Consider the following 57,075-nt stretch of genomic DNA (forward strand, 5'->3'; position numbering starts at 1 on the left):
GGACGGCGGCATCGGTTTCTGGGGCAGCCTTGCCGGCCTGGCGCTGATTCTCGCGCTGACCATTCTGCCGCTGAAGGCGGTGGGTGCCGGGGGCGAGTACAACTGCGGCTCCATGCCCTGCGATGAAATCAGCGTCAACCCTCACGACAAGCCCTCTCTGCAGAATGGCGCCAAGCTGTACATGAACTATTGCATGGCTTGCCACTCACTCAAGTATGCGCGTTACAAGCGCACCGCGGAGGACCTTGGTATCCCCGAGGATTTGTTCAGCGATAACCTGATCTTCGACCCCGATGTGCGCATCGGCTCGCTGATGGATAACGCGATGGACGATCGTCTGGCGAAGACCTGGTTCGGCGCGACGCCTCCTGACCTGACCCTGGTATCCCGCGCCCGGCAGCCGGAATGGCTGTACACCTACCTGCGCACCTTCTACCTGGATGAGAGCCGTCCGTACGGGGTGAACAACAAGGTCTTCAAGGATGTGGGCATGCCCCACGTGATGCTGGAGCTGCAAGGCCTGCAGGCGTGTGCCATGGGGCCGGGTAAAGCCAACAACGGCGGCGTGCGGCGCGACCCCCTGACGGGTGAACCTCTGCTGGAGGAGCCCTGCGGTCAGTTTAAGCTGGTGCAGGAGGGCTCCATGTCGCCGGAAGAGTTCGACGGCGCCATGTACGACCTGGTGAACTTCCTCGCGTACACGGCTGAACCGAGCGCGGCGGATCGGCAGCGCATTGGCGTATACGTGTTGTTGTTCATCCTGCTGTTCTTCGTCTTCGCCTGGTTGCTGAACCGCGAGTACTGGAAAGACGTTCACTGATATGCCCCCGGGACCGGCGTTTTGCCGGTCTCCCCCACGTTCTGGATTGCACTATGAAACGAGCTGATGACAATGCACTGGGTGTGGCGGCGAAACGGTCTTCCATGACCTTCTTCTCTGACAGTGCCAGCCAATACAGCCACCGCGTGCGCATCGTACTCGCCGAGAAGGGCGTGACGGTCGACATGATCGAGTCGGATAGCGCCCACCCTCCCGCAGAGCTGGCTGACCTGAACCCCTACAATTCACTGCCGACGCTGGTTGATCGGGATCTCGTGCTCTACGAGTCCAAGGTGATGATGGAGTATCTGGACGAGCGGTTCCCGCATCCGCCCCTGCTGCCGGTGTACCCGGTCGCGCGCGCGGAGAGCCGCCTGTATATCCACCGTATCGAGAAGGACTGGTGCTCGTTGGTGGATTCCATTCAGCATTCCCGCAGCGACAACGTCGTCAGCAAGGCGACCAAGGAATTGCGCGATGGTCTGGTGGGTATTGCGCCTATCTTTGCGGAAAAGCCCTTCTTCATGAGCGAAGAGTTCACGCTGGTCGACTGTTGCCTGGCCCCCATCCTCTGGCGTCTGCCCTCCCTCGGCATCGAGGTGCGCCCGGGCAAGCAGACCAAGCCCTTGCTGGCGTATATGGATGCGCTGTTTGGTCGTGAATCGTTCCAGGAGAGCCTCTCCGAGCAGGAACGCGAGATGCGCCCCTAGGGGAAACGACGAAGGGGTAAGCCCAGCGCATGAGTGACGACACCGCGACAATGACGCCCAGCCGCCCGTACATCATGCGGGCGCTGTACGAGTGGATTGTCGACAATGACTGTACACCCTACCTGTTGGTTGATGCCAGACGGCCGGGCGTTGAAGTACCTTCCCAGTATGTGAAGGACGGGCAGATCGTGCTCAATGTAAGCCCGAGCGCGGTGATTGAGCTGCTGATTGGCAACGAGTGGATCAGTTTCAATGGCCGCTTTGGCGGCACGCCCACCGATATCCTGCTGCCGGTGGGTGCTGTGATCGGGATTTACGCCCGTGAAAATGGCCAGGGGATGGTGTTTGAGGCGGAAGAGTCACCCGAGCCGCCCGATGACCCCTCTGGTGACGATGGGGGAGGCTCCACGTCGAAACCGGAAGGGCGACCGTCACTGAAGATCGTCAAGTAGTGACCCAGCCTGGCGCGGCGCCTGTGCGCCGCGGTTACGGAATGGTCTCGAACAACTGCACCACGCGGGTCACGCCAGAGACCGAGGCGGCCACATCCGCTATCCTGCGCGCCTCTTCTTTCGATACCAGCCCCATCAGATAAACCACGCTGTTTTCGGTCACCACCTTGGTGCGCATGCCGGGTGTATCCATGTTGGTCAGCAGCCAGGACTTGATTTTCGTGGTGATCCACGCATCACTGGTGCGCACCAAAGCGCCGGTGGGTGCCTTCACATCGATTTCGTTGTAGATGCGCCGTACGCCGCGTATTTTCCGCACCTCATCGGCCGCCTGGGTTTTCAGGTCAGCGGTGCCCACCTGCCCGGCGAGCAGCACGAAACCGTTGTAGCTGACGGCGATCAGGTGGGCGTCGTCGAACGCGGTGTTCGCGGCGTGGATGTTGACGATGGCCTTGACTTCGATGCTCTCGTCCTCAAGCCGTTGTGCCATGGTGCGCTCGTCGGGTTGATCCTCGATGGAGTCAGCCTCGACCGTCGCCAGCATGCTGCCGCAGCCGGTGAGTAGCAGGCTGCCGAGAAGGGTGAGGAGCGGTGCAAATGGTTTCATGATCAGTTTCCGTTGTAGTTGCCGAACAGGCTGCGGTCAATCAGTTCACAAAGCAAGTGAATGATCACCGTGTGCAATTCTATCACCCGCGGGCGCCGCGTGGCGGTGCAGGCAACGGCGATATCCGTGCCCTCCAAAAGCTGACTGAGCGATGTGTCTTGCGTGTTGGACAGCACGACGACGGCAACGTTGCGTTCCCGCGCCGCTTCGATTGCCCGCAACAGGCTGCCGGCGGCGGTGGCGCTGCTGAAGCACACCAGCGTGTCACCCGGTTGCCCCAAAGCCCGCACCTGACACGCCCAGATCTCATCGAGGCCGTGTTCGTGCGCGATACCGGTAAGGCTGGCACCGTCTGCTGACAGGGCCATAGCGGGGAGGGAAGGTCGGTCGCGCTCGAGCCCGGCTAGCAGGCTGCTGCAAAGCAGTTGGGCCAATCCTGCATCCACACCATTGCCGCACGCCATTACCTTGCCCTCCCGCAGCAGCGTTGCCACCATACTGGCGGCGGCTCGCTGAATGGGGTCGGCCAGCTCATCTACCGCCATTGCCAGCGTGCTGATGGTGTCCTGCACGGTATCGGCGATCAGCCCGTAGTCATCATCCATGCACTATGTCCGTCGCTGGGAAGTCAGGCACTGAAAGCGCTGCGAATCCACTGCGGCGCCGGTTCAGGCATGGATTGTCGCGGGTTGAAGGCAAGCACGTCAAATCGACAGGGCCTGGCCCGCCACTGCGCGTTGCGTTGCAGGAATACGCGGGCGGCACGCAGCAGCTTGCGCTGTTTTCGCCTGTCCACCGATGCGGCGGCGGAGCTGAAGCGCGGGTTGCTGCGCGCGCGTACTTCCACGAACACCAGGTACTCACCATCGAGGGCGATAATGTCAATCTCCCCCAGCTTGCAATGAAAGTTACGCTGCACCACCTGCCATCCCTGCGCACAGAGCCAGCGTGTGGCCGCGTCCTCATACCAGTCTCCCGGGCCCTGCATACCGAAGCCTCCCTGCCTCGGTGGCAGTATAGGTCACGGTTGGGCCAGGTCGCTGCCATCAAATACCGCCAATACGGGCTCACGCTGTAAACGCAGGCTGGGGTCCAGTCTTAGCAGCCCCGTGTCTCCTCGCAGCAGGACATCGGCGCCGGCCTGCAGCTGGGCGAAGCGGGATTGCACCAGCCACGCATCCGCGCCCAGTGCGTTAAGGCGGGTGAGACTGTCACTGCCGGTGTCGCCGGCGGCAATGGCAACCCGCAACCCCGGGTTGCTGCCAAGCAGCCAGGGTATTTCGGCGAGGCGCATGCCGTTCAGATCGCGATCTCTTGAGTCGGGCACACCGCTGTAGGCGCTGGATAGCGCGTAGACGGGGATAGTACCCGCATAGTGAAACGCCAGCAGTGGCTTGAGGGAACGCGCCTCAACCGGGGAATCCGCAAGCAGGAAGATGACATCGATATCCTGTCGCCGGCGCGGGGTGAATTCGATGTTGGTGGCCAGCATACTGCGGATGTCGCTGGCGCGCTGTTCGCTGGCGTTCAGGTTGAGCGCATTCTTGATGTTGTCAGAGTAGGCCTCGGCACTGGCGTAGCTCGCGGTGCTGACAATCTGGCCCCCCAGTGCCTGCCAGCGTTGCTGCAGGACGTCCCCGAGCCGCGCGCCGCGCTCACCGGCGGGGCGCAGCAGCAGAGCCTTGCGTGCACCGGAACCGTAGGCCAGTTCGGCGATGCGCTGTGCATCATCCTCGGGTGCCAGCGACAGCTGCACCAGTGCACTGCCACTTTGCAGGGCGTCACTGTCGGTGCGGTTCAGGGCCAGGATAGGTACAGGGCGCTCGGGTATCTGCCCCAGCTCAGCGACCGCTTCCTTGCTCAGAGGCCCGACGACGATCTCCGCACCGTCGGCAATTGCCTGGCCGTACGCGGCGGCAGCGGATGCATGGGCGGTGGTATCGATAACGTTGAGCGCATAGGGAGTCTCCCCGCGCGCCCGGGCGGCGAAGTAATGGGCCAGGTAGCCGTCCTGCACCGCACGGGCGGCAGGCGCCAGGCGCCCGCTGAGTGGCAACAGCAGTGCCACCTTCCGCGGTGCGCGCACGCCCCGGGCAATATACTCAAGGCCTCCCGGCAGCTGCAGGGCGGCGGGGTGAGAGGGGTGTTGGTTGCGCCACTCCAACAGCGCTTCCTGCAGAGATTGCGGGTTTTCGGCGCGCCGGTCCCGCAAGGCCAGTTCCAGCCAGCCGCGCCAGTCCGCGTCGGGCGCGTTGGCCAGGGCTGTCGCCATAGCGGCCTCGCTGCTGCGGTTGAGGTCGCGCCAGATAGCACGGCGCAGACCTGCATCGGCGGGTTGCTGCGTCAGTATCTCTGCCCCAATCCGGGCGCTTGTTAGCCAGTCCCCGGCGAGCTGTGCGATTGCCCGGGTGAACTCGGCCTGCTCCAGTCGCAGTGCCGCGGGTACGTCTTCCTCTGGCCCGGCGGTGAGCAGGGCGTCTGTGCGATCGAGGTCGCCGCGCAAAAATGCCGCACGAGCAAGCAGGAAGTCCCGTCGGCTGCGGTCAGCCGCCTCCAGGTCCTGCGGAAGGCTCGCAAGGGTCTGCTCAGCAGCCATCCAGTCGCGCGCCCTCAGAGCGGCGCGGGTCTGCTCGAAGGTCGCGTCCCAACGGCTTGTGGGCATGGGCGGGGTCAACGTGGGCGAGGGCTCCGCTGGAGCCTCTGGCACCACTTCCTGTGCGCTGGGTGCGACGGGCTCAGGGGGCGCGGTGGTGCAGCCAGTGGCCAGGGCCACTAGCAGAATGGCCGCCGCTGCTGTTTTGCCGCCCGCGGTGGTCGGGGTCATTGTACGCGTCATGCTATCCTTCCGGCTGCAACGGGACCGCAGCCACCAGCGGTGAGGTCCATGCCAGGTAAATGATACAGGGCCAGGGGTGATCAGTGGAATCCGGACTATATGTTGTTGCCACGCCAATCGGCAACCTGGGAGATATGACCTCGCGGGCCCTGGCGGTACTTACTGCGGCGGATATTGTCGCAGCAGAGGATACGCGGCACACCGCGCGCCTGCTGCAGCATTTCTCCATCACGGCGACGCTGCTGGCTTACCATGAGCACAGCGGCGAGCGGGCGCAGGCGCGCATATTGGAGTGCATCGCCGGTGGTGGTGTGGTGGCGCTGGTGTCGGATGCCGGCACACCACTGATCTCCGACCCCGGTTATCGCCTGGTGCGCGACGCGCAGGACGCCGGTCACCGGGTGATTCCACTGCCTGGGCCCTGTGCTGCGATCGCCGCACTCAGCGCCTCTGGCCTGCCCACTGACCGTTTCCTGTTTGAGGGCTTTCTGCCCGCCAAAGCGGGCGCCCGTGCGCGCCGCCTGCAGGACCTGGCGGCGGAATCAGCGACCCTGGTGTTTTATGAGGCACCGCACCGGGTAGCAGAGACCCTGCAGGACATGGTGACGGCCTTTGGTGACCAGCGTGAGGCGCTGTTGGCGCGGGAATTGAGCAAAACCTTCGAAACGCTGAAGCGGGCGCCCCTGGGGGACCTGGCGGTTTTTGTGGCAGCCGATAGCAACCAGCAGCGTGGCGAGATTGTGCTTGCTGTTGGCGGCCAGCGCGGGCGCGATGAGGCGCTCACGCCCGATGTCACCCGGATGCTGCTGCGACTGGCTGAAGAGTTGCCCGCCAAGCGTGCTTCCGCTGTGGTCGCCGATCTCACCGGGCTGCGCAAGAAGGCGCTGTACGACTATCTCCTGGGGCAAAAGAGCTGACCACACCCCGGCGCTCCCGACGGGAGCATTCACGCCAGGGAAGTTTGTGTTGCCCGGGGGCCGCGCAGCGGGTAGGCTTGCCGCCGAGTCGGTCAGGCGATCGCTTCTGGTTTCGGCCAGGGGAGGAAAGTCCGGGCTCCACAGGGCAGGGTGCCAGGTAACGCCTGGGGGGCGCGAGCCTACGGAAAGTGCAACAGAAAGGATACCGCCCGGCGCGAGTCGGGTAAGGGTGAAAAGGTGCGGTAAGAGCGCACCGCGCGGCTGGCAACAGGCGTGGCGATGGTAAACCCCACTCGGAGCAAGACCAAATAGGAATCCGTATGCTGCGGCCCGCAGTGGATTCGGGTAGGTCGCTACAGGCCGGCGGTGACGTCGGTCGCAGATGAATGATCGTCCACGACAGAACCCGGCTTATCGACCGACTCACTTATCCCCTTTCCAACGCGGCGGCAGCCTGTGCCGCCGCGTTGCTTGCGCCCGACGTCGCCGCTTATGTTTTTTTCTACTAAAACGTGGCTGCTGGCAGAAGAAAATAACCTTTAACTTAAAGTGAATCCTCAATATACGATGTTAGCGGTCTGTTTTAATGTATTTTTTGTTTTCATTTACCCTCTCAGAAGCTGAAGAATCACCCGCCAATCAGCGCTAATTAGCTGAAATTAAAACGTTTTTCGCGACTGGCTCGCTTGACACTCCAATTGCTGCGCCCCTATAGTGTCGAAAAGTGGGAAGAAGTGGATATATCTGGTTTTTTGTGGTTTTGAAGGGCCGGATAAGCGGGGGAAACTGGCGTGTTTCGCGGGGTACAGCACATCAATATGGACGCCAAGGGGCGACTGGCCATGCCAGCGCGCCAGCGCGAGCCATTGCGTGCCCTCTGTGACGGCCAGATCGTGGTGACCATCGACACGCAGGCGAAATGCCTCGTCATCTATCCGCTGCCCGACTGGGAGCGCATCGAAAAGCACATACAGGCCCTGCCCGCCCTGAAGCAGGCGGTCAAGCGCTTCCAGCGCCTGGTGCTGGGCTACGCCACTGACATCGAGATGGACAGTAACGGCCGCTGCCTGCTGCCTCAGCCGCTGCGCGAGTACGCGCATCTGGACAAGAAGCTGGTGCTGGTGGGGCAGGGCAACAAGATGGAGTTGTGGGCGGAGGAGCTGTGGCTGGCAGAGTGCGAACAGGCGCTGCTGGAGTCCGGTCCCGAAGCGGAGTTGCCCGACGAACTTGTGTCTCTCCCGCTGTAGGTGAGCGACATGCATCAAACAGTTTTGTTACGAGAGGCGGTGGATGCTCTGGTGACGACAAGCGATGGTATCTATGTCGATGGCACGTTCGGTCGTGGTGGTCACAGCCGCGCCCTGCTGCAACAACTGGCGCCCAATGGCCGGCTGCTGGGTGTCGACAAGGATCCGGCAGCCGCACTGGTGGCGTCCGAACTCAGCGCTGCAGACGCACGCTTCAATTTCTTTCATGGCTCTTTCGCGGCGCTGCCTGCCCAGCTGCGCTCGCGTGATATCGAGGGTGTCGACGGCATCCTGCTCGACCTCGGGGTCTCCAGTCCGCAACTCGACAACAGCGAGCGCGGTTTCAGTTTCCAGCACGATGGTCCGCTGGATATGCGTATGGACACCAGCAGTGGCGAGACCGCAGCCCAGTGGCTGGCGTGTGCGGCCCAGCAGGATATCGCCGCAGTATTGAAAGAGTTCGGCGAGGAGCGTTTTGCGCGCCGGATCGCCGGTGCCATCGTTGCAGCGCGCGCCGAGGCGCCCATTGTGACCACGGGCCGCCTGGCGAAGATCGTCAGTGAAGCCAACCCGCGTTGGGAGAAGCACAAGCACCCGGCGACGCGGGCATTCCAGGGTATTCGAATCCATATCAACCGCGAGCTGGATGACCTGGTTGAGCTGCTGGCGCAGGCGCTGGGCTTGCTCAAGGTGGGAGGCCGGCTGGTCGTGATCAGCTTTCATTCCCTGGAAGACCGGCTGGTGAAGCGTTATATGCGCGATATGGCGCGTGGTGATGCGCTGCCGGCCGGTGTGCCGGTGCGCGACAGCGCGCTCAACCGGCATATGCGACTGGTCGGCAAGGCGGTGCGCGCGAGCGCCGACGAAGTCGCTGCGAACCCGCGTGCGCGCAGTGCCATCATGCGCGTCGCCGAGAAGATCAGCTGATGGCCGGCCGCACGACATCCCCGGCAATCGCCCCTGAGCGCAGCATGAGCCTGCACTCCCTCGCGCTGTTTGGCACCCTGCTGGCGCTGGTGCTGGGTTCTGCGTTTGGTGTTATTCACAGCTCACATGGCTGCCGTCAGCTCTATGCCGTCTTGCAGCAGCTGGAGGCGGATCAGTGGTACCTGCAGGAAGATTACGGGCGCCTGCTGCTGGAGCAGAGCACCTGGGCATCGCACTATCGTGTTGAACGCGTGGCCACTCGCGAATTGCAGATGCAGGCCCCGGCGCTGGAAAGCCTCAAGGTGGTGCGTCCATGAGTCGGTCGCGCCTCGCTGCCGTAGCGCCCTGGCGCTTTTACCTGGTGGCTATCGCATTGCTGGCCATGCTTGCATTGCTGGTGGGGCGCGTGCTGTCGCTGCAGGTTCTGGATGTCGAGCACGGGCGCAGTTTCCTGCAGGACCAGGGCGAGAGCCGGGCCATGCGCAACGCGGAAATCCCCGCCTATCGGGGCGTGATTGCAGATCGTCGCGGTGAACCCCTCGCCGTGAGTACCCCCGTGATTTCGCTGGCGGCCGATCCCCGCTTGCTCACCGCAGTAGACGATCTCTCACCGCTGGCCACAGCGCTGGACATGCCCCTTGCGGACCTGCAGGCGCGTCTGGACCGCTTCACGGGCCGTTCGTTCATGTATCTGCGCCGCCATATGGTGCCGGCAGCCGCACGTGAAGTCCTTGCGCTCAAGCTGCCCGGCGTATCCGGGCGTCGTGAATACCAGCGCTATTACCCGGCGGGAGAAGTGGCGGGCCATCTGGTGGGCTTCACCAATCTCGATGGGCGCGGCATCGCCGGGCTGGAGTTGGCCTATGACGACTGGCTCAAGGGTACGCCCGGCAAGAAGCAGTACATCAAGGATCTGCGCGGTGATGTTGTGCGCGACATCGGTGTGCTCGAACCTGCACGGTCCGGCAAGGACCTGCGATTGAGCATCGACCTGCGCCTGCAGTACCTGCATCACCAGGAGCTGCAACGCGCCATGGCGCTCACCGGCGCCACCTCCGGCAGCATCGTCACCCTCGACAGTCATACCGGCGAAGTGCTGGCCATGGTCAATCACCCGGTGTACAACCCCAATGGCCGCCGCGGCATCAGTCCGGATCAGACCCGCAACCGCGCGGTGACAGACATGTTCGAGCCCGGCTCTACCATGAAAACCTTCACGCTGGTTGCAGCGCTGGAGAGCGGCCGGTACTCCTCCGAAAGCATGATCGACACCTCACCCGGGTGGATTCGCGTGGGTCGCAAGACGCTGCCGGATCCACGCAACTACGGCGAGATTTCCGTTTCGCGCGTGATCGAGAAGTCCAGCCAGGTGGGTGTCACCAAGATCGCCCTCGACATTGGCCATGAGCCGATACAGGACGTGTTTCGCCGTTTTGGTTTTGGTGCTGCGCTGGGCACGGGTTTCCCGGGCGAAAGTGCCGGCCAGTTACCCAACCGGCGCCGCTGGAGCGATATCGAAAAAGTGACCCTGGCCTTTGGCTATGGCCTCACCGCGACACCACTGCAGCTCGCGCACGCCTACGCCTCGTTCGCCAACGACGGGGTGATGCCACCGGTGTCCCTGCTTGCGGCGAATGAAACAGCGCCCGTCGGAATACGCGTGGTGGAAGCCGACATCGCACGCGAAGTGCGCAAGGTGCTGCAGCGGGTGACCGAAGAGCACGGCACCGCACGGCGCGCCCAGGTGCCCGGTTACGCGGTGGGCGGTAAAACCGGCACCGTGCGCAAGGTGGGCCCCGGCGGCTACCAGGACAACAAGCATATCGCTTTCTTTGCCGGCATCGCGCCGATTGCGGATCCACGTTTTGTCACCGTGGTGGTGATCAATGAACCCCAGGGTGAAGCGACCGGCGGTGGCGCAGTGGCCGCGCCGGTGTTCTCGCGCGTCGCGCAGGGTACATTGCGTTTGCTGAATTTGCCGCCGGACGAGCACGACGCCGCGCTGGCACTCGCGGCGCAGGGCGCGGGGGTGTCGGGATGAACGCACTCGCAAGTTCCCGGCCGCGCATGCCGCTGTCTGATCTGCTCGGTGCCCGGGCCGCGGCCTGGACAGATGTTCAGGTGACCGGCGTGCAGCTGGACAGCCGCCGCGTAGGTCCCGGCGATCTGTTCCTGGCCTTGCCTGGCGCGTCACATGATGGACGCCAGTTTATCGAGCAGGCAGTGGCGCAGGGTGCTGTCGCCGTAGTGGCAGAGCCACCGGTAGCCGGCTTTGTCGATGCACTGCATGTGCCGTTGCTGGAGCAGGCAGAGCTGGCGCAGGCGGCAGGGGAAATCGCCGCTCGCCTGTATGGCGATCCCAGCGCGGCGATGATCACGGTGGGGGTTACCGGCACTAACGGTAAAACCACCACCAGCCGGCTGCTGGCGCAGTTGCTGCGCGCCGCGGGCTACCGGTGTGGCGTTATCGGTACGCTGGGCGCCGTGCTGGATGACAGCGCAACCGAAGCCCGCAACACCACGCCGGATGCTATCGCGCTGCAGCAGCAGCTCGCAGCCTGGCGTGACGAGGGTGTGGATGCCGTATGTATGGAGGTGTCATCCCACGCGCTGGATCAGGGGCGCGTGCAGGGTATGCAGTTTGACGTTGCCGTGTTCACCAATCTCTCGCACGACCATCTCGATTACCACGGCAACATGGCGGCTTACGCGCGCAGCAAGCAGCAGCTTTTTTCCCAGCGTGGCCTGCGCTTTGCGGTGGTCAATGCCGATGACCCCTACAGCGTGCAGATGCGGGCTGGCCTGCCGGCTGACGTCGAGTCGCTGACGTTTTCCAGTCGCGGTGAGCCGGCAGATGTGCGTGTTGTGGAAGCGGAGTTTTTCCCCGGTGGCGCCCGCGCCCAACTGCAAACCCCCTGGGGCGAGGCGACCCTGTCGCTGCCCCTGCCCGGTGACTTCAACCTGTCCAACGCGCTGGCAGCGCTGAGCTGCGCGGTATTGCTCGGCGGCGATTTGCCGTCGGTGCTGGCAGCGGTAGCACGCTTGCAGCCCGTGCCGGGGCGCATGCAGAGCGTGGCGAATACCCTGGGTGTGCAGGTGGTTGTGGACTATGCCCATACGCCCGATGCGCTGGAGAAGGCGCTGCAGGCCCTGCGGCCGCAGGTTGCGGGTCGGTTGCTGGTAGTGTTCGGCTGTGGCGGCGACCGCGATCCCGCCAAGCGTGCGGTTATGGGGCGCGTGGCCTGTGCGGCGGCGGATGCCGTGATCCTGACTTCCGATAACCCGCGCAGCGAAGATCCGCAGGCGATCCTCGACGACATCCAGCGGGGCTGCCAGGGGGTGGCGCTGGTGGAAGCGGATCGGGCAGCAGCCATCAACCTGGCCATCGATCAGGCGCAGCCGGGGGATTGCGTGCTGATCGCCGGCAAAGGGCACGAAACCTACCAGATCATCGGTGATCAGCGCTGTGCTTTCAGCGATGTGGACTGCGCGGCACGGGCCCTGCAGCGGAGGGCAGCGTCATGATGCGCGACTTCCATCTCGGTGAGTTGTGCGAGCCCTTGCAGGCGCGTCTGCGCGGCGGCGACCTCACAGTAAGCGGTGTCACCACCGATAGCCGCAAGGTGGTAGCGGGCGATTTGTTCGTTGCGCTTCAGGGCGAGCACTTCGATGGCCACGACTTTCTGGCAAACGTTGCGAGTGCCGGCGCCGTCGCCGCAGTCGTCAATCGTGAGGTGGATACGCCGCTGGCGCTGTTGCGGGTGACCGACACGCAGCGCGCGCTGGGGCACCTGGGTGCTTTCAACCGCGGGTTGTTCAAGGCACCGGTAGTGGCGATTACCGGCAGTGCCGGTAAGACAACCGCCAAGAACCTGATTGCAGCCGTGTTGTCGCGCCGCGGCCCGGTACTGGCAACCGAGGGCAACTTCAACAACGAAATTGGCGTGCCTTTGACGCTGTTGCGCCTGACGCCTGAGCACGCTTTTGCGGTGATTGAGATGGGCGCTTGTCGCGAGGGTGATGTGGCCTGGTTGTGCGAGCTGGCGCGCCCGAACATCGCCGTGCTGCTCAATGCCATGCCTGCGCACCTCGAGGGCTTCGGTAGCCTGGAGGGCGTCGCGTCCGCCAAGGGTGAAATCTACGCGGGCCTGGAGGGTGCGGGTGTCGCGGTTGTCAACGCGGATCAGCCCTGGGCGGCGCGCTGGCGCAGCCGCGCCGCAGGCGCCACGGTGCTCGACTATGGCCTGGAGCAGGCTGCGGCAATCAGCGCCCACAGCATACAGCCACGCGGTGCGGCGGGCATGACCTTTGTCGTCACAACGCCGTCTGGGGAAGCACCGGTGCGCCTGCAGCTGCCCGGTCGGCACAACGTGTCCAACGCGCTCGCTGCCGTTGCCGTGGGCCTGGCCTGTGAGCTCAGTCTCGCCGATATCACTGCGGCGCTCGCCAGTGTCGAACCCACGGCGGGGCGCGGCACACGGGTCGCCGGTCTGGGTGGCTCGGTTTTGATCGACGATACCTACAACGCCAACCCGGGGTCCGTGCGTGTGGCTATCGATGTGCTTGCCGGTTGCCCCGGACGTCGCACGTTGGTGCTCGGTGCGATGCTGGAGCTGGGGGAAGGCAGCGAGCAGCTGCATCGAGACGTGTGGGCTTATGCCGGGGAGCGGGGTATCGAGCGCCGCTATGCCGTGGGGTCTGATCTGCGGGGTGCGGTGGAGAAGTTCGGTGGTGAATGGTTTGCCGATTGCGACGAGGTGGCTGCGGCGCTGCGCGCGGACCTCGGTGCCGAAGATACAGTACTGATCAAGGGTTCTCGCGGCGTTGCCATGGAGCACCTGCTGGCTACCTTGCGCGAGACGGGGAACTGACATGCTGTTATTTTTGGCCGAATACCTGACCCACTTTGCCGGCGGCTTCCAGGTCTTCCAGTACCTCACGCTGCGCAGCATCCTGGCGGCCGGCACAGCGCTGGCCATTTCCCTGTTGGTGGGCCCTGCCATGATCCGGCGGCTCAACTTCTATCAGGTCGGGCAGTCCGTGCGCAGTGACGGGCCGCAGTCACACCTCAGTAAATCCGGCACCCCGACCATGGGCGGTGCCCTCATTCTGGTCGCCATCGGTATCAGCAGCCTGCTGTGGGCGGATCTGCGCAATCCGTATATCTGGGTGGCGCTGGGCGTAACGGCGGTATTCGGTGCGGTCGGCTGGGTGGATGACTACCGCAAGGTGGTCGCGCGTGATTCGCGCGGCCTGCCCGCACGCTGGAAGTATTTCTGGCAATCGCTGGCCGGCCTTGCGGCGGCCCTGTATCTCTATCTTGCTTTCGATACACCGGTGACCACCGAGCTGTACATCCCCTTCTTCAAGGATTTCGCCTGGAGTATGGGCCCGCTGTTCATCCTGCTCACCTATTTCGTCATTGTGGGGGCGAGCAACGCGGTCAACCTGACCGACGGGCTGGATGGCCTGGCGATTCTGCCCACTGTGATGGTGGGGTCAGCGCTGGGGATCATTGCCTACCTCACCGGCAACGTGAACTTCGCCGACTACCTGCATATTCCCTATGTCGCAGGCAGCGGTGAGCTGGCCGTATTCTGCGGTGCCATTGCCGGTTCAGGCCTCGGCTTTCTCTGGTTCAACACCTATCCCGCACAGGTGTTCATGGGCGATGTGGGTGCCCTGGCACTGGGTGCGGCGTTGGGTACCGTGGCTGTTATCACCCGCCACGAAATCGTGTTCTTCATCATGGGTGGCATCTTCGTGCTGGAGACCGTCTCCGTGATTCTGCAGGTGGCTTCGTTCAAGTTGACCGGTCGGCGGATTTTCCGCATGGCGCCCATACACCACCACTTTGAACTCAAGGGCTGGCCTGAACCGCGCGTCATCGTTCGGTTCTGGATTATCACAGTCATGCTGGTCCTGTTCGGGCTGGCGACGTTGAAACTGCGCTAGGCAAGGAGAGAGCGGAGCGATGACACAGGGGCTTATAGCAAGCAGCGGCGACGAGGTGGTTTTCGGCCTCGGCGCGACAGGCTTGTCTTGTGCACGCTTCCTGTACCGCAACGGTCGGCGATTCGTGGTGATTGATACTCGCGACAATCCGCCCGAGCTGGCTGTTTTGCAGCGTGAAATGCCCGAGGTGCCCGTGTTTGCCGGAGCGATCCCCGACGCGGTGATAGAGCAGGGTGGCGACTGGGTGGTCAGCCCCGGCATCGCTCTGGATCACCCGGTGGTAACGCGCGCGCTCGCGGCCGGCGCGCAGGTAAGTGGCGATATCGACCTGTTCATGCGCGCAGCCAGTGCGCCCGTGGTGGGCATTACCGGCTCTAACGCCAAATCCACCGTGACGGCACTGCTCGGTGCCATGGCTGCAGAGGCAGGCCTGAACGTCGGCGTGGGCGGGAATCTCGGTGTGCCGGCTCTGGATCTGCTGGCAGCGGAGTGCGAGCTCTACGTGCTCGAGCTGTCGAGCTTCCAGCTGGAGCGCGCGGGCAGCCTTGGGCTCGCCGTGGCCACGGTGCTCAATGTCTCGGCAGATCACCTGGATCGTCACGGCAGTTTGCAGCACTACCACCAGGCCAAGCATCGTATTTTCCGGGGTTGTGCACACGCCGTTGTCAATCGCGACGACCCGCTGACGCTGCCGCTGGTTGGCGCGGAGACGGCAGTCTCCAGCTGGCGCATGAAAGAGCCCGAGCTGCACGGTTTTGGTTTGCGCGTCATGGACGGGCAAGAGATGTTGTGCCTGGGCTTTGATGCCCTGTTGGCGGTGAACGAGCTGGGTATGCCGGGACGCCACAACGTCGCCAACGTCCTCGCCGCGCTTGCGCTGGGCCACGCCGCCGGTTTACCCATGCCCGCGATGCTGTCGGCAGCGCGTTCCTTCGGGGGCCTGCCACATCGGTGCCAGTTGGTGGCAGAACACGCCGGGGTGCGCTTCGTGAATGACTCCAAGGGTACCAATGTGGGCGCGACCGCGGCGGCGCTGCGTGGCTTTGGCGAGGGCGCCCAGGTGGTGCTGATCGCAGGCGGTGTGGGCAAGGGCCAGGACTTCCGGCCCCTGCGACAGGCTCTGCAGTCAACCGCCAAGGCATTAATCCTGATCGGGGAGGCGGCCGATGAGATCGCGCGCGCCGTGGGTGATCTGCTGCCGGTGCAGCGAGCACAGGACATGGCAGGTGCCGTGCGCCTGGCCTCTGACTGCGCCGAGCCGGGTGATGTGGTATTGCTTTCACCCGCCTGTGCCAGCTTCGATATGTTCAGCGGCTATCCGGCCCGCGGAGACGCGTTTGCGGCCGCAGTAAAAGGCCTGAACCGGGGAGGTGAGGCATGAGGCTCACACAACCCGTGACCTTCGCGCTGGACCCGACCCTGTTTCTGCTCGCGCTGTCACTGTTGCTGGTTGGCCTTGTGGCGATTGGTTCGGCGTCGGTGGAATACGCGGACTGGCATTACCAGGACGCCTGGCAATTGACCCGACGCCACCTCGTTTACATTGTGCTTGCCGTGGTGGCCGCGGCCGTGGTCTACCGCTTTCCGTCCAGTTTCTGGCTGAGAACAGGCTGGATGTGGTTGCTGGTCGGGCTGGCGTTTCTGGTGCTGGTACTGCTGCCCGGCATCGGCAAGGAAGTGAAGGGTGCACAGCGCTGGTTGCCGCTGGGCCCGTTTACCTTTCAGCCATCCGAGTTCGCCAAACTTACGGTCGTGATCTACATGGCGGGGTATCTGGTGCGCCAGGCGCGTGAGGTGCGCGAGCAGTGGAGTGGCTTCTTCAAGCCCATGGGGGTACTGGCGCTGGTGGCGTTGCTGCTGCTTGCCGAGCCGGATTTCGGCGCCACGGTGATTGTGGTGGCGACATCGTTTGGCATGCTGTTCCTCGCCGGCATGAAAATCACGCATTTCCTGTCGATTGTGCTGCTGAGCCCGGTGGTGGTCGGTGCCCTGGTCTTTGCCGCGCCCTATCGCATGCAGCGGCTGACCTCGTTCACTGACCCGTGGGCGGACCCGTTTGGCAGCGGTTTTCAGCTCATTCAGTCCCTGATCGCTTTTGGGCGCGGTGAATGGCTGGGTGTCGGCCTCGGTAACAGTGTGCAGAAACTGTTTTATCTGCCGGAAGCGCACACGGACTTTGTGTTTTCCATCTGGGCCGAGGAAACCGGTTTCGTGGGAGCACTCGCCGTCATTCTGCTGTTTACGGCACTCATTGCCCGCATCCTTTGGATTGCGCGGCAGGCGGAGATCGCGGGCCAGTTGTTTGGCGCCTATGTGTGCTACGGCGTGGCGCTGGTGTTTTCCGGTCAGGCTTTCGTGAACATGGGCATGAGCGCCGGCTTGCTGCCCACCAAGGGGCTCACCCTGCCGTTTGTCAGTTATGGCGGCACCAGCCTCATTATCTGCTGCTGCATGCTGGCGCTGGTTCTGCGGGTCGGCAACGAGTTGCCCGCAGCCGCGCCCCGCGCCGCCGGCAAAGGAGGTCGCTCATGAGTGAGGCACCTCTTGTGTTGATTATGGCCGGTGGTACCGGAGGCCATGTGTATCCGGCACTCGCCGTTGCCGACACCCTGCGCGAGCGCGGCTACCGGATCGCCTGGACGGGCACGGCGCGCGGACTTGAGGCGCGGGTTGTGCCCGCGGCGGGTTATCCGTTGCACCTGCTGCCCGTGCGCGGTGTGCGCGGCAAGAATGTCGCGGCAACGGCACTCGGCGTAATTCTGCTGCTTTGGTCCTGCCTGCGGGCGGTGTATCTGGTGTGGCGGCTTGCGCCGGCCTGTGTTGTGGGCCTGGGCGGCTATGTGGCGGGGCCCGCGGGGCTGGCGGCCTGGCTGTTGCGCAAACCCCTGCTGATCCACGAGCAGAATGCGGTGGCCGGCACCACCAACCGCCTGCTGGCGCCCCTGGCCAGCCGGGTGGCTGCCGGTTTCCCCACGGCCTTCCCGCGTGAGCGGGCGGTGGCAGTGGTGGGTAACCCGGTGCGTGGGGCGCTGTTGCAAGCGGCAGACCAACAGTTGTGGGATTACCACGGGCAGCGTCCGCTGCAGGTGTTGGTGCTGGGTGGCAGTCTGGGTGCGCAGCCGCTGAACAACCTGATGCCCGAAGTGTTGCGACATGTGCGCAAGCGGCTGGGTGATGATGCCGTGCGAGTGTGGCACCAGTCCGGGCAGGCGCACGTGGAAACCCTGCGCGCCGAGTATGCTGTGCAACTCGACGAGCGCGTCGAAGTCAGCGCCTTTATTGAAGATATGGCGGCAGCTTATGCCTGGGCTGATGTGGTGATTTGCCGTGCCGGGGCACTGACCGTGGCCGAGCTCGCGATCATGGGGCGCCCCTCGCTGCTGATTCCACTGCCTCATGCCATCGACGACCACCAGACTGCCAACGCGCGCGCGCTGTCCGATCGCGGCGCGGCGCTGATGCTGCGCCAGGCAGAGCTCTCCGCCAAAGATGTCGCCGCCACATTGGCTGGCTACATCACCAACCCCAAGCGTCTCGCGGCGATGGCGGCAGCAGCCTCGGCCGCCGCGCAGCCGCACGCGACGGCGCAAGTCGCCGACCTGTGTGAGGAGCTGATTCGCCATGACTGAACGCAGCGCCTATGCGGTGCCTGAAATGCGTCGTATCCGCAGGATCCACATGATCGGTGTCGGCGGTACGGGGATGAGCGGCATTGCCGAAGTGCTGGTTAACCTGGGGTATCAGGTGTCCGGCTCTGACCTGCGTCCCAGTTCGGTGACCGCGCGGTTGCAGCAGCTGGGTATCGAGGTGTTTATCGGACACGCGGCTGAGCACGTGCGCGATGCCGATGTGGTGGTCAGTTCCAGCGCCGTGCGTGCGGACAACCCGGAAGTGGTGGCCGCGCGCGGTGCACGCGTACCGGTGGTGCCGCGCGCCGAGATGCTCGCCGAGCTCATGCGTTACCGCCACGGTATCGCGGTGGCGGGCACGCACGGTAAAACCACCACCACCAGCCTGATCGCAGCGGTGTTTGCCGAAGCGGGGCTGGATCCGACCTTCGTTATTGGCGGCCTGGTGAACTCCGCCGGTAGCAACGCCCAGTTGGGCGCCAGCCGTTTCCTGGTGGCAGAGGCCGACGAAAGCGATGCCTCGTTCCTGCACCTGCAGCCCATGGTCACCGTGGTCACAAATATTGAAGCCGACCACATGGAAACCTATGGCGGTGATTTTGCGACCCTGCGCGGTACCTTCTTGGAGTTTCTGCACAACCTGCCTTTCTACGGCCTGGCAGTCATGTGCATCGATGACCCCGTGGTCGCCGGGATGCTGCCGGATCTGTCGCGCCAGTTCCTGACTTATGGTTTTGACGACGCGGCGGACTACCGCATTACCAACGTGCGCAAGCTGGGCCTGACCACTGAATTTACCGTGTTGCGTCCCGGTGATTTGCCGCCGCTGCCAGTGCAGCTGAATATGCCCGGCGAGCACAATGTGCAGAACGCGACCGCGGCGATCGCCGTGGCCTGCGATGAAGGCGTGGATGATGCGGCCATCCAGCGCGGGCTGGCAGGCTTCGCCGGCGTTGGGCGCCGCTTCAGCGTGCTCGGCGACCTGCAGATTGCGCAGGGCAGCGTGTTGCTGGTGGATGATTACGGTCATCACCCCACTGAAGTGCGCGCCACGCTGGAGTCCGCGCGCCAAGCCTGGCCAGAGCGTCGCGTGGTCATGGTTTACCAGCCACACCGCTATTCGCGTACGCGCGATCTGTATGAGGATTTTGTCGCGGTGCTCTCGCGCTGTGATGCGCTGCTGTTGCTGGATGTCTACCCGGCGGGCGAAGAGCCCATCTCCGGTGCGGACAGCCGCAGCCTGACCCGCAGTATCCGCCAGCGCGGGCAGGTAGAACCCGTATTTGTGGAAAGTATCGAGGAAGTGGCGCACGTGCTTGGCGGTATTCTTCGCGACGGTGACGTCGTGCTCACCCAGGGCGCTGGCAACATCGCGCGGCTGGCTCAGGACCTGCTGGCCCTGGGTAACCTGGCGGAGGTGCGCGCATGAGCTGGCAGCAAGCAAGTGCGGGCACCGTGGCGGTTCTACTGGGTGGGCGCTCTGCCGAGCGCGATGTATCGCTGCAGAGCGGTGCGACGATTGTCACTGCCCTGCGTGCGCTGGGCTGTGAGGTACGCGAAGTAGACCCTGCAGTGCCCGGGTGGGTGACACAGCTGGATAACGTGACCTTTGCCTTCAATGCCCTGCACGGGCCGGGTGGTGAGGACGGGGTGATCCAGGGGGCCCTGGAAACCTTGCAGATTCCCTATTCTGGCTCCGGCGTGTTGGGCTCTGCGCTGGCCATGGACAAGCAGCGCAGCAAGCAGCTCTGGCAGGGTGTTGGCGTTAGCACTGGCGGCTTTGTGATGCTCGACGCACACAGCGATTGGGAGGCGGTGATAGCGCGCTTCGGCAAGGTATTTGTCAAGCCGGCCTGTGAAGGTTCCAGCGTTGGCATGGCGCCGGCCGCTTCGGCTGAGGCGCTCGCCAGGGCATGGCAGAAGGCCTCCGCGTTTGGCGGCACCGTGCTGGCGGAGCAGTTTATCCAGGGCCCGGAATACACCGTGGCGGTGCTCGGTGAGAGGACGCTGCCGTCGATCCGCATGGAAACCGATCGCGAGTTCTACGACTACGAGGCGAAGTATCTGTCGGACGAAACGCGCTATCACTGTCCCAGTGGCCTGAACGCCGCGGATGAAGCAGAAGCGGGCGCTCTGGCGCTGGCGGCATTCCGCAGCCTCGGCTGCTCTGTGTGGGGCCGCGTGGACCTGATGCGCGACAGCGATGGACGGTTCTATGTGTTGGAAGTCAACACCATTCCCGGCATGACCTCGCACAGCCTGGTACCGATGGCCGCGCGCGCGGTGGGGATGTCCATTGAAGCGCTGGTGCAACGCATTGTCGAATTGAGCTGGGAGGGCCGCGCGCATGGTTGAGCCGCGCAAGGCAGCGACCACACGGCGCCGCAGTTCAGCGGGGGCGACACGCCGGCGGCCCGCGCGTGCGCCGCGTCCGGGCGTGCAGCCGGGCCTGCGGCTGCTCGACGGCTGGGTCAACCGCCTGCTGGTGCTGCTCGCTACCGGTGTGGTGTGTGTGGTCGGCCTGCGTGGATGGATTGCCCTGCAGGAGATACCGGTGCAGCGCATCGCGGTGACCGGTTCGCTGCACCGCACCCAGACCGAGGTGGTGCAGGACATGGTCCAGCCCGCGCTGGTGGGCGGGTTCCTGAGCGCGAATCTGGACGAGGTGCGCGCCCGGCTGCAGGCCCTGCCCTGGATCTATCGGGTCAGCGTGCGCCGGCGCTGGCCCAGCACCCTGGAGATCAGCGTGCAGGAGCAGTTGCCCATCGCCCGTTGGGGGCAGGGGGGTTTTTTGAATCACGAGGGTGAGGTGTTCCAGTCTGCCCGCGTGACGGGTGAAGACGCGCTGCCGCGACTCGAGGGTCCGCCGGGCTCAGCGCGCGAGCTGATCGTCAACTACCAGCAGCTGGGTGACCTGCTGCAACCGATGGGGCTGGTGCTGCACGCCCTGTCACTCGATGATCGCGGGCACCTGACGGCCGAGCTGGACAGTGGCACACGACTGGCTCTGGGTAACGTGGATTTTGGCGATCGTCTCGAGCGGTTTGCAACGGTTTACCACCGCGAGCTCGCCGCGCGCTGGAGCGAAGTGGAGCGGGTGGACCTGCGCTACGAGAGCGGACTGGCAGTGGCGTTTCGCGAGCCGGAAGCAGAAGCGGCGCAACTGGCCAGTGTGGTCGAACAATAATTCAGTGGGGAGTGTCACTGCCATGGGCAGCGTTCAGGACAAAAGGATGATCGTAGGGCTGGATATCGGCACATCCAAGGTGGTGGCCCTGGTGGGGGAGATCGGCGCCGAAGGTGGGCTGGAGGTCGTGGGCATCGGCTCTCATCCGTCCAAGGGCATGAAGAAGGGCGTGATCGTCAATATCGAGTCAACCGTGCAGTCCATCCAGCGCGCCGTGGAAGAGGCGGAACTGATGGCGGGTTGCCAGATCCACTCGGTGTACGTGGGCATCGCCGGCAGTCATATCCGCAGCCTGAACTCGCACGGCATCGTGGCAATTCGTGATCGAGAGGTACAGCCGCCTGACCTCGAGCGGGTGCTGGACGCGGCGCAGGCGGTGGCTATTCCCGCCGACCAGAAAGTGCTGCACATATTGCCCCAGGAATATGTGATTGATAACCAGGAAGGCGTCAAGGAGCCCCTGGGCATGTCTGGCGTGCGTCTCGAGGCCAAGGTGCACCTTGTGACCTGTGCGGTGAATGCGGCACAGAACATCGAGAAATGCATTCGGCGCTGTGGCCTGGAAGTGGAAGAGGTCATTCTCGAGCAGCTGGCGTCCAGCTATTCCGTGCTGACGGAAGACGAGCGCGAGCTGGGCGTGTGCCTGGTGGACATAGGCGGGGGTACCACAGACATCGCCATCTTCACAGAAGGGTCCATCCGCCACACCGGCGTTATCCCGATTGCCGGTGACCAGGTCACCAACGATATTGCTACCGCGCTGCGCACGCCCACGCAGCACGCCGAAGAGATCAAGATCAAATATGCCTGCGCTCTCACGCAGCTCGCCGGCCCGGACGAAACTATCAAGGTGCCGAGTGTGGGCGACCGCCCGCCGCGGGATCTCTCCCGGCAGTCGCTGGCTGAGGTGGTGGAGCCACGTTACGACGAGCTGTTTACGCTGATCCAGGGCGAACTGCGCCGCAGTGGCTATGAAGAAGCCATTCGCGCCGGTGTCGTGCTCACCGGTGGCACCTCGAAGATGGAAGGTGTGGTGGAGCTGGCCGAGGAGATATTTCACATGCCGGTGCGGGTGGGTTACCCGCAGTCGGTGAAGGGTTTGAACGACATTGTGCGCAACCCGATCTACTCCACCGGGGTAGGCCTGTTGCAGTACGGGCAGAAGCAGGCGGGCGAGCGCGCCGGCAGTGCCCAGCGCAGCGCGGCCAACGGCGAGGGCCTGGTGGCCCGTCTGCGCAACTGGATCCAGAGCAATTTCTAGAATTTTTTGCGGTAAACCGTCACGCCACGGCGTGGCAACATAAAGGAAAGGGGAGAAACGCTATGTTTGAACTTATCGACAACGTACCACAGAACGCGGTCATCAAGGTCATTGGTGTTGGCGGTGGCGGCGGCAACGCGGTCAAGCACATGATCGAGAACTCCGTGGAAGGTGTGGATTTCATCTGTGCCAATACCGACGCGCAGGCGCTCTCGGACATCCGTTCGAAGACCGTGCTGCAGTTGGGCGGCGCCATCACCAAGGGGCTCGGTGCCGGCGCAAACCCGGAAATCGGGCGCGCAGCAGCGCTTGAGGACCGCGAGCGCATTGCCGATGCCCTGCGCGGAGCCGACATGGTGTTCATCACCGCCGGCATGGGCGGCGGTACGGGCACGGGCGGCGCACCGATTGTGGCCGAGGTGGCGCGTGAGATGGGTATCCTCACGGTTGCTGTAGTCACCCGTCCGTTCCCGTTCGAGGGCAAGAAGCGCCTGGCGATTGCACTCGACGGGGTGCAGGAACTGCAGCAACACGTTGATTCCTTGATCACCATTCCCAACGAAAAGTTGCTGGAAGTGCTCGGAAAAAGTACCAGTTTATTGGATGCCTTCAAAGAAGCGAATGATGTATTGTTGGGCGCAGTTCAGGGTATCGCTGACCTGATTATCCGCCCCGGCATGATCAACGTGGATTTTGCCGATGTGCGCACAGTCATGTCCGAGATGGGTATGGCGATGATGGGTACCGGCTCTGCCCGCGGTGAAAACCGGGCCAGAGAAGCAGCGGAACGCGCCATCAACAGCCCGCTGCTGGACGATATCGATCTGCGCGGGGCGCGCGGTATCCTGGTGAATATTACAGCAGGCCTGGATTTGTCGCTCGGTGAATTTTCCGAAGTTGGCGACACGATCGAGGAATTTGCGTCGGATGACGCCACAGTAGTGGTCGGCACCGTGATTGATCCGAACATGACCGACGAGCTTAAAGTGACGGTTGTGGCGACGGGTCTGGGCAGCGAGGTGGCGCGAGCGGCACCGCTGCAGGTGGTGAATTCGGCTCCACGCGCGGCGGTTGCAGCGGCGGATGAAGAGCCCGATTACCGCGATCTGGAGCGGCCGACCAAGATGCGTCGCGCCATGTCTGCCGGTGGCGAGGCCGCGGCGATGGCGAGCGACGATTATTTTGACATCCCCGCATTTTTGCGGCGCCAGGCGGACTAGCGAGGCAGGATCTACACACCGATCGGCTGCCTCGGCGGGTTCGGGGCAGAGGAGATGGGTGAAGGCATGATTCGACAGCGCACATTACGCAACGCCATCAAGGCAACAGGTGTTGGCTTGCACACGGGCGAAAAGGTGTATCTCACCCTCTCGCCCGCGCCAGTGGACGCCGGGATTGTATTCCGCCGGGTGGATCTCGACCCGGTGGTGGAAATTCCGGCCCGGGCGGAAAATGTGCGGGAAACCACGCTGTCAACGACGCTGATCGCCAATGGCGAGAAGGTATCGACGGTCGAGCACCTGATGTCAGCCATGGCGGGGTTGGGTATCGATAACGCCTTTGTCGATGTCAGTGCGTCGGAAGTGCCTATCATGGATGGCAGTGCGGGTCCGTTTGTATTCCTCATCCAGTCTGCGGGGATCGAGGAACAGCCGGCGGCGAAGAAATTCATCCGTATCAAGCGTCCGGTCACGGTGGAAGACGGGGACAAGACAGCCAGCTTTCTCCCCTTTGATGGCTTCAAGGTCTCGTTTTCCATCGAGTTCGATCACCCGGTGTTCCGCGAGCGCTCGCCGCATGCGGAAATCGATTTCTCCAGCACCTCCTTTGTCAAGGAAGTCAGCCGCGCGCGCACCTTCGGGTTCATGCACGAAATCGAGTACCTGCGCTCTCAGGGCCTGGCTCGTGGCGGCAGCGTGGACAACGCGATCGTGGTGGATGAATACCGCATCCTGAATCAGGACGGCTTGCGCTACGATGATGAATTCGTGAAACACAAGATCCTCGACGCCATCGGCGACGTGTACCTGCTCGGCTACAGCGTCATCGGCGAGTATCGGGCGCACAAGTCCGGTCACGCACTCAATAATGCCTCCCTGCGCGCCCTGATCGCCCAGCCGGATGCCTGGGAGATGGTGACTTTCGACGATGAAGCGACGGCGCCGATTTCCTTCTCATTGAGTCCTGCGGCGGCCTGATAGCCGGCCCGCCAGCAGGGACATGGCAGCGGGGCACTGTGCGACGTCTGCCGGTGGCTCACGCGCAAATTGTCATTGGTAATATTCCCGTGACTATGGCACACTCGTGTGTCAGTTCATTGCAACCGGTTGCCAATGAAAGTCATTCTGATAAGCCGCAAGCACGGCGGGTCCCGCTCTCTGGAGTTGGGTCGCTGGTCCCGTGCCCTGCTGTCCCTGTGCTGTTTGGGGCTGCCGCTGGGCATGGTTGCGCTCGGGTACTTTGTGGGCCAGGAGACGCAGGCGCGCGATGTACGCGACAACTCCCTGGACAGCCTGCAAGACGAACTTGCCACCCAATCCACTGAACTCGAAGGGCTTCGGTTAGAGGCCGAGCGCAAGCTGCAGGCCATGACCCTGAGCCTTGCCGAGCTGCAGGCGCGCATGACACGCCTCGACGCGCTGGGCGAGCACCTCACCGTCATGGCCGACCTGCAGGACGGTGAGTTCGATTTCAGCCAGCCACCCGCTGTGGGTGGTCCTCTGGCCGCAGACTTCAGTGTGGAATATCTGGCGCCCGACCTGACCGGCGAGCTGCAACATTTTGCCGAGCGTCTCACTGAACGCGAACAACAGCTGGAGATACTCGAGTCGCTGCTGACCCACCGCAAGCTGGACGACGAAGCCTGGGTGTCTGGTCGGCCAGTGGAGAAAGGCTGGGTGTCTTCCGGCTTTGGCGTGCGCACCGACCCCTTTTCCGGCAAGCGCTCCGCGCATTACGGCATCGACTATGCGGGCAAGGCCGGCTCCAATGTGATCGCCGTAGCCGGTGGCGTCGTGACCTTTGCCGGCAACGACAGCAACGGCTACGGCATGATGGTCGAAGTCTCCCACGGCGATGGTCTGCTCACGCGCTACGCACACAATCAATCCAACCTGGTTGAGCCTGGCGATCTGGTGCGCAAAGGCCAGGCTGTCGCCCTCATGGGCTCCAGTGGCCGCGCTACGGGCCCGCACGTGCACTTCGAGGTCTACAAACACGGCCGCCCGGTCGACCCCTCCAGCTACGTGCATCGCACCCGACGCTGAATCTCCACCACCGCTGAATTTGTTTCCCGCCGGGTGCTGAGCCGGGTGGGTGATGCCCTGATGTCTAACGCAGTGATTCCCTAATGATTACGACTACGATGAAGAAGATCTTCGGCACCCGCAATGACCGGGAGCTGAAACGCATGGGCAAGATCGTTCGCCAGATCAATGCACTGGAAGAAAGCATGCAGGCACTGGACGATGCGGCGCTGGCGGCGAAGACTGCGGAGTTTCGCCAACGGCTGGCGGACGGTGCCACCCTGGACAAGATCCTGCCGGAAGCGTTTGCCGTGGCCCGGGAGGCCAGCCAGCGCACTCTGGGCATGCGCCACTTTGATGTTCAGCTGATCGGTGGCATGGCCCTGCACGAGGGCAAGATTGCGGAAATGGGCACCGGCGAGGGCAAGACACTCGTGGCCACGCTGCCGGCCTATCTCAACGCGCTGTCCGGTAACAGTGTGCACCTGATTACCGTCAACGACTACCTCGCAGGGCGCGATGCACAATGGATGGCACCGCTGTACCGTTTCCTCGGCGTATCCGTTGGCGTGATACGCTCCGGCCAGAGCCAGGAACAGAAGCGCGAGGCCTACCACGCGGACATCATCCACGGCACCAACAACGAATTCGGCTTCGACTATTTGCGCGACAACATGGCCTTTCGCCTCGAGGACAAACTGCAGGGTGGCTTGAGCTTTGCCATTGTCGACGAAGTGGACTCCATCCTGATTGATGAGGCGCGGACGCCGCTGGTAATTTCCGGCGCCTCCGAAGACAGCTCGGTGCTCTATCAGCGCATCAACAAGCTCATTCCCCAGCTCAAACGCGACATGGAAGGGGAGGAGGGTCATTTCACGGTCGATGAGAAGCAGCGCCAAATCGAACTGACCGAGGCTGGGCACGAGTACGTGGAGGAGCTGCTGACCGGCGAGGGGCTGTTGCAGGAAGGCGACAGCCTGTATGCCGCCACCAACCTCAACCTGTTACATCACGTGTATTCGGGGCTGCGCGCGCATGCCTTGTTCCACCGCGATGTCGAGTACATTGTGCAAGGCGACCAGGTGGTGCTGATCGACGAGCACACCGGGCGTACCATGGCCGGTCGCAGACTGTCCGAAGGCCTGCATCAGGCCATCGAGGCCAAGGAAGGCGTGCGCATCCAGAACGAGAGCCAGACCCTGGCCTCAACCACCTTCCAGAATTACTTCCGTCTATACAAGAAGCTGGCCGGCATGACGGGTACAGCGGATACCGAGGCATTTGAATTCCGCCAGATCTACGGCCTGGACGTGCTGGTGATTCCGACCAACAAGCCGCGTCAACGCAAGGACCTGAACGACCTCGTTTACCTTACGCGCGCAGAAAAGTTCGACGCCATCGTCACCGACGTCAAGGATTGCATCGAGCAGGGGGCTCCCGTGCTGGTGGGTACCGCGTCGGTGGAGACGTCGGAGGAGCTGTCCCAGCGCTTCCGCACCGCGAAGATCCCGCACAAGGTGTTGAACGCCAAGTACCACGAGCAGGAAGCGGAGATCATCGCACAGGCGGGCCGGCCGGGCGTGGTGACGATTGCCACCAACATGGCGGGTCGCGGTACCGATATCGTGCTGGGTGGTAGCCTTGAGGCAGAGCTTGAAGCGCTGGACGAGGTGTCAGAGACGCAGCGCGCCGAATTGACGGCGGCCTGGCGTGAGCGTCATGAGGCCGTGCTGGCGGCGGGTGGCCTGCACATTCTGGGCACCGAGCGGCATGAATCGCGACGCATCGACAACCAGCTGCGTGGCCGCGCCGGCCGCCAGGGTGACCCCGGGCTGTCGCGATTCTACCTGTCGCTGGAAGACAACCTCATGCGCATTTTCGCCTCTGACCGGGTGAAAGGCTTCATGCAGAAATTGGGTATGGAGAAAGGTGAAGCGATTGAGCACCGCATGGTCACCAACGCGATCGAGAAAGCGCAGCGCAAGGTGGAAGGCCGCAACTTCGACATCCGCAAACAACTGCTGGAATACGACGATGTCGCCAACGACCAGCGCCAGATCATCTACCAGCAGCGCAATGAGTTGCTCAGCGAAGCCGATATCGCCGAGACCATCACCGCCATTCGCGAGGATGTGGTGAACGAGGCGATCTCGAGTTACATCCCGCCGATGAGTGTTGAGGAGCAGTGGGACGTGCCCGGCCTCGAGCGCCAGCTGGAGGCGGAGTTTGCCGTGACCCTGCCGGTGCAGACCTGGCTGGACGAGGATGACAGCCTTCACGAAGAGGCGCTGCGTGAAAAGATCATCGCTGCGGTGCAGGCCGCCTACGACGCCAAGAGTGCGGATGTGGGCCCGCCCATGCGCAAGATCGAGAAGCAGATCATGCTGCAGGTGCTCGACACCCTGTGGAAGGACCACCTCGCGACCATGGATCACCTGCGCCAGGGTATTCACCTGCGCGCGTACGCTCAGAAGAATCCCAAGCAGGAATACAAGCGGGAGTCCTTCGCCCTGTTTGAGCAGCTGCTGCAGAACCTCAAGTACGAGGTGGTGAAGTTCCTGAGCCATGTGCAAATCCAGCACCAGGATGAATCGGCGTTGATTGAGGCGCGGCGGCGCGAAGCGGCGGAGCGCGAAAAGCTGGCCTTCCAGCACGCTGCGGCATCCGCCATGGCGGAGGAGGCGCTGGCCAGTGCTTCAGCCGAGCCGGCAGCCGCTGAAACGCCGCAAACCTTTACCCGTGAGCAACCCAAGGTGGGGCGCAACGAACCCTGCCCTTGCGGCAGTGGGAAAAAGTACAAGCAATGTCACGGGCGCATTGATTAACGCAGGCAGCGTAGCGGGAGAAAACGCCTATGGCGGTGGGTGAAGCAAATCTCGGAGAGTTGCTGCCGGTAGCGGGCTTGCGCCTGGCCACGGTGTCGGCCGGCATCAAGAAGCCCGGGCGCAGGGATGTTGTGCTGATGGCGTTGACGCCTGGCAGTCATGTCGCCGGCGTGTTTACCCGCAACGCATTCTGTGCGGCACCGGTCGTGGTGGCCAGGTCACACCTCGCGGCCAGCTTGCAACAGCCCGCCTACCTGCTGGTGAATACCGGCAATGCCAATGCAGGCACTGGCGAGCCCGGCCTGGCGGACGCGCGACGCTGTGCCGGCGCCGTTGCCGAGCTCACCGGGGTGCCCACGGAAGCGGTGCTGCCATTTTCCACCGGCGTGATCGGTGAGCCGCTGCCGGTGCAGAAAATTGTGGACGTGTTGCCACAGGCGCTGGCCGAACTGCGTGAAGGCGGCTGGCTTGATGCGGCGCACGGTATCATGACCACCGACACCCGGCCCAAGGCGTGCTCGGTGCGTTTCAGCTGTAACGGACACAGCCATGTGGTCACGGGTATGGCCAAGGGCGCCGGCATGCTGCGGCCCAACATGGCCACCATGTTGGCCTACCTGGCCACCGATGTGGCGGTAAGTCCTGCATTGCTACAGATCCTGCTGGCAGACGCGGTGGAGATGTCCTTCAACCGGATAACGGTAGACGGCGACACCTCCACCAATGATGCCTGCATGCTGGTGGCGACCGGTGCGGCTGGCAATACCCTGCTGGAGTCGACCGACGAGCCACTCTATGCAGCGCTGCGGGATGCCCTGCAGGACGCCTGCGTGACGCTCGCCCAGGGCCTGGTGCGCGACGGCGAGGGCGCCAGCAAGTTTGTCACGGTGCAGGTTAACGGTGGTGGCGATGAGCAGGAGTGCCTTGATGTGGCCTTTACCATTGCCCACTCGCCGTTGGTGAAAACCGCCCTGTTCGCCTCCGACCCCAACTGGGGCCGCTTGCTGGCCGCTATTGGCCGCGCGGGGCTGGACGATCTTGATGTGACGCGTGTGGCTGTCTACCTGAATGATGTGCTGATCGCCGAGCAGGGCTGCCGGGCGGCGAGCTATACAGAGCAGCAGGGCGCCGCGGCCATGGCCGCAGAGGACATCACCATCCGTATTGAACTGCAGCGCGGGCCTGCCTCCGCCACCGTCTGGACCAGCGACTTCTCCTACGACTACGTGCGCATCAATGCGGAGTACCGTACCTGAATGGCGGTAGTGCATGTCGCCGTCGGTGTGCTGCTGGACGAGCGAGGTCATATTCTTATCAGCCGTCGCGCCAGTGCAGCGCACCAGGGCGGGCTGTGGGAGTTCCCGGGCGGCAAGGTAGAGCCCGGCGAATCGGTAGAGCGTGCTCTGGCGCGTGAGTTGCGCGAAGAGCTCGGCATTGGTTTTGCGGCATCCCGGCCGTTGCTGTTGGTACCGTTCAACTATGGTGACAAGGCCGTGTTGCTGGATGTACACCTGGTCACAGAGCTTGCGGGTGAGGCGCGCGGACTGGAGGGCCAACCGCTGCGTTGGGTCAGCGCTGATGAATTGTCGCGCTATGAGTTTCCTGCAGCCAATGCACCGATCGTGTCTGCCGTGCGCCAGCATCTGGCACACGCGTCCTTGAGCACATAAACTGACATATCAGGCGTGCAGCATCAGGCCTGGCGCGCTTCCTCCGCGCGCTGCAGAAACTCCTTGTGAAGCTCAGCCACCACCCCATCCAGCGCGTCCAGCGTGCCGCTGTTATCAATCACGATGTCGGCCAGCGCCAGCCGTTGTGCCCGGGGTAGCTGCGCCGCCATGATGCGCTTGACCTGATCCGCATCATTGCTGTCGCGCTGCACGGTGCGGGCGAGTTGTACCGCTTCAGGTACATCCACCACCACCACCAGCGATGTCAGTGCGCGCTGCGTGGCAGACTCCAGCAGCAGGGGTGAACTGAGCAGGGTATAGGGGCTGCGTGAGGCGGCCAGCTGACGCTGGATTTCCTCACCGATGAGCGGGTGCGTCAGCTGCTCCAGCCATGCGCGCTGCGCGGGGTCAGCGAACACGATGCGGCGCAGGGCGGCGCGGTCCAGGCCGCCATCGGGCTGCAGCAGCCCGGCGCCGAAACGCTCGGCGATCGCCGCCAGTGCCGGCGTGCCCGGCTCCACCACGATGCGTGCCACGATATCAGCATCAACCACGGTAATGCCGTGGCGCGCGAAGCGGTCGGTCACCGCCGTTTTGCCGCTGCCGATACCGCCGGTAATCCCTACAATAAAGCGCATGGGCTCTTTCCTGGTCTGCATGCCGTTAGCCGGGCAGGCCGTTGGCGCCGAGCCAGGCATCGAGAATGGGTTCACCCCAGATTAGCGCCAGCCAGCCGGCCGCGGCCAGATAAGGGCCAAAAGGCATGGGGATGTCGCGCCCACGGCGCTGCACCACAATGAGCGCAATGCCAACCAGTGCGCCCACCAGCGACGAGAGCAGAACCACCAGCGGCATGGCCTGCCAGCCGAGCCAGGCGCCCAGCGCCGCGAGCAACTTGAAGTCGCCATAGCCCATGCCTTCCTTGCCCGTGGCCAGCTTGAACAGCCAGTACACGCTCCACAGAATGCCGTAGCCCGCCATGGCGCCGAGGACCGCGTCCGCGATGGGCACGAACGTGCCCGACAGGTTGAATGCGAGGCCCAGCCAGAGCAGCGGCAGGGTAATGTCATCAGGCAGGAGCTGGGTGTCGAAGTCGATCAGGGTGAGGCTGATCAGTGCCCAGGTCAGCAACACGGCGCCGGCCAGCTGCAACGTTGGGCCATAGTGCAGGCCCAGCCACAGCGTTGTCAGCCCGGTGACCGCTTCCACAATGGGGTAGCGCGGGGAAATCCGTACACGACACTGGGCGCAGCGGCCACCGAGCAAGAGGTAACTGGCTACGGGTATATTCTGCCAGGGGCGCACGGGCGCCTTGCATTGCGGGCAATGGGAGTTGGGAACGGCCAGGCTGAGGGGCGGGACCTCGGGTGCAGGCTGCTCCAGGAGTTCGCAACAATCCCGGCGCCATTGCGCCTGCATCATCAGGGGCAGCCGGTACACCACCACATTGAGAAAGCTGCCGACCACCAGCCCGAACAGCAGCAGGCAGGTGGCGAGCCACCCGGGCTGCTCAAGAAAGACGTCAAGCACCTTGGGTTGTCCTCAGATGACCGAACCCAGCATAAAGATCGGCAGGTACATGGCGATCATGAGCCCGCCCACCAGCACGCCGAGTACAGACATGATGATCGGTTCCATCAGGGAGCTCAGACTGTCTACCGCGTTATCTACCGCTTCCTCGTAGTGCTGTGCAACCTTGTCCAGCATGTCGTCCAGAGCGCCGGATTCCTCGCCAATCGAAACCATCTGCAGCAGCATGTTGGGGAACAGGCCGGTGGCGCGGATGGCCTGGTAGAGCGTGGTGCCGGTGGTGACATCATCGCGGATCTGCAAAATCGCCTTGCTGTACACCGAGTTGCCGGCGGCACCGGCTGTGGAGTTCAGGGCATCCACCAGCGGCACGCCCGCGGCAAAGGTTGTGGCGAGGGTACGCGAGAAACGGGCGACGACCGCATCGTGCACGATGCCCCCGACGACAGGCAGCCGCAGTGCGACCCGGTCCAGCGCCTCGGAAAAAGCCACGGAGCGGTGTTTGGCTTCCTTGAAGCCGAATCCGGCGGCGACCATGCCGATAAGGATGATAAACCACCACTCCTGCATGAAGTTCGACAGGCCCACAACCATCAGCGTGAAGGCTGGCAGATCCGAGCCGAAGCTGCGGAACGTGTCGGCAAACTGCGGCACCACCTTGATTAACAGAATCGCCGTCACCACAATGGCCACGATCACCACGGCGGTAGGGTAGGTCATGGCCTTCTTGATCTTGGCCTTGAGCTGCTCGGTTTTTTCCTTGTAGGTCGCCACCCGGCTCAGCATGACTTCCAGCGTACCGGAGGCTTCACCCGAGGCCACCAGGCTGCAAAAGAGATCGTCGAATTGCCGTGGGTACTTGGCCAGGGAGGGGGCCAGGCCAGAGCCGGAGGCCACATCGTTCTTGATGCTGACCACCAGTTCGCGCATGCGCGGCTTGTCCAGGCCCTCCGCGACAATATCGAAACTCTGCACGAGTGGCACACCCGCCTTCATCATGGTGGCGAGTTGCCGGGTGAAAATGGCAATGTCCGCCGCCTTGATCGGCTTGCCGCTGCCACCGAACAGGGGCTTGGCTTTTTTCTTCACCGTTTTCGGCTTGATGCCCTGGGTGCGCAACTGGGCGCGGGCTACCCCCGAACTCTGGGCGGTAATTTCACCCTGCGTGGTGCGTCCATTGCGATCGACGCCGTTCCACACAAATACGTTTTTTGCCGCGTTGGTTGCCATAGTCTCGTCCGTTCAGCACGTGGTTACGCAGTTTCTAATCGGTGGTCACCCGGTGTACTTCTTCCAGACTGGTCATGCCCTTGAGCACCTTGACCAGTGCCGCCTGGTGCAGGTCGTGGAAGCCTTCGGCCCTGGCCTGCTTGTGGATTTCCATGGCATTGCCCTGGGACAGGATCAGCTGGGCAATGGTCGGGGTGACGCGCACCACCTCGTAAATGCCCACGCGACCCTTGTAGCCGTCCGTGCAGAGATCGCAGCCCACGGCGCGGCGGATATCAGCGTCTACCAACTGCTCTTCCGTGAAACCGGCTTTCAGCAGAACCTCGGTGGGCAGCTCGGCCGGCTCGCTGCATTCCTTGCACAGGCGGCGGGCAAGACGCTGGGCGATAATCAGGTTGACAGAGGTGGCCAGGTTGAACGAAGGCACGCCCATGTTGAGCAGGCGGGTTACCGTTTCCGCGGCGCTGTTGGTGTGCAGGGTGGATAGCACCAGGTGGCCCGTCTGTGCCGCCTTGATGGCGATTTCCGCGGTTTCCAGGTCGCGGATCTCACCCACCATGATCACGTCCGGGTCCTGGCGCAGGAAAGAGCGCAGGGCCTCGGCGAAGTTGAGCCCCACCTTGGGGTTCACGTGTACCTGATTGACGCCTTCCATATTGATTTCCACCGGGTCTTCCGCGGTGGAAATATTGCGCTCCGGCTGGTTCAGCAGATTAATGCCGGTGTATAGCGACACCGTTTTACCCGAGCCGGTGGGGCCGGTGACCAGAATCATGCCCTGCGGTTTGCTCAATGCATCCAGGTACATTTGCTTCTGGTCTTCCTCGTAGCCGAGTGCATCGATACCCATTTGCGCACTGCTCGGATCCAGAATACGCAGCACCACCTTTTCGCCAAACAGGGTGGGCAGGGTGTTCACCCGGAAGTCGATGGCGCGGTTGCGTGACAGCTTCATCTGAATGCGCCCGTCCTGCGGTACGCGACGCTCGGAAATGTCCATCTGCGACATGATTTTCAGGCGCGCCGCCATACGTGCGGACAGGTTCTTGGGTGGCTTCACCACCTCGCGCAGAATGCCATCGGTGCGGAAGCGGACCCGGTAGTTCTTCTCGTAGGGCTCGAAATGAATATCCGAAGCGCCCTGTTTGATGGCGTCGACCAGTACTTTGTTGATAAAACGCACGATGGGGGTTTCATCCAGCGCCTCGGTCCCTGAATCCTCCTTGCTGCTGTCCTCGCCACCGGAGATATCGATGTTTTCGAAGTCTTCGGATTCCAGGTCACCCAGGCCTTCGGAGAGGTTGTCCTGCGATTCTGTCCACTCGGTGATGACCGTGTTGAGGCTGCGCTCCTCCACCAGAATGGCATCGGTATTGACGCCGGTGTGGAACTTGATCTCGTCGAGCGCAGCCAGGTTGGTGGGGTCGGAGACGGCAATGAACAGGCGGTTGCCGCGGCGAAACAGTGGCAGGGCGTGGTGCTTGGTAACGAGGTTGATGTCTACCAGGCCGCTGGGCAGACTGGCCGTGTTGAAAGCGTGGATGTCGAACAGGGGTACGCCGAACTCATTGGACGCGATCTCGGCAATTTTGTGGCTGTCGAGGTCGAGCTTGTCAACGAGGTACTTGACCAGCGGCACGCGCTGAAAGGTCGACTCGCGCTGCGCCTCCTTGGCTGCCTCCGCGCTCAGCAGCCCTTCAACGACAAGGCGCCCCGCCAGGCCACTTAGCTGCCCAATTGCTCTCTCATTCATCCTGCCTGCATCCCTGGGGGTCGCATTATTTTCGTCCATCTTGTTACAAGTATACCCACAGAAAGTTCATGCTAATACCCTGAGTACGCTGTAAAAGCATGATTTTATGTGGATTTTTGCCGATTTCGGCGGGCAGCTTCCGGGGCTGGAGGCAAGCCGTGGCAATAAGGTGGTGACAAAAATCGTCACATCCGGTCGCTCTATGACCCAAAATGGTCAGGTCGGCACTCGGATACCCACCGCTTTTGCCTGACCGTTGGTTTCAACCTCCTGTTTTATCAGGAGAAACTGTCATTTCGCCAAGCATATCCTCATGTGGCACGCTTTATGCTTTCCTTGGAGTGCTACGCGCTCTCCGAGCACGCGTGCGGACCAAACACCCCGCAGGGGACAGGAGTAAGGAACATGAAAATGCAGAATGTACAAAAGGGTTTCACCCTGATCGAACTGATGATCGTTATCGCGATCGTGGGTATTCTGGCTGCCATCGCGCTGCCGGCGTACCAGGACTACACAGTGCGTGCGAAGATGTCTGAGCCGCTGGCTGCGCTTGCAGAGGCGAAAACAACGATTGCGGAGTACTATTCAACAACTGGCAATCTGCCTACTGCAGCGGCAGCGGGTATTAATGACTTTCCTAACAAAGATATTGTGAAATCTGTGATTTATTCCAGCACAGCCAATGTCGGTCCTTTGCTTACCGCAATTGTGCAGCCAGGGGTGATCCCAGGCACGGCTGGGGATGAATTTGTGCTCTCTGGCACTACTCGTGCTGATCGCTCCATTGAGTGGAAATGTAAGCCGATTACTGGCGCCTCTGGCATCCCCGCTAAGTTCCTCCCGGCTAACTGCCGCGGCTAAAACTTCGCTGAGTACCGAAAAGCCCGGCACCGCCGGGCTTTTTTTCGCCCACAGTTTTTGCCTGCAGCCTAAAGCGTTATACACTCCTTTCCCCCCGTGTTTAGAGAGTGTCACGTGCCGCCCAGTCCCTTGGCCACCGTTGTGAAAAATCCCCAGCCCCGCTGGTTGGTGGTGTTCCTGCTGGGCATTGCGGCGATCGTTTACGCCTGTAACGCGGGTGATGACTTCCTCTTTGACGATACGCCGGCACTTAGCGGCAACGAACTGGTCCAGATATCCGGCGCGCGATTCGACGAGTGGCGCACGGCGGCACTCAGCTCTAACGCAGGCCCGCTCAGCCGCCCCTTGACCATGGTGACCTTTGCCCTGCAGCACGCGCTTGATGATGGTTTCAGCGCGCGCTCCCTGAAGCTGGGCAATATCGCGATTCACCTGACGATTGGCGTATTGCTGTTCTTTCTTTTTCGCACACTGCTCGCGGAATGGGTGTCGCAAGGCCGTTTACACACTCCCGTTGGGTGGGTCGCAGCCGTGGCAGCGGGGCTGTGGCTGCTGCACCCGCTGCATGTGTCCACTGTGCTCTACGCGGTGCAACGCATGGCGCAGTTGTCGACGCTGTTTGTTGTGCTGGGCCTGTTCCTGTTTGTGCGCTGGCGTTCGCGCTGGGCCGTGCAGGGCGCGGGCGTCGATGAGGTGGTCGCCGCGGCGCTCTGGTTGTTCCTGGTGGTGATATTCGCCGTGCTGAGCAAGGAAAATGGTGCGCTGCTGTTGTGGCTGGTGCCGGCGGTGGAGGTTGCGGTATACCGCGGCCGTTGGGCGGGGCAACGGCTGCCGCTACTGGTGTTCGCGGGCTGGTTCCTGCTGTTGCTGCCGCTGGCGTTGATTGCGCTGATTTTCTGGCTTTCCCCCGAGACGTTTCTGGGGGGGTATGCGCAGCGTAATTTCACGCTGGAGGAGCGTCTTCTTACACAGTCCCGTGTGCTGTGGCAGTACGCGGGTTGGATCGCGTGGCCCAATATTCTGAGCATGGGGTTTCAGCACGACGATATTGTGCTGTCGTCGGGCTGGCTCAATCCCGTGTCGACGCTGATTGCGCTGCTCGCCTGGCTGGCGCTGCTGGTGCTGGCCCTCTGGCAGCGCGCACGCTGGCCGCTGTTGCTGCTGGCGGTATTGATTTATCTCGTTGGTCACAGCATGGAGTCCAGCTTTCTTGCCCTGGAGATGGTTTATGAGCATCGCAACTATCTGCCGAGTATTGGCGTGTGCCTGCTGCTGGGTTTTGCGCTGGTTGAGCTGTTGCGCCGTTTATCGCCTGCCCGCGGTGCAGTAGCGTCAGTTGCGTTGGTAGCGGTGGTTGCCCTGCTGTTGGCTGTGCGCAGTCACACCTGGTCCGACGACCTCACCTTGTCGCGCACGAACGTTGCCCGTCATCCCGCCTCCGTGCGCTCCAACTATTTTTATGGCAATGCTCTATTGCGCCAATATCGCTTGCGTGAGTCGCTGGGTCTTTCCGACAAGGATGCAGAAGCAAGCCTGGCTGTTGGGCGCCACTATATGGAGCTGATGCACCAACGGGACCCGGCGGATATCGGTGCGCTGGTGATGCTGTATTACCTGGATAGCCTGTTTTTCCCCGAGCTGGGTGCGCACACCGACTGGCTTTCAACGCTGCAGGCGGCATTGCCTGGCCGTGTACTCAAGGCATCGGACAGGAATGCCCTGCAGGTGTTGGCCGAGTGCATGGGTGACGGCAAGTGCGCTACGGCGGAAGTCGAGGTAGAAAAGTTGTTTGCAGCGCTGGGGCGCCATTCTCTTACGCCGTCTGATCTCGATAGTCTCCGTTACTCGTACCTGCAAGCCAGTGGCGCACCGCCAGACGAGTTGCTTGCCGTCCTGGAGGATGCGCTCGCACGCGCGCCGGGTCAGCTGAGTTATTACCCCTATCTACTCGCCCAGTACGGTGAGCTCGGTGACGCCGAAGGACTCCTGCGTTCCGCCGGGCAATGGATGCAGTACGACACTAATCGTCGGCAGCTACCACTGCAACGTCAGCTCTTCGCCGGGGCGAACCCCTGATGTCAGTTCGTTTCAACAGGTTCTGGTTGATTGCAGCGTTCGGCTTGCTGCTCGCCGCGACGGCATGGCTTTACGCCCCCGGGATTCACGGCCCGGCATTGCTTGATGACCGGACCAGTGTCACCTTGCTGGAAACGGACGTGGATTCACGGCAGCTCGTAGAGCAGGTGCTGGGTGACGGCTCAGGGCCGCTGGGTCGGCCCGTGACAATGGCCACTTTCGTCGCCGAGCGGGCGCTGTTGGGTGCGGATTTGCGCTGGAGCAAGGCGATCAACATTGCCCTGCATGTGGTCAATGGCGTGTTGCTTGCGTGGTTCATTCTTTTGCTGCTTCGCGGTTCCGGGTATTCGCGCAGTCTGGCGGTAGCACTGCTGGCTGCAGGTCTGTGGCTGGTGTCACCGCTGTGGGTGAGCACGGTGCTCTATGCCGTGCAGCGCATGGCCATGCTGGCGTGCACCTTCATGCTGCTGACGCTGATCACCTACCTGCAGTGGCGAGCGGCTTACGTCCGCGGGCAGCTTGGCATCTGGCGTTTATTGGTTGTTGCCGGTTGTGCAGTGCTGGCGGTATTCGCCAAGGAAAACGGCATTGTGGTGCTTCCTGTGTTGCTGCTTCTCGAGCTGCTCTGGTTTGGTTGTCGGCGAGCGGGGGTTGTCGATCGCAGACTGCTTGCCGTCGTGCTTGGACTGCTGGTGCTGGGAGCGTTATCGGTGGTCTCTGTTTTCTTGCTGGTCCCGGAACGCTTTCTGGCGCACTACACCTTGCGAGAATTCACGCTTGAGGAGCGGTTGCTCACGCAGGGCAGAATTCTCTGGGATTACCTCGGGCAGTTGGTGTGGCCGCAGACAGCGCGCATGGGGCTTTATCACGACGATGTGCTGCTTTCTCATTCTTTGACGGACCCCGTTGCAACGCGCCATGCACTGCTTGCCTGGGGTGGGGTTCTGGTTGCAGCCGCAGTGTCGTCGGGCTTCGTGCTGGGGCGCCGGGTGACCTTCTGCCTTCTCTTTTATCTGGTGGGGCACAGCGTCGAGTCGAGCGTGCTGCCGCTGGAGCTGTATTTTGAACACCGCAACTATTTCCCGGGGATCGCGGTTTTCCTGTTGGCGGCACTTTTGCTCGCCGAGCTGCAGCAGCGGTGGCGCAGGGTGGCAGCGCCGGTCATGGCGTATCTTGCGCTCGCTCTGGTTGTGTTGAGTTTCAATACCAGCTCCCAGGTGGAGATCTGGTCAAACAGCTACCTGCTGCGTTTCAATCAGATCAATGCACACCCCGCGTCTTTTCGTGCCAATGCCGACATGGCCGTGATGTATGCGAGAGCGGGCAGCCTTGAGCGTGCGCTTGAATACTCCGCTCATGCACACGAGCACACACGAGAACGGGCCGGCGATCATTACATGCGCAATCTTGCGCTCAGTTGTATTGCCGACCAACCGCTGTTGGCAACGCAGGAGCCGAATCGGCACGCACTTGTGGCCGAGCGACCTCTGAGCTCCGTTCCCACGTTGCACACCCTGGTGAAGATGTTGCAAAACGATGAGTGCCGGCACCTGGATCGTTCTGCGTTGGCAGACACATTTGCAGCGGTATATTTGCGGCCTCAGGCAGAAGCGACTGCTTCAGGCAATATCTACGCCTTGCTCGCGGTGCTGGAAAACGCGCTGGGCCGCTATGCCAATGCCTATGAATATACGGCACGATTTCTCGCCGAGTCGCCCCAGGCAACGAGAGGGCTCTTAATGCAGCTGCATTTCAGTACCGCATTGGGTAAAGTGGACGAGGCTGACGACCTCAAGCAGCGGTTGTTGACGCTGCAGGATGCTGGAGCGTTGTCTGTTGTAGACCAAGAGACACTCGCGCTTTACCTGGAGACTGACTAGTTGCGAATTTCCATTGTAATACCCGCCAGGAATGAGCAACTCGGGCTCGCGCCGCTCCTGCCACGCCTTCGCACCCTCTACCCCGACGCCGAGCTGATTGTCGTCAACGACGGCTCCGAGGACGACACCGCAGCGGTGGCCCGCAGTGCCGGTGCAACCGTGGTTTCGCACCCCTACCCCAAGGGTAACGGTGCTGCGATCAAATCCGGCGCGCGCGCGGCGAGGGGCGATGTGCTGGTGTTTATGGACGGTGATGGCCAGCACGACCCGGCAGACATCGCCAGCCTGCTTGCGCCCATGATGCAGGGCTACGACATGGTCGTGGGTGCGCGCTCGGGGCGGTCGTCCCAGGCGAGCATTGCGCGCTGGAGCGCCAACACGCTGTATAATCGCCTGGCCAGCTGGATGGTAAACCGGCGTATTGACGACCTCACCTCGGGGTTTCGTGCGGTGAACCGGCGCAAGTTCCTGAGCTTCCTCTACCTGCTGCCGAACGGCTTCAGTTACCCCACCACGTCCACCATGGCCTTCTTCCGTGCCGGCTATTCGGTGGGCTTTGTCCCCATCGCGGTAGAGCAGCGGGTGGGCAAGAGCCACATCAGTCCCCTGCGTGACGGGGTGCGTTTTTTCCTGATCATCTTCAAGATCGGCACCTTGTACTCCCCACTGAAGGTGTACTTTCCGCTGTCGGTGCTGCTGGCGGGGCTGGGGCTGGCGAATTATCTGCTGGGCGCCTTCGGCAGCGGGCTGCTGCGTTTCAGCAACATGAGCTCTCTGCTGCTGCTGGCGGGCCTGGTGGTGTTTTTCATCGGTTTGATCGCCGAGCAGCTCACCAACCTGCAGTACAAGGACATTGATCACGACCTGGATTGAGCGTCACTGCGCCTTCGGGTAGCCGCAGCGTCAAGGCGGCCTCGATCTGCTCCATTTTCAGCGCCGGAATCAGCAGGGCACTGGAGATATTCAGCAGGGGCACGTTGGCAAGAATGACCGCCGGCAAGGCCACGTTCAGCGCGTAGCCACTCAGGGCTACGGCGCTTGTGGCTGGCATGCCGGGCGCCCTGCGCTCAGGTGCCCCCGCTTCTGCAGTCCAGGCCCTGGTTCTGAACGATGATGGCTTCGTCCAGTGCATCGGTTCGACCGTCAAGATTCAGATCATAAACGCTGGAAAGCCCGGTGGCGTTGGCATACTTCCCCCATTCCTGAAGGTCCGTGTCGTCAACCACACCGTCAATGTTGCCATCACCGGGGCAGTCAACCACTGTGGCGCGCAGGGCCGCCAGCCGTTCGGTCAGCTCGGTGAGGGCGGCCTGCGCCGCATCATCCAGTGCATCCAGTGGTAGTTCGTCGCCCGCTCTGTCCAGCCACGGCGTGCTGATTGGCTGGTCGATGGCAAACAATTCCAGCTGTGTGTCATCCACACAGATGCCGGAGCTGCAATCCTTGAAGGTGTTTTCGACCAGTTTATAGTTTTCGTTGCGCACCGCGATGGCCACCAGCGGCTGAATGTCAAAGGGCTCGCCGCCGTTGCTGGTGACGAAGTCCAGTACCTCTGAGCAGTAGGTGAAGCCCTCTGCGGGAGCAGGGACGCCGTTGAAGCTGGCTTCGTTGCCCTTGCCCCACCAGACACCGTTGTTGTCTTCGCAAATGCTGCGGATATTGGGAATCTGGGTGCAACTGCCCACCACGCAGGGGCCGTTCACTTCGCCATTGGCCTGCAGGCTCAAGCCCACCTCGGCATAGTTCCAGTCGCGCAGGGGCGGCTGCTCAGGGTTGGTGAGATACGGCAGCATGGAAACAGCGTCCAGCGTCAGCGGCACCTCGGCCTGAACATCTTCGATACCGGCAATTTCAGCAAACAGGGCGAACAAATCCGCGACGTTCACCATGGACGTTACCTGCCGTCCGGGCGCGCTGACCTGCGGGCCACTGACGATCAGGGGCACCCAAACGCCTGATTGATAGGCCGTACCCTTGGATCGGCTAACATCGAAGGGAAATTTGGCCGTGCTGCCGAGCGAGCCATTGTCGCCGAGGATCACCACCATGGTGTCGGTTGCTTCCGGGGTGTATACCAGCTCGCCATCGGCGTCACGGCTAGCAAGTCCCGTGGCCACCAGCAGCCGGCCGACTTCAAGATCCAGTGATTCCAACATCAGGTTGGACAGAATCCGTTGTACCACTATGTTGCCGCAATCAAGGTTGGTGGAGTCAACGTTGGCGGGAGACGCCGGGTCAACCGGTGGCTGCACCAGCGGGGTGTGAATGGATGCAAAGCTGACCGTCGCCATCCAGGGCTGGTCTGCTGCCCGGGAATTGATCCATTCTGCGGCTTCATCCACCGCGAAACGGGTACGAAATTGACGCGACCGGGGGTCAGTGAGTGCAAGCCTTTCCACCGAGCCGTCAGGAAAGTTATACACCATCGGCGACACCGAGTGGGCGTTCATGCGGTTGAAATCCAGGTGCTCGGGCAGCATGTTTTGGCAACTGGTGTTGGGGTCAAAGATGCCGCCCTCGTCGCGGCAGCTGCGCCCGGGCGCGATGATGCCGCCGCCGTGCTCAGTGCAGTTGCCGTCGGCCAGGTAGCAGGCGCCGCTGTCTGCCCCATTGGGCTGGGTGCCATCCGGCACAAAGCCGCAGCTGTAGGTGCCCTCGGGGGCTACACCGCCAGCAGTGGTATCAACAGAGGTTGGGTCGCCGGTCTCGTCCAGCCAGCCAGCGAAATAGTCCCAGCCCAAGTCATGCACCAAAGCATCACCCGCAGGGTAGTTGCCCTGCAGAGCGATGTGGAACTTGCCGAACAGCGCACTCTCGTAGCCTCGCCCGGCGAGCAGTTTGGGAATGGTGGTGGTGTAGGGCGAGGTCATGGAGTTGGCGAGGTCGTTCGGGCCCAGCGCTGCTTTGACATTGGTGCGCAAGGGAAAGCGGCCTTCAAACATGACCGCGCGCGTGGTCGAGCAGGCGGGCATCGACCAGGTGTCGGTGAAGCTGACGCCGGTGCCGGCCAGTTTGTCGATGGTAGGCGTTGCCGGTGGCGTCTCGCCGCCGTAACCGAAGATCTCCATTTGGTCCATGCCCACATCGTCGAGGACGATGAACAGAATGTTGGTTGCTGCTGGCTCGGGCTCGGGGGGTAAGGTTATCTCCGGGCTGGATGAGTTGTCGGAGCAGCCCGCGATGAGCAATGCAATGGCGCCAAGGCGCATTATTTGCCCCCGGCGGTTACTGAGTTTGGCCTGCATGGGATGTTCCCGGAATGAAGTGGGCGCAAGCTTAACATGAGTTATTGTCAAACTTGGTGTTTAGGGCCTGAATCAAGCGGCGGCCTGCTTTTTTTATTCTGTTACCTCGATTCCATCTTTGAATTGCACTCCGGCCCAGCTTGATCAGGTTCATTTCCCGCGCCAACAGCAGCACCTGCACAAACAAGACGTCGAGCTGGGGTGCGTTTTTCATCGATTTGATCGCCAGGCAGCTGACTAACCTGCAGTACAAGGATATCGATCACGACCTCGATTGAGTGCACTCTGCTCAGGGTATGTTCAATGCCAGGGTTTCCTTGACCTGTTCCATCACCACGTAGCTGGTTGACTCCTGCACGCCCGGCAGGGTGAGCAATGTTTCCCCCAGAAAGGCGCGGTAGGCATTCATGTCTGCGACTCGTGCCTTGATCAGGTAGTCGAAGTTACCTGACACCAGATAGCACTCCTGCACTTCCGGCAGCTCGAATGCGCCGCGTTTGAATTCCTCGAAGATATCCTGCGCGGTACGGTTGAGGCGGATCTGCACAAACACGACCAGCCCCGCATCGAGCTGCTCCGGATCCAGTATGGCCTGGTAGCCGCGAATAATGCCCTCGCGCTCCAGCCGTTTGATGCGTTCCTTGCAGGGCGTTGTGCTCAGGCCCACCTGTCGGGCCAGTTCGGCATAGCTGGTGCGCGCGTCCTGCTGCAGTAGCCGCAACAGGCGGCGGTCGGTCCGGTTCAGATTCTGTCGTGTGCCCTTCATGCCTGCGGCTCCCGATTGCGGTTATATGGTGGCAACTATTAACGTGATTGTGGTTCTATGGTAGTCGATATGGCTGTATTTTGTCGTATATATAGGGTGAAACAACTGCAAAGAAGGCGAAAATACACGAGAAAAGTCCAGTGTTCCCTACTAGCATGCGGAGTTCATGAACCGGTTGTTGGAGGCTGTCCCAGTGCTGATTGGCGTACCCAAGGAAATCAAGAATCACGAGTATCGCATTGGTCTCACGCCGGCCGGCGTGGGAGAGCTGGTGCACGATGGTCACCGCGTACTGGTGCAGCGCGATGGCGGCGAGCCGATAGGCTTTGACGATGCCCAGTACCGGGATGCGGGTGCGGACATCATTGCTGACGCCGAAGCGATATTCGCCGAGGCTGACATGATCATCAAGGTCAAGGAGCCGCAGCCGGTTGAATGTCGCATGCTGCGCCCCGGCCAGCTGTTGTTTACCTACCTGCATCTGGCGCCCGATCCGGCACAAGCAGCGGCGCTGCTGGCATCCGGCGCCACCTGCATCGCCTACGAGACGGTCACCTCGGCGAACCGCGGCCTGCCCCTGCTGGCCCCCATGAGCGAAGTGGCGGGTCGTATGGCCATCCAGGCCGGTGCGCACAATCTGGAAAAGGCGCAGGGCGGCAATGGCGTATTGCTGGGCGGGGTGCCGGGGGTGGAGCCTGCGCAGGTCATGGTGATCGGTGGCGGCGTAGTAGGCATTAATGCCGCGCGCATGGCCATGGGCATGGGTGCGGATGTCACGCTGCTGGACCGCGACCTCAACCGCCTGAAGGAACTGGACATGCTGTTTGGCGGCCGTCTGAAAACGGTCTACTCCACCAAGGAGGCCCTGGAGCGCTATGCGCTGCAGGCGGATCTGGTGGTCGGTGCGGTGCTTATCCCCGGCGCTTCAGCGCCCAAGCTGATCAGTCGCGACCTGGTGGCGAGAATGAAGAAGGGCGCGGTGATGGTGGATGTGGCTATTGATCAGGGTGGCTGTTTCGAAACCAGCCGCGCGACCACGCATCAAGACCCGACCTATGTCGTGGACGGCGTGGTCCACTACTGTGTGGCGAATATGCCAGGTGGAGTGGCGAGAACCGCCACCATGGCATTGACAAACGCCACGCTGCCCTATGCCGTCAAGCTGGCCCGGCACGGTGTACTCGCGGCCTTGGAGCAGGATGAGCACCTGCGCAACGGCCTCAACGTACATGCCGGGCAGGTGACCCATGCGGCAGTGGCAGAAGCCCTGGGCTTACCGTTCATGGAGCCGATGCAGGCACTGCGCAGCCTGGCGTGATCTGGCCCCGTGTTAGCGGGGCCGCGTCTCTCAGCCGCCGTGCTTGGCCTTGGCCTCGCGGCGCCGCGCGTGCAGCACGGGCTCGGTGTAGCCGCTGGGCTGCTCGCACCCCTGTAACACCAGCTCCAGTGCGGCCTGGAAGGCAATGCTGTCGTCGAAACCCGGTGCCATATTGCGGTAGGCCGGGTCGCCCGCGTTTTGCTGGTCAACCACAGCCGCCATACGCTGCAGGGTTTCCAGTACCTGCGCCTCACTGCAAACGTCATGGCGCAGCCAGTTGGCAATGTGCTGACTGGAGATGCGCAGGGTGGCGCGGTCTTCCATCAGCCCCACGTCGTGGATGTCCGGCACCTTGGAGCAACCCACCCCCTGGTCGATCCAGCGCACCACGTAACCGAGAATGCCTTGGGCGTTGTTGTCCAGTTCGCGCTGGATGTCGTCAGTGCTCAGGCCGGCAGCGCCTTTCAGCGGAATGGTCAGGATATCGTCCAGCGAGGCGCGTGGCCGCGCCTGGAGTTCTTCCTGACGCGCGGCCACGTTGACATCGTGGTAGTGCGTGGCGTGCAGGGTGGCGGCGGTGGGTGAAGGCACCCAGGCCGTGCTGGCACCGGCCTTGGGGTGCGCCACTTTTGCCTGCAGCATGTCCGCCATGAGGTCCGGCATGGCCCACATGCCCTTGCCGATCTGCGCTTTGCCGAGTAGCCCGCAGGCCAGACCCGTATCCACGTTCCAGTCTTCGTAGGCGTTGATCCAGGGTTCCTGTTTCATGGCGCCCTTGGGCGTCATGGCGCCGGCTTCCATGCTGGTGTGGATTTCGTCCCCGGTGCGGTCCAGAAAGCCGGTGTTGATGAATACCAGGCGTTCTTTGGCGCGCTCAATGCAGGCTTTCAGGTTGACGGTGGTGCGGCGTTCTTCATCCATAATGCCGAGTTTGATCGTGTGCCGCGGCAGGCCCAGCGCATCCTCGATGCGGTCGAACAGTGCGCAGGTAAAATCGACTTCATCCGGGCCGTGCATTTTTGGTTTGACGATGTAAATGCTGCCTTTACGGGAGTTATGCAGGGGACCCTCACCGCGCAGGTCGTGCAGGGCGATCATGGCGGTGAACATGCCGTCCATGATGCCTTCGGGGATTTCGCGCCCATCGTCGTCGGTGATCGCATCGTTGGTCATCAGGTGGCCGACGTTGCGCACAAACATCAGGCTGCGGCCGGGCAGTACCAGCTCGTTGCCATCCACCGCCGTGAATACACGGTCCGGGTTCAGGCGACGGGTCAAAGTCTCCTCGCCCTTGCGGAAGGAATCTTCCAGGTCGCCCCGCATCAGCCCCAGCCAATTCCGGTAAACCACCACCTTGTCGGCGGCATCCACTGCGGCGATCGAGTCTTCGCAGTCCTGGATGGTGGTCAGCGCCGCCTCCAGCACCAGGTCCTTGACGCCGGCCGGGTCGGTAGCACCGATATCACTGAGGGGGTCGATCCGGATCTCGATGTGCAGGCCATTGTGCTGCAGCAGCACGCTGGTCGGTGCGTTGCCTTCGCCGCGGTAGCCGCGAAACTGTGCCGGCGTGGCCAGCGAACTGATCTGGCCGCCGCTCAGCACCACCTGTAGGGCGCCGTTGACCACGGTGTAGGCAGTGGCCTGGCTGTGGTCGCCGGTTGACAGCGGACAGTGGGCGTTGAGGAATTGCCGCGCCCAGGCAATGACGCGCTCGCCGCGTACGGGGTTATAGCCGCCGGCGCGCTCGGCTCCGCCGGTCTCGGGGATCACATCGGTGCCGTAGAGGGCATCGTAAAGGCTGCCCCAGCGAGCATTGGCCGCATTCAGTGCATAGCGTGCATTCATGACCGGCACCACCAGCTGCGGCCCGGCGAGTGTGGCGACCTCGGGGTCGACATTTTCGGTGGTGATCGTAAAGTCCGCGGGTTCGGGCAGCAGGTAGCCAATGTCTTCGAGAAATGCCTTGTACTGGGCCCGGTCGTAGTCGGCACCGGGATGGGCGCGGTGCCAGTTGTCGATCTCCTCCTGCATGGCGGCGCGGGTGGCCAGCAGTGACCGGTTGCGGGGCGCGAAGTCGCGCACGATCGCATCCAGCCCTTGCCAGAACTGTGCGGGGCTCACCCCGGTGCCGGGTGCAATGTCCTGTTCCAGGAGGGTGTGCAAGGCCGTTGCAACATGCAGGCCGCCTTCGATGATGCGCTCGCTCATGGGGTTCATTCCTCTGGCTGTGGGGCGCGCTCTGCGCCCACCGGAAAAGGGTCAGTCTACGGCCTGAGGGCTTAATTTATCCAATTTATCGTTTTTATCACGGCCATTCGTGCATTGAATAAAGGTGCCCGCGCTCACGGCAGCGGTGGCTGGTTGTCCATTTCGCGCGCCGTGTCGGCAATGAGCTTACGCAGCCAGCGGTTGGCGGGATTGTGCTGCAACAGTGGGCTCCAGGCCATCTTCAACTCCAGCGGCGGGATGTCCAGTGGCGGGTCGCGCAGTACGACGCGCGGGTTGTTGCGTTTCAGGCGTGCGGCGCGCGTGGGCAGGGTCACGATCAGGTCGTTCTGCTCCGCCAGCGTCATGGCGGCCTGGTAGTGGCGGGTAAAGACCCGTATCTGGCGCTTCTTGCCCAGCCGTGCCAGGGCACTGTCTACCCAGCCGAGGCGCTGTACATCGTCGGGATCCACGCCCACCCCGACGCCCATGCCGGTTTTGCTGACCCAGATGTGCTTCGCCTGCAGGTAGTTTTCCAGGGTGAAGTCCTCCAGCACCGGGTTTTCCGGGCTTAGCAGGCAGGAAAAGCTGTCGTTCCACAGGTGAATCTGGTGGAAGGACTGGGGCATGGAATCGAAGCGGTTGATCACCATGTCCACCTTGCCCCGTTCGACGTCGAGAAAGCTCACGTCGGACGGGGTCATGATATCCAGCGTCAGGCCTGGCGCCTGCAGCCGCAGTTTGCCCAGTACCGCCGGCAGCAGGGTGGACTCCGCGTAGTCACTGGCCATGATGCGGAAAACACGTTGCGCCTGTTCGGGTGCGAACGCCGAGCGCGGTTGCACGGCCTGTTCAATGTTCATTAACACTTCGCGGACCTGGGGCTCCAGTTCAAGCGCACGCTCGGTGGGCGTCATGCCGTCGGAGGTGCGTACCAGCAACGGGTCGTCAAACAGGTCCCGCAGCCGGCGCAGGCCGTTACTCATGGCGGGTTGCGACAGATTCAGCTGGTGTGCGGCCTGGGTCACGTTGCGCTCACGCAGCAGGGCATCCAGATAGACGAGCAGGTTGAGATCGATGCGGTTCAGCTTGGTGGACATAGTATATTCATCTTGAGAATGGCGGGGATGCAGACGATAGATTGTGAAAATTATAGGCCCTTCGCTAGAATTGCCAAGAGGCATTGTTGCGCTGTCCGTGACCCGGGCACACAGGCGCTATACTTTGCCATCCCCTTACCTCATCTATAAGGAATGCATTGCCATGAGCAGCTACCGCGCCCCGATTGAGGACATGACGTTTTTGATCGATGAGTTACTGGATGTCGGGCAAGTCCTCGGTGCATTGCCCGCCTTCGAAGACCTTGGGGTAGGGGCGGAGCTGAGTACGGCACTGCTCGATGAAGGGGCGCGGCTGGCGGGCGATGTGCTGGCACCGCTGCGTCGGGTGGGGGATGAGCACCCGGCAACCTGCGCCGATGGCGCGATTACCCTGAGCCCCGGATACGGTGAGGCATTGCAACAGCTGGGCGCTGGCGGCTGGATGGGCATTTCTTCCGATCCCGCCTACGGTGGTCAGGGTTTACCGGAGCTTTATGCCACAGCCGCCTGCGAGATGTGGAACAGTGCCAACCTCGCCTTCGGCCTGGCACCCATGCTGAGCTCGGGTGCGGCGCTGGCGATTCACGCCCATGCCAGCGAGACGTTGAAGCAGCGCTACCTGCCGAAGATGCACTCCGGGGAATGGGCCGGCACCATGAACCTCACGGAATCCGGCGCCGGCTCGGATCTCGGGGTGATGAAAACCCGTGCGCTACCCGAAGGAGACCACTACCGCATCCACGGCCAAAAGATCTACATCACCTGGGGCGACCACGACGCGACCGATAACATCATCCACCTGGTGCTGGCGAAATTGCCCGATGCGCCCGAAGGCAGCCGCGGTATCTCCCTGTTTCTGGTGCCGAAGTTTCTTGTCAATGACGATGGCAGCCTGGGTGAGCGCAACGACGTGTACCCGGTGTCCACGGAACACAAACTGGGCATTCATGGCAGTCCCACCTGTGTGATGGCATTTGGCGACAATGAAGGCGCCCTGGGCTACCTGGTGGGTGAAGAGAATCGCGGCCTTGCCTGCATGTTCACCATGATGAACGAAGCACGCCTCAAGGTGGGCGTGCAGGGGCTGGGGGCCGCGGAGGGCGCCTACCAGAAGGCGGTGGCCTATGCGCGTGAGCGCGTGCAGGGCGGCGTGCCGATCATTGAGCACCCGGATGTGCGGCGCATGTTGCTCACGATGCGCGCGCTGATCGAGGCCATGCGTGCGCTGGTCTACACAGAAGCGGTCACCATGGACCTGGCGCACCGCGGCGCGGAAACCGAACGCGCCCGGCACCAGTTCCGCATCGATCTGATGATTCCGGTCATCAAGGGGTGGATGACCGAGGTCGGCCAGGAGCTGACATCACTCGGCGTGCAGGTGCACGGTGGCATGGGCTATATAGAAGAAACGGGCGCGGCGCAGTTCCTGCGTGACGTGCGCATCACCTCGATCTACGAGGGCACCAACGGTATCCAGGCGGCGGACCTGGTGTCCCGTAAGCTGGGACGCGATCAGGGCGGTGCCATGCGCGATGCACTGGCCGATGTTGCGGCGACGGTGGAGGCCTTGCGTGCGACGGAACAACCGGCTTTGGTGGCTATTGCACAGGCACTGGCCGCAGCCCTCGCGGGCGCGGAGGAGACAACGGGGCAGCTTGTTGCTGCACTGGATGCGGCACCGGAGCAGGCGCTGGGCGCATCTTTCGATTACCTGATGCAGTGCGGCTACCTATTTGGCGGTTGGCATTTGGCGCGCTCCGCCCTGGTGGCGCAGGAGCGACTGGCCGATGGTTCGGATAACCCCTTCTACACGCGCAAGATCGCTACTGCACGCTTCTACGCTGACCAGGTGTTACCCCGTTGTCGGGCGCACGCCAGCGCCATCGCAGCGGGCCCCGACGCGCTGGCCAGCTATCCTGTCGACTGGCTCTAGGAGGCAATATGGCGCTTTTTTCCACGCCGGATCTGACTGATGCCGCCCCCGAGGCGTTGGTGATTGAATTGCAGTTCCGCGATTTTGGCGCTCATCCATGCTTTGCCGGACGGGCGGTCACGATCAAGTGCCACGAGGACAATTCGCTGGTGAAACAGGCCGTTGCCGAGCCCGGTGAGGCGCGGGTGCTGGTGGTGGACGGCGGCGGCTCACTGCGTCGCGCGCTGTTGGGCGACATGCTGGCGGAAGAGGCGGCGCGCAACGGCTGGAGCGGCCTGGTGATCAACGGCGCCGTGCGCGATGTGGACGAGATTGCCGCTACCCCGCTAGGCGTCAAGGCCCTCGGCGCGACGCCGTTGAAAACCGAGAAACGGGGAGAAGGGCAACGCGATATCGCGCTGCATTTCGGCGGTGCACGTATCTCGCCCGGGGACTATGTCTACGCCGACAACAATGGCATCGTGATCAGCGCTGCACCACTCATCTAGGCGGTAAAACGCTCACTTCAGTCCAGCAGGCGCATGGAGAGGTCCAGGGCCCGGGTGTCCTTGGTGAGTGCCCCAATGGAGATAAAGTCGACACCGGTTTCCGCGACACTGCGCAATGTGGTTTCCGTGATGTTGCCAGACGCCTCCAGTTCCAGGCTTTTGGCCACCAGCGCCACCGCATCGCGCATGGCCTGCAGCGTGAAATTATCGAGCATGACCCGGTCTGCGCCCGCCCCGATGGCCTGCTCCAATTCGGCCATGGTCTCCACTTCCACTTCCACTGGCTTGCCCGGAGCGACCTGGTGCGCTTCGCGCACGGCAGCGGCGATACCCCCGCAGGCGTTGATGTGGTTTTCCTTGATCAGAAAGGCGTCGTACAGGCCGATGCGGTGATTGTGGCAACCGCCGCAGCGCACGGCGTACTTCTGTGCCTTGCGCAGTCCGGGAATGGTTTTGCGGGTATCCAGCAGGCGTACACCGGTGCCGGAGACCAGCGTGGCGTAGTGGTGGCAGCGGGTCGCGGTCCCGGATAACAGCTGCAGGAAATTCAGTGCGCTGCGCTCCGCGGTGAGCAGGGCGCGTGCGGGCCCGCGCACCGTGAAAAGGGTACTGCCAGCGGTAATCAGTTCCCCGTCTGTGCTGGACCACTCCGGTTGCAGGCCGGGGTCCACGGCGGCGAACACGGCGTCGACCCAGGCGCGCCCACAGAGTACGCCGTCCTCACGCGTGATGACGCGCGCCGTCGCTACCGCCGCGGCGGGAATCAGTGCCGCCGTGATATCGCCACCGCCCACGTCTTCCGCCAGCGCGGCGCGCACGTTGTCTTGTATATCGTTGTCAGTAAGCGCGGGCATAGGCTGTGCGTCCATAATGATTGAGCGGGAGAGAGCAGCGCGCAATTGTAGCAGCCCGCCGGCGGTGCGTTGAGCCCCCGCGGGGGCTGCATTATGATGGGCGCTCACGCAGTGGGGTTCGCATGCGCTATACGCTCGATAGGGGTTGGGTCCAACAGGCGCGCGCAGTGCCCTCGCCGAACTGCGGACCACGCCCGCCTGGCACGGTTGTCGACCTGCTGGTGATCCACAATATTTCGTTGCCGCCGGGCTGCTTCGGTGGCGATGCGATTGAGCAGCTGTTTACCAACTGCCTGGACTGGACGGCGCACCCTTTCTACGCCGAGATCTGTGGGCTTGAGGTTTCCGCGCACTTCCTGATTCGCCGCTGTGGCGAGCTGGTGCAATTTGTCGCCACCGATTTGCGCGCCTGGCACGCCGGCCTGTCCTGCTGGCGTGATCGCGAGAACTGCAATGACTTCAGCATCGGCGTCGAGCTGGAAGGGGCCGACGAGGTGCCCTATACCGACGCGCAATATGCAACGCTCGCGTCCCTCACCGATGCACTGATCGCCTATTATCCCGGCTTGTGTCACGATCATCTCGCCGGCCACGCCGACATTGCGCCGGGGCGGAAAACGGACCCCGGCCCCGCTTTCGACTGGTCGCGCTATCGCGCCAGTCTGGCATCCGCAGGAGATACCGCATGACCTTTCTCGCCCTGATCCTTGCGCTGGCGCTGCGACAATTGGGCGGCGCCGAGCCCTGGCTGCATCGCGACCACTGGTGGCAACAGTACCGCGAGCGAATTGCAGCGCATGGGCTGTTGGATGCGGTACAGCTGGTGTTGGTGGTGCTGCTGCCCGCGCTGCTGCTGAGCCTGTTACTGGCCGCCCTGGCACCACTGCTGTTCGGCTTGCCCTGGATAGTGCTCGCGGCCCTGGTGTTGCTGTTCAGCTTTGGTCGCGGTGACTTTCAGGCGCTGGTGGCACAGTACGGTGGCCACTGTGAACGCGGAAACGTGGAAACGGGTTGGCTCTATCTCTGTGATGCACTGGGGGCAGATGACCTGGCACTGGCTTCCGGCCCAGGCGAAATCGATGATGCCTATGCGCAGCTGCAGGGCCGACTGTTGTACGAAGGTTACCAGCGTTGGTTTGCCGTGGTGCTGCTGTTTACCGTGCTGGGGCCGGCCTGGGCCTTTGCCTACCGCCTGCTGCAATTGTATGCGCAGCAAGCCACCGGGCCGGGCGCCGCGCGCGTGCTGTTCGTAGTCGACTGGGTGCCTGCGCGACTGCTGGGGTTGACCTTCGCATTGGTCGGCAACTTTATGCATAGCCGTGACGCGATGCGCGATGCGTTAATGGATTCCTCGCGTGGCGCCAGCGCAATGCTGGGCGCTGTCGGCGCGGCAGCGGCGCAGACGGCGGCTGACGGGTTTGATGCGGTAACGGCGGCCGGTGAAGCGCGGGCACTGGGTGCACTGCTTGCGCGCAGCGCTGTGGTTTGGGTGCTGGTTATCGCACTGGTGGCCATTGCCGGCTGATATCTGCCAGTCGGCTGGCGCGATGCATCAGATGTGACCGCACAGGCGCAAACAGGCGCAGCAGCTGCTAGACTTCCGGTTAAACCCAGCGGAGTGCACTGAACGCCAGGTCTGCCTATGCCGGAAGATATTCGCGCGGATACCACGCTACCCTCGGTATTTGCGCAGCTTACAGCCAGTCCGGCGCGTCGGGTGCGTGCGTTGACGCTGGTATTCCATCCCGACGTTGCGCGCATAGGCGAGCGCGTACTGTTTCCGGGGGTGAGCCGCAAGGCGGCGGTCCTGGGGCGGCAGTCTCCCGCGTTTACCCGCGCAGGCAGCGCCAGTGGCGACCCCCTCGCTGACCCCTATATCAGCCGACAGGCGCTGCGCATCCAGTTTCACAAAGCGGGTGTCACCCTCACGCCCCTGCCCGGTGCCTGCCGCTGCCGCTTCAACGGGGAGTGGGCACAGGAGGCACGTGAGTTTTCCGCCGCGGACCTGCGCCGGGGCATCGTGCTGCAACTTGCTCACAGCGTCGTCCTGCTACTGCGCGAGCTGCCGGTTGCCGCTGGCGCATCATCATCGCGCGCGGCGTCGGCTGCCAACACAGACGACGAGCTGTGTGGCAGCAGCGATTATATGCAGGGCTTGCGTCGCGACATCGCACGGGTTGCCACTTGCGGCCTGGACGTGCTTATCCGCGGTGAAACCGGCAGCGGCAAGGAGCTGGTAGCGCGCGCCCTGCACGCGCAGAGTGAGCGAGCAGTCGGTCCGTTGGTGCCGGTGAACATGGCGGCGATTCCTGCGGGTGTAGCGGCTGCTGTGCTCTTTGGTAGCGCCCGTGGGGCGTTCACCGGTGCAGAGCGTAACAGTGTGGGTTATTTTCAGCAGGCGGAGGGTGGCAGCCTGTTTCTGGATGAAGTGGGAGATACACCGGAAGAGGTGCAACCACAGCTCTTGCGCGCCCTGCAGGAACGCGAGGTACAACCCGTGGGCGGGCCGCTGTGCACAGTGGACGTGCGGGTCATCTCGGCGACAGATGCGGCCCTGGACGGGCCCGATAGCCGCTTTCGCAGCGCCCTGCGACACCGGCTGGGTAGTGCGGAAATCCGCGTTGCTCCGCTGCGCGAACACCCTGAAGACATCGGTGAATTGCTCTGCCTTTTCCTGCAGCGGGCCTGTGCGGAAACCGGCTCAATATCTGTATTGCCCACATCCTCGGAGGAACCGCTACGCATTGCCCGCTGGGCCGAGCTGTTTTACCACTGCCAGCGCCACGCCTGGCCCGGCAACGTGCGCGAGTTGAGCAATTGCGCACGTCAGCTTGTTCTGCATGCAGAGGACGGCTTGCCCCCAGCGCTGGTGTGGCAGGAGGTGGCGGAGGGCGTGGCTGATACGCCGGTGGAGGAGCCAGCCTCAGCCCCGCTAGAACTCGGTGACGACGCCCTGCGCGCCCTGCTCAAACAGGAGCGTTATGAGGTGAGCGCCGCAGCGCGGCGCGCGGGTATGAGTCGGCAGGCCCTGTATCGGCGACTGCCTTCGCTGGGCTTGCGGTTGGCCGCACAGGTGCCCGACGTGGAACTGGACGAAGCGCTTGCGCGCGCCGGGCAGGATATCACCGATGCTGCACGGGCCTTGCGTGTGTCGGCGATCGCGCTGCGCAGTCGACTGGCGCACCGTAGCGTTGCGCGGGCCGGGATGGATAGCGCCGATTGAGGGGCGCCGATCGCATCGGGCCTTACCGCATCCTCCGGCTTATCCGGCGCGGCGGTCAGGGTTCGGTATTTCTGGGTGTTGATGAACGCCTGGGTCGACGTATCGTCGCCAAGATACACGCGCTGCCAGCAGAGCCGGCGCGCAGCCGCAAAGTCCTGCGCGAGGCTCAGGCCGTCGCCGCTTTGGACAGCTCGCGTGTGGTCAAAATGCACGATGTAATCGTTGGCGATACGCATCTTGCCATGATCATGGAATACGTGCCCGGGTGCGACCTGGAGGAGCTGCTCGCTGAGCGGGAACTCTCCCTTGCCAGTATTCTGATTGTGGCCAGTGACGTGGCAGCGGCGATCGCTGCGGGTCGCCAGCGCGGTATCGTGCACGGGGACATCAAACCCGGGAATGTGCTGGTCACGGCGGAAGGGCGTGTCAAGCTGACCGACTTTGGTCTCGCAGCGGAACAGGGCTCTGTCGCGACGGCACGTGGCAGCCTCTCCTGTATTTCGCCCGAGCAGTTGTTGGGCAAGCCGCAGGATGTTCGCTCGGATCTGTTTGCCCTGGGTTGCCTGCTCTATCGCCTGGTAGCGGGTCGCCATCCCTTTCAGGGGCGTCACGGTCTGGATGCGGATGCCCTGTTGCACGGAGCTGCGCCGCCTTTGCCGGCGGCGCTGCCGGATGGCGCCTCGGTGCCCAGTGGCATGGTGCCGCTGGTCGCAAGCCTGTTGGCGGAGAATCCTGAAGACAGGCCCTCGAATACGCACGCGGTGCGACGTCAACTACAGGCGATGGCGGCGGCACAACCACGGCAGTTGCGCTCGCCGTTGCGCGATGAAGCCGAGCTGTATTTCCGTCAGGAGGTCAGTGACGATCTGCCCCTGCAGATTCCCCGCAGCCTCAGCCGGCAGGCGCGCTCCCGCATGCCGCCGCGGCCGGGTGAATGGGCGGTATTCGGTTTTGGCCGGTATTGGCGGCGGCGGCACTGGCTCACGGCGGCTGCTTCACTGGCCTGCGCGCTAGCGGTTGTGCTGTTTGCGCTCTGGCCCCGTGACCAGCGGCTTGCGGTGCCGCGGCCGCTGGTTGTGCTAGAGCCCGCGCACGCCGCACTGCCGGGGACTGATGGTGTTGAGGGCCTGCTGGTGACCTTGCGCGAACAAATGCTGGCCGTGCGGCCGGGGCTGCTGTTCCAGGGAGAATCGGCGCCGTTCTACCCCAGCACGCTTGACCCTACCCGGCGACCGCCGGAGGAAACGCTGCAGATCACGCTGCACTGTTCTCCGGCGCTGTGCGTCCTGGGCCTTGAGCGGGAACGTGGCGGGGCGTACCGCTACCGGCAGGCGCTGGTGCCGCAGGGATCGCCCGCACATCGTTGGCAGGAGCTGACTGGCAGGGCCGTAGCGGAGTTGTTCGCTGCCGACCCCTGATTCAGTCGGGTTGCGGCATAGCTGTCTTCGCTGTGCGCAGGGCGGCGAGCATGGCGCTGTTATGCGGTACGGCAAGGCCCAGCCTGTCTGCTGTTGCGACGAGGAAGGCGGTGAGGTAGTCGATCTCTGTGCGGCGCCCGGCGAGGACATCCTGAAGCATGGAGGAGCGGTTGTGTGCGGTGGCGGCAACCACCTCCATCACCGACGGATACAGGTTGGACACCGCTTCGTGCTGACCCGCCGCCTCGCCAACGGCGGCAATTTCCAGGCACAGGTCCTGCACCTGATCGGTGAGCGCGCTGTCGTCCGCGAGCAGCCCGTTGCGGCAGCGATATAGTGCTGTGAGCGGGTTGATTGCGCAGTTGATGGCAAACTTGCGCCACAGGATGGTGTCGATATTCGCTGCCCAGCGGCAATCTGCATCCAGTGCCTGCCAGTCTCTGAACCACGTGGGTGGGCGCGTCAGGCCTCCGCTGCCGAGCCAGGTGGTTCCCCGTCCGGCGCGACGTACGCAGTCGCCGCCTTCGCGGAACGCTCCCTCGGTGGTGCTGCCGCTGAATACGGTAAGCTGCGGCCACTGCGCGCTGATGCGCTGCTGGTATCCGAGGCCGTTGGCGAGCAGCAGAACAACGGCGCCCTTGGCCAGGCGCGGCTGCACGCTGGTGAGCGCTGCAAGCAGGTCGTAGGCCTTGGTGCACACCAGCAGATAATGAATGGGTTCGGGGCCTGCGGCAGGGCCTGCCTCGAATGTGTGCGCGCGACTGTGCTCGCCTTCCTGCAGGCGTATGTGCCGGGTGCCGTTATCCGGCGCCGCATGCCCCTCTCGCAGCAGCAGGGAACAGCGAATGCCGGCCTCCTGAAACAGGCAGGCGAACAGGCTGCCGATGGCGCCGGCGCCAAGGATATG

General features: G+C 62.9%; 50 protein-coding genes and 1 other RNA gene (2 of these 51 cut by a window edge). 36 read left to right on the forward strand and 15 right to left on the reverse strand.

From position 1 onward, the window contains the following. The 3 genes in view from EGJ68_RS06745 to EGJ68_RS06755 are tightly spaced (at most 53 nt apart) and all read left to right on the forward strand, a layout consistent with a single transcriptional unit that may run on beyond the window. Positions 1-820: the 3' portion of a ubiquinol-cytochrome c reductase gene (locus EGJ68_RS06745; RefSeq protein WP_123033692.1), read on the forward strand. The gene continues 1,220 nt to the left of window position 1, outside the view; 820 of the gene's 2,040 nt are visible here — the last part of the coding sequence; its start codon lies beyond the left edge, outside the window; its stop codon occupies positions 818-820. Positions 821-873: 53 nt separating this feature from the next. After that, positions 874-1,530: a glutathione S-transferase N-terminal domain-containing protein gene (locus tag EGJ68_RS06750; RefSeq protein ID WP_233248700.1), complete on the forward strand. Its 657-nt coding sequence runs from the start codon at positions 874-876 to the stop codon at positions 1,528-1,530. Positions 1,531-1,580: 50 nt separating this feature from the next. Next, on the forward strand, positions 1,581-1,982 hold the full coding sequence (locus EGJ68_RS06755; protein ID WP_123034091.1) for a ClpXP protease specificity-enhancing factor: 402 nt from the start codon (positions 1,581-1,583) through the stop codon (positions 1,980-1,982). Positions 1,983-2,016: 34 nt separating this feature from the next. On the opposite strand, the gene EGJ68_RS06760 is transcribed toward EGJ68_RS06755, so the two are convergent. Genes EGJ68_RS06760 through EGJ68_RS06775 form a run of 4 tightly spaced genes read right to left on the reverse strand, consistent with a single transcriptional unit; the run spans position 2,017 to position 5,425 of the window. Continuing rightward, positions 2,017-2,589, reverse strand: a complete 573-nt coding sequence (locus EGJ68_RS06760) for a BON domain-containing protein (protein WP_123033693.1) — start codon at positions 2,587-2,589, stop codon at positions 2,017-2,019. A gap of 2 nt (positions 2,590-2,591) precedes the next feature. Next, entirely contained in the window at positions 2,592-3,194 is a 603-nt protein-coding gene (locus EGJ68_RS06765; protein WP_123033694.1) for a D-sedoheptulose-7-phosphate isomerase, read from the reverse strand. Positions 3,195-3,217: 23 nt separating this feature from the next. After that, positions 3,218-3,577 carry a YraN family protein gene (locus tag EGJ68_RS06770; RefSeq protein ID WP_123033695.1) on the reverse strand — a complete coding sequence of 120 codons (360 nt, stop codon included), beginning with the start codon at positions 3,575-3,577 and terminating at the stop codon, positions 3,218-3,220. A gap of 33 nt (positions 3,578-3,610) precedes the next feature. Continuing rightward, entirely contained in the window at positions 3,611-5,425 is a 1,815-nt protein-coding gene (locus EGJ68_RS06775; protein ID WP_123033696.1) for a penicillin-binding protein activator, read from the reverse strand. Between the two features lie 83 nt (positions 5,426-5,508). Here EGJ68_RS06775 and rsmI point away from each other — a divergent pair, with 83 nt between their 5' ends. The 22 genes from rsmI (at position 5,509) to mutT (ending at position 30,288) form a co-directional block, all read left to right on the forward strand. After that, positions 5,509-6,342: a 16S rRNA (cytidine(1402)-2'-O)-methyltransferase gene (rsmI, locus tag EGJ68_RS06780; RefSeq protein WP_123033697.1), complete on the forward strand. Its 834-nt coding sequence runs from the start codon at positions 5,509-5,511 to the stop codon at positions 6,340-6,342. Positions 6,343-6,426: 84 nt separating this feature from the next. Continuing rightward, positions 6,427-6,772: RNase P RNA component class A (gene rnpB / locus EGJ68_RS06785), an RNA gene on the forward strand. 361 nt (positions 6,773-7,133) lie between these two features. Beyond that, a complete protein-coding gene (gene mraZ, locus EGJ68_RS06790) occupies positions 7,134-7,589 on the forward strand; it encodes a division/cell wall cluster transcriptional repressor MraZ (RefSeq protein ID WP_123033698.1) in 456 nt (151 codons plus the stop codon). Positions 7,590-7,598: 9 nt separating this feature from the next. Next, the gene (gene rsmH, locus EGJ68_RS06795) at positions 7,599-8,516 is read left to right on the forward strand and encodes a 16S rRNA (cytosine(1402)-N(4))-methyltransferase RsmH (protein WP_123034092.1); all 918 of its coding nucleotides are present in this window, start codon (positions 7,599-7,601) and stop codon (positions 8,514-8,516) included. Between the two features lie 44 nt (positions 8,517-8,560). Further along, positions 8,561-8,833, forward strand: a complete 273-nt coding sequence (ftsL, locus tag EGJ68_RS06800; RefSeq protein ID WP_123034093.1) for a cell division protein FtsL — start codon at positions 8,561-8,563, stop codon at positions 8,831-8,833. Then, positions 8,830-10,557: a peptidoglycan D,D-transpeptidase FtsI family protein gene (locus tag EGJ68_RS06805; protein ID WP_123033699.1), complete on the forward strand. Its 1,728-nt coding sequence runs from the start codon at positions 8,830-8,832 to the stop codon at positions 10,555-10,557. Before ftsL ends, EGJ68_RS06805 begins: the two co-directional genes overlap by 4 nt. After that, complete coding sequence (locus tag EGJ68_RS06810) at positions 10,554-12,041, forward strand: UDP-N-acetylmuramoyl-L-alanyl-D-glutamate--2,6-diaminopimelate ligase (protein WP_199227942.1); 1,488 nt, start codon at positions 10,554-10,556, stop codon at positions 12,039-12,041. Before EGJ68_RS06805 ends, EGJ68_RS06810 begins: the two co-directional genes overlap by 4 nt. Next, positions 12,038-13,387: a UDP-N-acetylmuramoyl-tripeptide--D-alanyl-D-alanine ligase gene (locus EGJ68_RS06815; protein ID WP_123033700.1), complete on the forward strand. Its 1,350-nt coding sequence runs from the start codon at positions 12,038-12,040 to the stop codon at positions 13,385-13,387. Before EGJ68_RS06810 ends, EGJ68_RS06815 begins: the two co-directional genes overlap by 4 nt. 1 nt (position 13,388) lies before the next feature. Beyond that, entirely contained in the window at positions 13,389-14,471 is a 1,083-nt protein-coding gene (gene mraY, locus EGJ68_RS06820) for a phospho-N-acetylmuramoyl-pentapeptide-transferase (protein WP_123033701.1), read from the forward strand. 19 nt (positions 14,472-14,490) lie between these two features. After that, a complete protein-coding gene (gene murD, locus EGJ68_RS06825) occupies positions 14,491-15,852 on the forward strand; it encodes a UDP-N-acetylmuramoyl-L-alanine--D-glutamate ligase (protein WP_123033702.1) in 1,362 nt (453 codons plus the stop codon). Continuing rightward, on the forward strand, positions 15,849-17,003 hold the full coding sequence (gene ftsW, locus EGJ68_RS06830) for a putative lipid II flippase FtsW (protein WP_123033703.1): 1,155 nt from the start codon (positions 15,849-15,851) through the stop codon (positions 17,001-17,003). Before murD ends, ftsW begins: the two co-directional genes overlap by 4 nt. Next, the gene (gene murG / locus EGJ68_RS06835; RefSeq protein WP_123033704.1) at positions 17,000-18,100 is read left to right on the forward strand and encodes an undecaprenyldiphospho-muramoylpentapeptide beta-N-acetylglucosaminyltransferase; all 1,101 of its coding nucleotides are present in this window, start codon (positions 17,000-17,002) and stop codon (positions 18,098-18,100) included. Before ftsW ends, murG begins: the two co-directional genes overlap by 4 nt. Next, positions 18,093-19,529 carry a UDP-N-acetylmuramate--L-alanine ligase gene (gene murC / locus EGJ68_RS06840; RefSeq protein ID WP_123033705.1) on the forward strand — a complete coding sequence of 479 codons (1,437 nt, stop codon included), beginning with the start codon at positions 18,093-18,095 and terminating at the stop codon, positions 19,527-19,529. Before murG ends, murC begins: the two co-directional genes overlap by 8 nt. Then, a complete protein-coding gene (locus EGJ68_RS06845; protein ID WP_123033706.1) occupies positions 19,526-20,455 on the forward strand; it encodes a D-alanine--D-alanine ligase in 930 nt (309 codons plus the stop codon). The genes murC and EGJ68_RS06845 overlap by 4 nt, the downstream gene beginning before the upstream one ends. Further along, the gene (locus EGJ68_RS06850) at positions 20,448-21,287 is read left to right on the forward strand and encodes a cell division protein FtsQ/DivIB (RefSeq protein WP_123033707.1); all 840 of its coding nucleotides are present in this window, start codon (positions 20,448-20,450) and stop codon (positions 21,285-21,287) included. Before EGJ68_RS06845 ends, EGJ68_RS06850 begins: the two co-directional genes overlap by 8 nt. Positions 21,288-21,309: 22 nt before the next feature. Further along, positions 21,310-22,548: a cell division protein FtsA gene (gene ftsA / locus EGJ68_RS06855; RefSeq protein WP_123033708.1), complete on the forward strand. Its 1,239-nt coding sequence runs from the start codon at positions 21,310-21,312 to the stop codon at positions 22,546-22,548. Positions 22,549-22,610: 62 nt separating this feature from the next. Then, complete coding sequence (gene ftsZ, locus EGJ68_RS06860) at positions 22,611-23,768, forward strand: cell division protein FtsZ (protein WP_027950724.1); 1,158 nt, start codon at positions 22,611-22,613, stop codon at positions 23,766-23,768. 66 nt (positions 23,769-23,834) lie between these two features. Then, positions 23,835-24,746 carry a UDP-3-O-acyl-N-acetylglucosamine deacetylase gene (gene lpxC / locus EGJ68_RS06865; RefSeq protein WP_123034095.1) on the forward strand — a complete coding sequence of 304 codons (912 nt, stop codon included), beginning with the start codon at positions 23,835-23,837 and terminating at the stop codon, positions 24,744-24,746. 135 nt (positions 24,747-24,881) lie between these two features. Continuing rightward, positions 24,882-25,814 (forward strand): M23 family metallopeptidase, encoded by a 933-nt coding sequence (locus tag EGJ68_RS06870; protein WP_123033709.1) that lies wholly within the window; start codon positions 24,882-24,884, stop codon positions 25,812-25,814. Positions 25,815-25,897: 83 nt separating this feature from the next. Beyond that, positions 25,898-28,618 carry a preprotein translocase subunit SecA gene (secA, locus tag EGJ68_RS06875; RefSeq protein WP_123033710.1) on the forward strand — a complete coding sequence of 907 codons (2,721 nt, stop codon included), beginning with the start codon at positions 25,898-25,900 and terminating at the stop codon, positions 28,616-28,618. Between the two features lie 29 nt (positions 28,619-28,647). Beyond that, positions 28,648-29,874 (forward strand): bifunctional glutamate N-acetyltransferase/amino-acid acetyltransferase ArgJ, encoded by a 1,227-nt coding sequence (gene argJ, locus EGJ68_RS06880; RefSeq protein ID WP_123033711.1) that lies wholly within the window; start codon positions 28,648-28,650, stop codon positions 29,872-29,874. Next, the gene (gene mutT, locus EGJ68_RS06885) at positions 29,875-30,288 is read left to right on the forward strand and encodes an 8-oxo-dGTP diphosphatase MutT (protein WP_123033712.1); all 414 of its coding nucleotides are present in this window, start codon (positions 29,875-29,877) and stop codon (positions 30,286-30,288) included. It abuts the gene before it with no gap. 23 nt (positions 30,289-30,311) lie between these two features. Here the strand turns inward: mutT and coaE are convergent, their stop codons facing one another. The 4 genes from coaE to pilB are packed head-to-tail and all read right to left on the reverse strand — an operon-like array spanning position 30,312 to position 34,801. After that, a complete protein-coding gene (gene coaE / locus EGJ68_RS06890; RefSeq protein WP_123033713.1) occupies positions 30,312-30,926 on the reverse strand; it encodes a dephospho-CoA kinase in 615 nt (204 codons plus the stop codon). Positions 30,927-30,951: 25 nt separating this feature from the next. Then, positions 30,952-31,818: a prepilin peptidase gene (locus tag EGJ68_RS06895; protein WP_123033714.1), complete on the reverse strand. Its 867-nt coding sequence runs from the start codon at positions 31,816-31,818 to the stop codon at positions 30,952-30,954. 12 nt (positions 31,819-31,830) lie between these two features. Then, positions 31,831-33,048 carry a type II secretion system F family protein gene (locus tag EGJ68_RS06900; RefSeq protein WP_123033715.1) on the reverse strand — a complete coding sequence of 406 codons (1,218 nt, stop codon included), beginning with the start codon at positions 33,046-33,048 and terminating at the stop codon, positions 31,831-31,833. A 34-nt stretch (positions 33,049-33,082) separates the two neighbouring features. Further along, the gene (pilB, locus tag EGJ68_RS06905; RefSeq protein WP_123033716.1) at positions 33,083-34,801 is read right to left on the reverse strand and encodes a type IV-A pilus assembly ATPase PilB; all 1,719 of its coding nucleotides are present in this window, start codon (positions 34,799-34,801) and stop codon (positions 33,083-33,085) included. Between the two features lie 411 nt (positions 34,802-35,212). Between pilB and EGJ68_RS06910 the strand changes: the two genes are divergently transcribed. The 4 genes from EGJ68_RS06910 (at position 35,213) to EGJ68_RS06925 (ending at position 40,491) form a co-directional block, all read left to right on the forward strand. After that, the gene (locus tag EGJ68_RS06910) at positions 35,213-35,662 is read left to right on the forward strand and encodes a pilin (RefSeq protein ID WP_123034096.1); all 450 of its coding nucleotides are present in this window, start codon (positions 35,213-35,215) and stop codon (positions 35,660-35,662) included. Between the two features lie 114 nt (positions 35,663-35,776). Next, entirely contained in the window at positions 35,777-37,738 is a 1,962-nt protein-coding gene (locus EGJ68_RS06915) for a beta/alpha barrel domain-containing protein (protein ID WP_123033717.1), read from the forward strand. Then, positions 37,738-39,618 (forward strand): tetratricopeptide repeat protein, encoded by a 1,881-nt coding sequence (locus EGJ68_RS06920; protein ID WP_123033718.1) that lies wholly within the window; start codon positions 37,738-37,740, stop codon positions 39,616-39,618. Before EGJ68_RS06915 ends, EGJ68_RS06920 begins: the two co-directional genes overlap by 1 nt. Continuing rightward, a complete protein-coding gene (locus EGJ68_RS06925) occupies positions 39,619-40,491 on the forward strand; it encodes a glycosyltransferase family 2 protein (RefSeq protein ID WP_123033719.1) in 873 nt (290 codons plus the stop codon). Here EGJ68_RS06925 and EGJ68_RS18090 read toward each other — a convergent pair. The 3 genes from EGJ68_RS18090 to EGJ68_RS06935 all read right to left on the reverse strand — a co-directional run bounded on the left by EGJ68_RS18090 (position 40,448) and on the right by EGJ68_RS06935 (position 43,629). Further along, a complete protein-coding gene (locus tag EGJ68_RS18090) occupies positions 40,448-40,669 on the reverse strand; it encodes a hypothetical protein (RefSeq protein ID WP_158283550.1) in 222 nt (73 codons plus the stop codon). The two genes, EGJ68_RS06925 and EGJ68_RS18090, sit on opposite strands and share 44 nt — an antisense overlap. Positions 40,670-40,685: 16 nt before the next feature. Continuing rightward, positions 40,686-42,863, reverse strand: a complete 2,178-nt coding sequence (locus EGJ68_RS06930; RefSeq protein ID WP_199227943.1) for a sulfatase-like hydrolase/transferase — start codon at positions 42,861-42,863, stop codon at positions 40,686-40,688. Between the two features lie 289 nt (positions 42,864-43,152). Then, positions 43,153-43,629, reverse strand: coding sequence for an Lrp/AsnC ligand binding domain-containing protein (locus EGJ68_RS06935; protein ID WP_123033720.1), 477 nt, complete (start codon positions 43,627-43,629; stop codon positions 43,153-43,155). A gap of 193 nt (positions 43,630-43,822) precedes the next feature. Here EGJ68_RS06935 and ald point away from each other — a divergent pair, with 193 nt between their 5' ends. Next, positions 43,823-44,947 (forward strand): alanine dehydrogenase, encoded by a 1,125-nt coding sequence (ald, locus tag EGJ68_RS06940; protein ID WP_123033721.1) that lies wholly within the window; start codon positions 43,823-43,825, stop codon positions 44,945-44,947. A 30-nt stretch (positions 44,948-44,977) separates the two neighbouring features. Here the strand turns inward: ald and EGJ68_RS06945 are convergent, their stop codons facing one another. Beyond that, positions 44,978-47,155 (reverse strand): malate synthase G, encoded by a 2,178-nt coding sequence (locus EGJ68_RS06945; protein ID WP_123033722.1) that lies wholly within the window; start codon positions 47,153-47,155, stop codon positions 44,978-44,980. Between the two features lie 134 nt (positions 47,156-47,289). Continuing rightward, positions 47,290-48,252 (reverse strand): LysR family transcriptional regulator, encoded by a 963-nt coding sequence (locus EGJ68_RS06950; protein ID WP_123033723.1) that lies wholly within the window; start codon positions 48,250-48,252, stop codon positions 47,290-47,292. 163 nt (positions 48,253-48,415) lie between these two features. Between EGJ68_RS06950 and EGJ68_RS06955 the strand changes: the two genes are divergently transcribed. After that, positions 48,416-50,185: an acyl-CoA dehydrogenase gene (locus tag EGJ68_RS06955; protein ID WP_123033724.1), complete on the forward strand. Its 1,770-nt coding sequence runs from the start codon at positions 48,416-48,418 to the stop codon at positions 50,183-50,185. An 8-nt stretch (positions 50,186-50,193) separates the two neighbouring features. Further along, positions 50,194-50,673: a ribonuclease E activity regulator RraA gene (gene rraA / locus EGJ68_RS06960; protein WP_123033725.1), complete on the forward strand. Its 480-nt coding sequence runs from the start codon at positions 50,194-50,196 to the stop codon at positions 50,671-50,673. A 17-nt stretch (positions 50,674-50,690) separates the two neighbouring features. Here rraA and nadC read toward each other — a convergent pair whose 3' ends face one another. After that, the gene (gene nadC, locus EGJ68_RS06965) at positions 50,691-51,527 is read right to left on the reverse strand and encodes a carboxylating nicotinate-nucleotide diphosphorylase (RefSeq protein ID WP_123034098.1); all 837 of its coding nucleotides are present in this window, start codon (positions 51,525-51,527) and stop codon (positions 50,691-50,693) included. A gap of 122 nt (positions 51,528-51,649) precedes the next feature. Here nadC and ampD point away from each other — a divergent pair, with 122 nt between their 5' ends. The 4 genes from ampD (at position 51,650) to EGJ68_RS06985 (ending at position 56,168) form a co-directional block, all read left to right on the forward strand. Further along, on the forward strand, positions 51,650-52,216 hold the full coding sequence (gene ampD, locus EGJ68_RS06970) for a 1,6-anhydro-N-acetylmuramyl-L-alanine amidase AmpD (RefSeq protein WP_123033726.1): 567 nt from the start codon (positions 51,650-51,652) through the stop codon (positions 52,214-52,216). Further along, positions 52,213-53,052: a regulatory signaling modulator protein AmpE gene (gene ampE, locus EGJ68_RS06975; RefSeq protein ID WP_123033727.1), complete on the forward strand. Its 840-nt coding sequence runs from the start codon at positions 52,213-52,215 to the stop codon at positions 53,050-53,052. Before ampD ends, ampE begins: the two co-directional genes overlap by 4 nt. A gap of 117 nt (positions 53,053-53,169) precedes the next feature. After that, on the forward strand, positions 53,170-54,750 hold the full coding sequence (locus tag EGJ68_RS06980; RefSeq protein WP_123033728.1) for a sigma-54-dependent transcriptional regulator: 1,581 nt from the start codon (positions 53,170-53,172) through the stop codon (positions 54,748-54,750). Then, a complete protein-coding gene (locus EGJ68_RS06985) occupies positions 54,747-56,168 on the forward strand; it encodes a serine/threonine-protein kinase (RefSeq protein WP_123033729.1) in 1,422 nt (473 codons plus the stop codon). Before EGJ68_RS06980 ends, EGJ68_RS06985 begins: the two co-directional genes overlap by 4 nt. A 1-nt stretch (position 56,169) precedes the next feature. On the opposite strand, the gene EGJ68_RS06990 is transcribed toward EGJ68_RS06985, so the two are convergent. Next, positions 56,170-57,075: the 3' portion of a 2-dehydropantoate 2-reductase gene (locus EGJ68_RS06990; RefSeq protein ID WP_123033730.1), read on the reverse strand. Its footprint extends 18 nt past the window's final position; only the last 906 of its 924 coding nucleotides appear in the window; its start codon lies beyond the right edge, outside the window; its stop codon occupies positions 56,170-56,172.

Origin of the sequence: Haliea alexandrii (genome assembly GCF_003719295.1) — a bacterium.
Classification (GTDB): Bacteria; Pseudomonadota; Gammaproteobacteria; order Pseudomonadales; family Halieaceae; genus Haliea; species Haliea alexandrii.

Bases quoted from the DNA above. Each gene is read 5' to 3' on its own strand.
- EGJ68_RS18090 (WP_158283550.1), bottom strand. From the start codon at position 40,669: ATGCCAGCCACAAGCGCCGTAGCCCTGAGTGGCTACGCGCTGAACGTG.
- rsmH (WP_123034092.1), top strand. From the start codon at position 7,599: ATGCATCAAACAGTTTTGTTACGAGAGGCGGTGGATGCTCTGGTGACG.
- EGJ68_RS06810 (WP_199227942.1), top strand. From the start codon at position 10,554: ATGAACGCACTCGCAAGTTCCCGGCCGCGCATGCCGCTGTCTGATCTG.
- secA (WP_123033710.1), top strand. From the start codon at position 25,898: ATGATTACGACTACGATGAAGAAGATCTTCGGCACCCGCAATGACCGG.
- EGJ68_RS06910 (WP_123034096.1), top strand. From the start codon at position 35,213: ATGCAGAATGTACAAAAGGGTTTCACCCTGATCGAACTGATGATCGTT.
- murC (WP_123033705.1), top strand. From the start codon at position 18,093: ATGACTGAACGCAGCGCCTATGCGGTGCCTGAAATGCGTCGTATCCGC.
- EGJ68_RS06775 (WP_123033696.1), bottom strand. From the start codon at position 5,425: ATGACGCGTACAATGACCCCGACCACCGCGGGCGGCAAAACAGCAGCG.
- EGJ68_RS06935 (WP_123033720.1), bottom strand. From the start codon at position 43,629: ATGAAGGGCACACGACAGAATCTGAACCGGACCGACCGCCGCCTGTTG.
- EGJ68_RS06930 (WP_199227943.1), bottom strand. From the start codon at position 42,863: ATGCAGGCCAAACTCAGTAACCGCCGGGGGCAAATAATGCGCCTTGGC.
- lpxC (WP_123034095.1), top strand. From the start codon at position 23,835: ATGATTCGACAGCGCACATTACGCAACGCCATCAAGGCAACAGGTGTT.
- EGJ68_RS06870 (WP_123033709.1), top strand. From the start codon at position 24,882: ATGAAAGTCATTCTGATAAGCCGCAAGCACGGCGGGTCCCGCTCTCTG.
- mraY (WP_123033701.1), top strand. From the start codon at position 13,389: ATGCTGTTATTTTTGGCCGAATACCTGACCCACTTTGCCGGCGGCTTC.
- EGJ68_RS06815 (WP_123033700.1), top strand. From the start codon at position 12,038: ATGATGCGCGACTTCCATCTCGGTGAGTTGTGCGAGCCCTTGCAGGCG.
- EGJ68_RS06945 (WP_123033722.1), bottom strand. From the start codon at position 47,155: ATGAGCGAGCGCATCATCGAAGGCGGCCTGCATGTTGCAACGGCCTTG.
- EGJ68_RS06845 (WP_123033706.1), top strand. From the start codon at position 19,526: ATGAGCTGGCAGCAAGCAAGTGCGGGCACCGTGGCGGTTCTACTGGGT.
- murG (WP_123033704.1), top strand. From the start codon at position 17,000: ATGAGTGAGGCACCTCTTGTGTTGATTATGGCCGGTGGTACCGGAGGC.
- ftsZ (WP_027950724.1), top strand. From the start codon at position 22,611: ATGTTTGAACTTATCGACAACGTACCACAGAACGCGGTCATCAAGGTC.
- coaE (WP_123033713.1), bottom strand. From the start codon at position 30,926: ATGCGCTTTATTGTAGGGATTACCGGCGGTATCGGCAGCGGCAAAACG.
- EGJ68_RS06955 (WP_123033724.1), top strand. From the start codon at position 48,416: ATGAGCAGCTACCGCGCCCCGATTGAGGACATGACGTTTTTGATCGAT.
- ftsL (WP_123034093.1), top strand. From the start codon at position 8,561: ATGAGCCTGCACTCCCTCGCGCTGTTTGGCACCCTGCTGGCGCTGGTG.
- nadC (WP_123034098.1), bottom strand. From the start codon at position 51,527: ATGCCCGCGCTTACTGACAACGATATACAAGACAACGTGCGCGCCGCG.
- mutT (WP_123033712.1), top strand. From the start codon at position 29,875: ATGGCGGTAGTGCATGTCGCCGTCGGTGTGCTGCTGGACGAGCGAGGT.
- ftsA (WP_123033708.1), top strand. From the start codon at position 21,310: ATGGGCAGCGTTCAGGACAAAAGGATGATCGTAGGGCTGGATATCGGC.
- ampE (WP_123033727.1), top strand. From the start codon at position 52,213: ATGACCTTTCTCGCCCTGATCCTTGCGCTGGCGCTGCGACAATTGGGC.
- argJ (WP_123033711.1), top strand. From the start codon at position 28,648: ATGGCGGTGGGTGAAGCAAATCTCGGAGAGTTGCTGCCGGTAGCGGGC.
- ampD (WP_123033726.1), top strand. From the start codon at position 51,650: ATGCGCTATACGCTCGATAGGGGTTGGGTCCAACAGGCGCGCGCAGTG.
- EGJ68_RS06765 (WP_123033694.1), bottom strand. From the start codon at position 3,194: ATGGATGATGACTACGGGCTGATCGCCGATACCGTGCAGGACACCATC.
- EGJ68_RS06920 (WP_123033718.1), top strand. From the start codon at position 37,738: ATGTCAGTTCGTTTCAACAGGTTCTGGTTGATTGCAGCGTTCGGCTTG.
- EGJ68_RS06950 (WP_123033723.1), bottom strand. From the start codon at position 48,252: ATGTCCACCAAGCTGAACCGCATCGATCTCAACCTGCTCGTCTATCTG.
- ftsW (WP_123033703.1), top strand. From the start codon at position 15,849: ATGAGGCTCACACAACCCGTGACCTTCGCGCTGGACCCGACCCTGTTT.
- EGJ68_RS06850 (WP_123033707.1), top strand. From the start codon at position 20,448: ATGGTTGAGCCGCGCAAGGCAGCGACCACACGGCGCCGCAGTTCAGCG.
- EGJ68_RS06805 (WP_123033699.1), top strand. From the start codon at position 8,830: ATGAGTCGGTCGCGCCTCGCTGCCGTAGCGCCCTGGCGCTTTTACCTG.
- EGJ68_RS06770 (WP_123033695.1), bottom strand. From the start codon at position 3,577: ATGCAGGGCCCGGGAGACTGGTATGAGGACGCGGCCACACGCTGGCTC.
- EGJ68_RS06750 (WP_233248700.1), top strand. From the start codon at position 874: ATGAAACGAGCTGATGACAATGCACTGGGTGTGGCGGCGAAACGGTCT.
- rraA (WP_123033725.1), top strand. From the start codon at position 50,194: ATGGCGCTTTTTTCCACGCCGGATCTGACTGATGCCGCCCCCGAGGCG.
- EGJ68_RS06755 (WP_123034091.1), top strand. From the start codon at position 1,581: ATGACGCCCAGCCGCCCGTACATCATGCGGGCGCTGTACGAGTGGATT.
- EGJ68_RS06760 (WP_123033693.1), bottom strand. From the start codon at position 2,589: ATGAAACCATTTGCACCGCTCCTCACCCTTCTCGGCAGCCTGCTACTC.
- pilB (WP_123033716.1), bottom strand. From the start codon at position 34,801: ATGAATGAGAGAGCAATTGGGCAGCTAAGTGGCCTGGCGGGGCGCCTT.
- murD (WP_123033702.1), top strand. From the start codon at position 14,491: ATGACACAGGGGCTTATAGCAAGCAGCGGCGACGAGGTGGTTTTCGGC.
- EGJ68_RS06980 (WP_123033728.1), top strand. From the start codon at position 53,170: ATGCCGGAAGATATTCGCGCGGATACCACGCTACCCTCGGTATTTGCG.
- EGJ68_RS06900 (WP_123033715.1), bottom strand. From the start codon at position 33,048: ATGGCAACCAACGCGGCAAAAAACGTATTTGTGTGGAACGGCGTCGAT.